Origin of the sequence: Actinoplanes sp. TBRC 11911 (assembly GCF_012933445.1) — a bacterium.
GTDB lineage: Bacteria > Actinomycetota > Actinomycetes > Mycobacteriales > Micromonosporaceae > Actinoplanes.
In genome coordinates this window covers 57,672-115,342 of sequence record NZ_JABBNC010000033.1, presented here as the reverse complement: position 1 = coordinate 115,342, position 57,671 = coordinate 57,672, and the positions used below count along the sequence as shown (strand labels likewise).

Annotated in this window: 51 protein-coding genes, 1 tRNA gene and 1 CRISPR repeat array (2 of these 53 cut by a window edge); of the genes, 20 read left to right on the top strand and 32 right to left on the bottom strand. The window is 68.2% G+C overall.

Annotated features, from left to right (window positions below; all coding sequences use genetic code 11):
- On the bottom strand, positions 1–434 hold the 5' end (the start) of the coding sequence (locus HH310_RS33445; protein WP_169179708.1) for an MFS transporter. It extends 793 nt beyond the left edge of the window; the window shows 434 of its 1,227 coding nt (coding positions 1–434); it begins with the start codon at positions 432–434; its stop codon lies beyond the left edge, outside the window.
- A gap of 73 nt (positions 435–507) precedes the next feature.
- Between HH310_RS33445 and HH310_RS33440 the strand changes: the two genes are divergently transcribed.
- Positions 508–1,263 carry a DeoR/GlpR family DNA-binding transcription regulator gene (locus tag HH310_RS33440; RefSeq protein ID WP_169179729.1) on the top strand — a complete coding sequence of 252 codons (756 nt, stop codon included), beginning with the start codon at positions 508–510 and terminating at the stop codon, positions 1,261–1,263.
- Positions 1,264–1,358: 95 nt separating this feature from the next.
- On the opposite strand, the gene HH310_RS45600 is transcribed toward HH310_RS33440, so the two are convergent.
- From HH310_RS45600 to cas3, 10 genes are all read right to left on the bottom strand, one after another.
- On the bottom strand, positions 1,359–3,749 hold the full coding sequence (locus tag HH310_RS45600; protein ID WP_169179707.1) for a tyrosine-type recombinase/integrase: 2,391 nt from the start codon (positions 3,747–3,749) through the stop codon (positions 1,359–1,361).
- Positions 3,746–4,045: a tyrosine-type recombinase/integrase gene (locus tag HH310_RS45920; protein ID WP_396027562.1), complete on the bottom strand. Its 300-nt coding sequence runs from the start codon at positions 4,043–4,045 to the stop codon at positions 3,746–3,748. Before HH310_RS45920 ends, HH310_RS45600 begins: the two co-directional genes overlap by 4 nt.
- Positions 3,960–4,790, bottom strand: a complete 831-nt coding sequence (locus HH310_RS44375) for a hypothetical protein (RefSeq protein WP_248294666.1) — start codon at positions 4,788–4,790, stop codon at positions 3,960–3,962. Before HH310_RS44375 ends, HH310_RS45920 begins: the two co-directional genes overlap by 86 nt.
- Positions 4,791–5,110: 320 nt before the next feature.
- Positions 5,111–6,921: a CRISPR direct-repeat array (repeat unit 37 nt; unit sequence GTTGAGATCCTCGCCGACGGCGGACCGTCGGCGCTGG).
- Positions 6,922–7,053: 132 nt separating this feature from the next.
- Entirely contained in the window at positions 7,054–7,344 is a 291-nt protein-coding gene (gene cas2, locus HH310_RS33425) for a CRISPR-associated endonuclease Cas2 (RefSeq protein ID WP_169179706.1), read from the bottom strand.
- Positions 7,344–8,375, bottom strand: coding sequence for a type I-C CRISPR-associated endonuclease Cas1c (gene cas1c / locus HH310_RS33420; RefSeq protein WP_211192927.1), 1,032 nt, complete (start codon positions 8,373–8,375; stop codon positions 7,344–7,346). Before cas1c ends, cas2 begins: the two co-directional genes overlap by 1 nt.
- Positions 8,368–9,018, bottom strand: a complete 651-nt coding sequence (cas4, locus tag HH310_RS33415) for a CRISPR-associated protein Cas4 (RefSeq protein ID WP_169179705.1) — start codon at positions 9,016–9,018, stop codon at positions 8,368–8,370. Before cas4 ends, cas1c begins: the two co-directional genes overlap by 8 nt.
- A gap of 9 nt (positions 9,019–9,027) precedes the next feature.
- Positions 9,028–9,924, bottom strand: a complete 897-nt coding sequence (gene cas7c / locus HH310_RS33410) for a type I-C CRISPR-associated protein Cas7/Csd2 (RefSeq protein WP_169179704.1) — start codon at positions 9,922–9,924, stop codon at positions 9,028–9,030.
- Positions 9,921–11,795, bottom strand: coding sequence for a type I-C CRISPR-associated protein Cas8c/Csd1 (locus HH310_RS33405; protein ID WP_169179703.1), 1,875 nt, complete (start codon positions 11,793–11,795; stop codon positions 9,921–9,923). Before HH310_RS33405 ends, cas7c begins: the two co-directional genes overlap by 4 nt.
- Positions 11,795–12,460 carry a type I-C CRISPR-associated protein Cas5c gene (cas5c, locus tag HH310_RS33400; protein ID WP_169179702.1) on the bottom strand — a complete coding sequence of 222 codons (666 nt, stop codon included), beginning with the start codon at positions 12,458–12,460 and terminating at the stop codon, positions 11,795–11,797. Before cas5c ends, HH310_RS33405 begins: the two co-directional genes overlap by 1 nt.
- A gap of 336 nt (positions 12,461–12,796) precedes the next feature.
- On the bottom strand, positions 12,797–15,052 hold the full coding sequence (gene cas3, locus HH310_RS33395) for a CRISPR-associated helicase Cas3' (RefSeq protein WP_312034495.1): 2,256 nt from the start codon (positions 15,050–15,052) through the stop codon (positions 12,797–12,799).
- Positions 15,053–15,383: 331 nt separating this feature from the next.
- Between cas3 and HH310_RS45915 the strand changes: the two genes are divergently transcribed.
- Complete coding sequence (locus HH310_RS45915) at positions 15,384–15,737, top strand: nucleotidyltransferase family protein (protein ID WP_169179727.1); 354 nt, start codon at positions 15,384–15,386, stop codon at positions 15,735–15,737.
- Positions 15,738–15,961: 224 nt separating this feature from the next.
- Here HH310_RS45915 and HH310_RS33385 read toward each other — a convergent pair whose 3' ends face one another.
- The 13 genes from HH310_RS33385 to HH310_RS33325 all read right to left on the bottom strand — a co-directional run bounded on the left by HH310_RS33385 (position 15,962) and on the right by HH310_RS33325 (position 26,858).
- Complete coding sequence (locus HH310_RS33385; protein WP_169179700.1) at positions 15,962–16,213, bottom strand: hypothetical protein; 252 nt, start codon at positions 16,211–16,213, stop codon at positions 15,962–15,964.
- Between the two features lie 564 nt (positions 16,214–16,777).
- Complete coding sequence (locus tag HH310_RS33380) at positions 16,778–17,710, bottom strand: DUF6602 domain-containing protein (protein WP_312034494.1); 933 nt, start codon at positions 17,708–17,710, stop codon at positions 16,778–16,780.
- A 104-nt stretch (positions 17,711–17,814) separates the two neighbouring features.
- Positions 17,815–18,999, bottom strand: coding sequence for a protein kinase family protein (locus HH310_RS45595; RefSeq protein ID WP_169179699.1), 1,185 nt, complete (start codon positions 18,997–18,999; stop codon positions 17,815–17,817).
- Between the two features lie 118 nt (positions 19,000–19,117).
- The gene (locus HH310_RS33370; RefSeq protein ID WP_211192926.1) at positions 19,118–19,924 is read right to left on the bottom strand and encodes a hypothetical protein; all 807 of its coding nucleotides are present in this window, start codon (positions 19,922–19,924) and stop codon (positions 19,118–19,120) included.
- 201 nt (positions 19,925–20,125) lie between these two features.
- Positions 20,126–20,437: a hypothetical protein gene (locus tag HH310_RS33365; protein WP_169179697.1), complete on the bottom strand. Its 312-nt coding sequence runs from the start codon at positions 20,435–20,437 to the stop codon at positions 20,126–20,128.
- Positions 20,434–22,467, bottom strand: a complete 2,034-nt coding sequence (locus HH310_RS33360; protein WP_169179696.1) for a tyrosine-type recombinase/integrase — start codon at positions 22,465–22,467, stop codon at positions 20,434–20,436. The genes HH310_RS33365 and HH310_RS33360 overlap by 4 nt, the downstream gene beginning before the upstream one ends.
- Before the next feature lie 32 nt (positions 22,468–22,499).
- Positions 22,500–22,838 (bottom strand): hypothetical protein, encoded by a 339-nt coding sequence (locus HH310_RS33355; protein ID WP_169179695.1) that lies wholly within the window; start codon positions 22,836–22,838, stop codon positions 22,500–22,502.
- Positions 22,835–23,314: a site-specific integrase gene (locus tag HH310_RS33350; protein ID WP_312034493.1), complete on the bottom strand. Its 480-nt coding sequence runs from the start codon at positions 23,312–23,314 to the stop codon at positions 22,835–22,837. The genes HH310_RS33355 and HH310_RS33350 overlap by 4 nt, the downstream gene beginning before the upstream one ends.
- A 5-nt stretch (positions 23,315–23,319) precedes the next feature.
- Positions 23,320–23,715, bottom strand: coding sequence for a nucleotidyl transferase AbiEii/AbiGii toxin family protein (locus HH310_RS33345; protein ID WP_169179694.1), 396 nt, complete (start codon positions 23,713–23,715; stop codon positions 23,320–23,322).
- Positions 23,712–24,320, bottom strand: a complete 609-nt coding sequence (locus HH310_RS33340) for a type IV toxin-antitoxin system AbiEi family antitoxin domain-containing protein (RefSeq protein ID WP_312034492.1) — start codon at positions 24,318–24,320, stop codon at positions 23,712–23,714. Before HH310_RS33340 ends, HH310_RS33345 begins: the two co-directional genes overlap by 4 nt.
- Positions 24,321–25,260: 940 nt before the next feature.
- Positions 25,261–25,332 (bottom strand) — tRNA-Arg (locus tag HH310_RS33335).
- A gap of 48 nt (positions 25,333–25,380) precedes the next feature.
- A complete protein-coding gene (locus HH310_RS33330) occupies positions 25,381–26,040 on the bottom strand; it encodes a DUF305 domain-containing protein (protein ID WP_169179693.1) in 660 nt (219 codons plus the stop codon).
- Positions 26,041–26,045: 5 nt separating this feature from the next.
- A complete protein-coding gene (locus tag HH310_RS33325; protein WP_169179692.1) occupies positions 26,046–26,858 on the bottom strand; it encodes a DUF3105 domain-containing protein in 813 nt (270 codons plus the stop codon).
- Positions 26,859–26,943: 85 nt separating this feature from the next.
- On the opposite strand from HH310_RS33325, the gene argS reads away from it, so the two are divergent.
- Genes argS through thrC form a run of 4 tightly spaced genes read left to right on the top strand, consistent with a single transcriptional unit; the run spans position 26,944 to position 32,358 of the window.
- Positions 26,944–28,608: an arginine--tRNA ligase gene (argS, locus tag HH310_RS33320; protein ID WP_169179691.1), complete on the top strand. Its 1,665-nt coding sequence runs from the start codon at positions 26,944–26,946 to the stop codon at positions 28,606–28,608.
- Positions 28,609–28,611: 3 nt separating this feature from the next.
- Positions 28,612–29,997, top strand: coding sequence for a diaminopimelate decarboxylase (lysA, locus tag HH310_RS33315; protein WP_169179690.1), 1,386 nt, complete (start codon positions 28,612–28,614; stop codon positions 29,995–29,997).
- Complete coding sequence (locus HH310_RS33310; RefSeq protein ID WP_169179689.1) at positions 29,994–31,307, top strand: homoserine dehydrogenase; 1,314 nt, start codon at positions 29,994–29,996, stop codon at positions 31,305–31,307. The genes lysA and HH310_RS33310 overlap by 4 nt, the downstream gene beginning before the upstream one ends.
- Before the next feature lies 1 nt (position 31,308).
- Positions 31,309–32,358, top strand: a complete 1,050-nt coding sequence (gene thrC, locus HH310_RS33305; protein WP_169179688.1) for a threonine synthase — start codon at positions 31,309–31,311, stop codon at positions 32,356–32,358.
- Here the strand turns inward: thrC and HH310_RS33300 are convergent.
- Positions 32,344–32,790, bottom strand: a complete 447-nt coding sequence (locus HH310_RS33300; protein WP_312034490.1) for a MarR family transcriptional regulator — start codon at positions 32,788–32,790, stop codon at positions 32,344–32,346. The genes thrC and HH310_RS33300 overlap by 15 nt on opposite strands.
- 143 nt (positions 32,791–32,933) lie before the next feature.
- Here HH310_RS33300 and HH310_RS33295 point away from each other — a divergent pair, with 143 nt between their 5' ends.
- The 5 genes from HH310_RS33295 (at position 32,934) to HH310_RS33275 (ending at position 42,036) form a co-directional block, all read left to right on the top strand.
- The gene (locus HH310_RS33295; protein WP_169179686.1) at positions 32,934–36,203 is read left to right on the top strand and encodes an efflux RND transporter permease subunit; all 3,270 of its coding nucleotides are present in this window, start codon (positions 32,934–32,936) and stop codon (positions 36,201–36,203) included.
- Positions 36,204–36,263: 60 nt separating this feature from the next.
- Complete coding sequence (locus HH310_RS33290; protein WP_169179685.1) at positions 36,264–37,490, top strand: MFS transporter; 1,227 nt, start codon at positions 36,264–36,266, stop codon at positions 37,488–37,490.
- Positions 37,491–37,498: 8 nt separating this feature from the next.
- The gene (gene thrB, locus HH310_RS33285) at positions 37,499–38,410 is read left to right on the top strand and encodes a homoserine kinase (protein ID WP_169179684.1); all 912 of its coding nucleotides are present in this window, start codon (positions 37,499–37,501) and stop codon (positions 38,408–38,410) included.
- 345 nt (positions 38,411–38,755) lie between these two features.
- Entirely contained in the window at positions 38,756–40,753 is a 1,998-nt protein-coding gene (gene rho, locus HH310_RS33280; protein WP_169179683.1) for a transcription termination factor Rho, read from the top strand.
- Between the two features lie 128 nt (positions 40,754–40,881).
- Positions 40,882–42,036, top strand: a complete 1,155-nt coding sequence (locus tag HH310_RS33275) for a nitric oxide synthase oxygenase (RefSeq protein WP_169179682.1) — start codon at positions 40,882–40,884, stop codon at positions 42,034–42,036.
- On the opposite strand, the gene HH310_RS33270 is transcribed toward HH310_RS33275, so the two are convergent.
- A complete protein-coding gene (locus HH310_RS33270) occupies positions 42,033–42,650 on the bottom strand; it encodes an RNA ligase family protein (RefSeq protein ID WP_169179681.1) in 618 nt (205 codons plus the stop codon). The genes HH310_RS33275 and HH310_RS33270 overlap by 4 nt on opposite strands.
- A 110-nt stretch (positions 42,651–42,760) precedes the next feature.
- On the opposite strand from HH310_RS33270, the gene HH310_RS33265 reads away from it, so the two are divergent.
- The gene (locus HH310_RS33265; RefSeq protein ID WP_248294675.1) at positions 42,761–43,831 is read left to right on the top strand and encodes a transposase; all 1,071 of its coding nucleotides are present in this window, start codon (positions 42,761–42,763) and stop codon (positions 43,829–43,831) included.
- A 61-nt stretch (positions 43,832–43,892) separates the two neighbouring features.
- Here HH310_RS33265 and HH310_RS33260 read toward each other — a convergent pair whose 3' ends face one another.
- Both HH310_RS33260 and HH310_RS33255 read right to left on the bottom strand, forming a co-directional pair.
- On the bottom strand, positions 43,893–44,789 hold the full coding sequence (locus tag HH310_RS33260) for an AAA family ATPase (RefSeq protein ID WP_169179679.1): 897 nt from the start codon (positions 44,787–44,789) through the stop codon (positions 43,893–43,895).
- On the bottom strand, positions 44,786–45,544 hold the full coding sequence (locus HH310_RS33255; RefSeq protein ID WP_169179678.1) for an RNA ligase: 759 nt from the start codon (positions 45,542–45,544) through the stop codon (positions 44,786–44,788). Before HH310_RS33255 ends, HH310_RS33260 begins: the two co-directional genes overlap by 4 nt.
- Before the next feature lie 217 nt (positions 45,545–45,761).
- Here HH310_RS33255 and rpmE point away from each other — a divergent pair, with 217 nt between their 5' ends.
- A complete protein-coding gene (rpmE, locus tag HH310_RS33250) occupies positions 45,762–45,986 on the top strand; it encodes a 50S ribosomal protein L31 (RefSeq protein ID WP_169179677.1) in 225 nt (74 codons plus the stop codon).
- Between the two features lie 69 nt (positions 45,987–46,055).
- Complete coding sequence (gene prfA, locus HH310_RS33245; RefSeq protein WP_169179676.1) at positions 46,056–47,147, top strand: peptide chain release factor 1; 1,092 nt, start codon at positions 46,056–46,058, stop codon at positions 47,145–47,147.
- Here prfA and HH310_RS33240 read toward each other — a convergent pair.
- Genes HH310_RS33240 through HH310_RS33230 form a run of 3 tightly spaced genes read right to left on the bottom strand, consistent with a single transcriptional unit; the run spans position 47,131 to position 51,267 of the window.
- A complete protein-coding gene (locus HH310_RS33240; RefSeq protein WP_169179675.1) occupies positions 47,131–48,438 on the bottom strand; it encodes a PQQ-binding-like beta-propeller repeat protein in 1,308 nt (435 codons plus the stop codon). The two genes, prfA and HH310_RS33240, sit on opposite strands and share 17 nt — an antisense overlap.
- Position 48,439: 1 nt before the next feature.
- Complete coding sequence (locus tag HH310_RS33235) at positions 48,440–49,765, bottom strand: hypothetical protein (RefSeq protein ID WP_169179674.1); 1,326 nt, start codon at positions 49,763–49,765, stop codon at positions 48,440–48,442.
- Positions 49,762–51,267 (bottom strand): diguanylate cyclase, encoded by a 1,506-nt coding sequence (locus tag HH310_RS33230; RefSeq protein WP_169179673.1) that lies wholly within the window; start codon positions 51,265–51,267, stop codon positions 49,762–49,764. The genes HH310_RS33235 and HH310_RS33230 overlap by 4 nt, the downstream gene beginning before the upstream one ends.
- A gap of 80 nt (positions 51,268–51,347) precedes the next feature.
- Here HH310_RS33230 and prmC point away from each other — a divergent pair, with 80 nt between their 5' ends.
- From prmC to HH310_RS45590, 4 genes are read left to right on the top strand one after another with little or no spacing between them, the layout of a single operon-like run.
- Complete coding sequence (prmC, locus tag HH310_RS33225; protein WP_312034489.1) at positions 51,348–52,211, top strand: peptide chain release factor N(5)-glutamine methyltransferase; 864 nt, start codon at positions 51,348–51,350, stop codon at positions 52,209–52,211.
- 37 nt (positions 52,212–52,248) lie between these two features.
- The gene (locus tag HH310_RS33220) at positions 52,249–52,893 is read left to right on the top strand and encodes an L-threonylcarbamoyladenylate synthase (RefSeq protein ID WP_169179723.1); all 645 of its coding nucleotides are present in this window, start codon (positions 52,249–52,251) and stop codon (positions 52,891–52,893) included.
- A gap of 1 nt (position 52,894) precedes the next feature.
- Positions 52,895–53,491, top strand: coding sequence for a phosphotyrosine protein phosphatase (locus HH310_RS33215; RefSeq protein ID WP_312034488.1), 597 nt, complete (start codon positions 52,895–52,897; stop codon positions 53,489–53,491).
- 12 nt (positions 53,492–53,503) lie between these two features.
- The gene (locus HH310_RS45590; protein WP_169179671.1) at positions 53,504–54,460 is read left to right on the top strand and encodes an L-threonylcarbamoyladenylate synthase; all 957 of its coding nucleotides are present in this window, start codon (positions 53,504–53,506) and stop codon (positions 54,458–54,460) included.
- An 89-nt stretch (positions 54,461–54,549) separates the two neighbouring features.
- Here the strand turns inward: HH310_RS45590 and HH310_RS33205 are convergent, their stop codons facing one another.
- Positions 54,550–56,022 carry an SDR family oxidoreductase gene (locus HH310_RS33205; RefSeq protein ID WP_169179670.1) on the bottom strand — a complete coding sequence of 491 codons (1,473 nt, stop codon included), beginning with the start codon at positions 56,020–56,022 and terminating at the stop codon, positions 54,550–54,552.
- An 80-nt stretch (positions 56,023–56,102) separates the two neighbouring features.
- Here HH310_RS33205 and glyA point away from each other — a divergent pair, with 80 nt between their 5' ends.
- The gene (gene glyA / locus HH310_RS33200; protein ID WP_169179669.1) at positions 56,103–57,392 is read left to right on the top strand and encodes a serine hydroxymethyltransferase; all 1,290 of its coding nucleotides are present in this window, start codon (positions 56,103–56,105) and stop codon (positions 57,390–57,392) included.
- A protein-coding gene (locus HH310_RS33195; protein ID WP_312034487.1) for a hypothetical protein crosses the window boundary here: on the top strand, positions 57,389–57,671 show its 5' portion. 188 nt of this gene lie beyond the right edge of the window; the window shows 283 of its 471 coding nt (coding positions 1–283); it begins with the start codon at positions 57,389–57,391; the stop codon falls past the right edge of the window. Before glyA ends, HH310_RS33195 begins: the two co-directional genes overlap by 4 nt.

The following is a 57,671-nucleotide window of genomic DNA, read 5'->3' as shown; positions in this document are numbered from 1 at the left end:
GACATGACCGACCGGCCGAGATGCCGTTCCACCACCGTGCCCTGCACGTTCATCGCCACGCCCCAGGCGCCGTTGGCGAAGCCGAGCAGGAACAGGCCGGCCGCTACCGGCAGGGCGCCGGCGAGCGAGCCGAGAGCGGCCGTGGTGAGGCCGGCACCGAACATGACGGCCATCGCGGTGACCACGTTCGTCGAGCCGATCCTGGTCACCACCGGGCCGGACAGCGGCATTGCCAGCAGGGAACCAGCGGCAACGGCGAGCAACACCCAGCCGAGAGCCGCCGGATCGAGGTCGAGGCGATCGCGGACCTGCGGGATCCGGGACGCCCAACTGGCGAACGCGAAGCCCAGACCGATGAACGCCGAGTAGGTCGCCGTGGCGGCGGCACGGATCGCTTGCGGTGTGGCCGGCGTGGCAGCGGTCGAGGGCGACATGGCTTCGAACGTATCAAACGCAATCTTTGTTCGATACGTTGTCTTCGAGGAGCGGTTGGGGTTCAATGACGGCATGACGATCGGTGACCGCCACCAGCAGATCCTCGACGCGGTGCAGCAGGCGGGCGAACTCGGCGTCGGCCCACTGGCCGAGCTGACCGGCACCTCCGAGATGACCGTGCGCCGAGACCTGGAACAGCTGGCCGATCAAGGCATGCTCGAGCGCTACCGCGGCGGCGCACGCAGCCTCACCCTGCGCGGCGAGGCACCTCCGTTTGCCCTGCGTACACAGGAAAACCGGGACGCCAAGCGTCGTATCGCCCAAGCAGTGGCCGACCTCATCGCCGACGGCGAGGCCGTCGTCATCGACAGCGGCACCACCTGCCTGGAAGTCGCCCGCCTGCTGACCACACGCCGGCTCACGGTCATGCCGCTCTCGCTGCACACCGCGAACGCCCTGGCAGGAGCTCCCCGGCTACGGCTGCTGCTGCCCGGCGGCGAACCACGGACCGACGAGCTGGCCCTGACCGGGCCGCTCGCCGAGGCCTCGCTAGCCGCACTGCGCTTCGACACCGCCATCCTCGGCTGCTGCGGGCTCACCGCCGCCGGGCTGACCAGCTACGACCTCGCCGACTCCGCGATCAAACGCGCCATCATCGCCTCCTCCCACCGCGTCATCGCAGTCGCCGACCCCACCAAGCTCTCACGCACGACCTTGGCATTCGTGGCGCCCGTCTCCACACTCACCATGGTGGTCACCACCACCAACGCAGATCAGGAACACGCCAACGCCCTCATCGCGGCCGGAACCATCGTCCATCAGGCGTGACTACAAGGTCACGTCCGGCGCCCCGCCGCTAGACATATGCCCAGACCGGCGGCGACACCCGACGCCCGGCCGACCAACCCCCAAATATCTGCACATCAGCGAGGTTTACCCCTCCACCCGCACCAGGATCCGTGACAGCGTGTTACGAGGAGTCGCCCGCGGGGACCGGCGTCCTCCACCGCTAAACTCGCTGCTTTGAGCTTCCCCACAGGCTGCCCCGCAGCCGGACCGTGGGCACATTCCGCCGTACACCGCTGGGCACATTCACGCGTACCCCGACAGTTGGTGCCATAGGCGCGTCCGCAGTCGCCGAGAGCGAGGCGGCGGCGTTCAAAGTGGCCGAGGAACTCATCCCATTCCGCGTCGGTAGGCTGCCGGTATTCTTCGCCGGGTCGCAGGCCGCGCCGCCGGGCGATAAAGGCTCGATGCCCGTTGATCGCCTCCTCGGGATAGACGGCCTTATAGCCCATAGTGGTATTTATATCCTTGTGCCCAAGTAGGAGTTGCGCGATGTGGGGCGGCATCCCGTTCATGATCGCGTCGGTGGTGAAGATCCGACGGAAGTCGTGGGGCGCGAAGTCCAGCGGCTTGCCGGTGCTCTTGTCGGCCAGTCCGGTGCGGGAGAGAGCGTCACTGACCAGGACTCGGATCCCGGTGATCGGGATTGGCCGGGTTTCCAAAGCGATGGTGCGCTGGAACAGCAGGGGCATCGGCGGGTTCCAGGTCTTCTCGTGATGGTCGTAGGCGACCACGAGCGGGACGCTGCCGTCGGGGTTGCGGATCCGGCAGACGATTGCGGACAGCACGTCGGCCAGCTCTGGTGAGATGACCAGAAGGCGTTCCTCGTCGGTCTTCGACGGTGGGATCTGCAGCAACGGGATCAGCTCGCCGGTGCTCGGAGTGCGGTATTGGACCAGGCTGTGGTGGGACAGTTCGGTGAGTTCCTCGACCCGGATGCCGGTCATGCGCAACACTTCGACCGCGGCCCAGGCCCAGAACGCGTTGTCTTCCTCGCGGATCAGGTCACGGCGGCGTCCGGTCTCGAGCTCTTCGGCCCAGATGCGCGGTGAGTGGCGGACGAGTCGGGGCAGCCGCAACGTGACGCCGTCGACGGTGAAGGTGTCGCCGGGGTCGGCGTTGCGGGCTGCCGCCAGGCGTGCAGCGGCGTTTTTGCGTTCGCGGTCGACGGCCTTGACGAGGGTGGGCAGGACGGGCAGCCGGTCTCGGGTGCGTTGGTCCATGCGGGCCTTACGCCGGGATTTCATTTTCCGGTGCTGGATGTCGGTGGCGCGGATCGGGGACGGCACCGCCCAGGGTCCCCACCGGGCTGGGTCGTCGAGCGCCCATTGGGCTAGGTCGAGATAGAAGCAGCGCACGGTGGTCAGCGCGTCGGTGGCGCTGTCGCGTTCGACTGTGGTTTCGGTGATCTGTCCATCGGCGCTGCGGGAGCGGACCACGCGGGTACGGATCCGCTGTTTCCATGCTGCGGCGATCTCGGGGCTCAGCCGCAGGGAGTCGACGCCCGGGTGATGACGTTCCAGATCTTTCCAGAACCAGAGCACCAGCGTGGTGGCCAGCGTGGTGAGCGTGTTGTAGTCGATCGCGGGTTGCCGTTCGCGCAGGTAGTCGACCAGCAGGTCCCGGACCGGTCGGCAGATCACCTGGTAGCGGTCGACGAGCTGCTCGACGGGCATCTGGCCGGCGAAGACGGGGCTGAACATGCGGACTGTGGGTGGCGCGTCGGCGGGGAAGAGACCGGCCGTGTGCAGCAGCTGATAGAAGACCGGGCTGTGCCGGCCAGGTCGAGTCGGTCCGGGGAACACCTCCCGGCTGACCTTCATGGCCTCGAGACAGTCGCCGATCGTGACGTCCCTGACTGAGCCGCCCTTGGCCGCCATGATCAGCGCGATCTTCTCGATGGCGGGAACCATGGTCGAGTCACCGACGGTGTGGGCCAGCCGGGCGGTCCGCAGTTCGGCAATGCCACCGGGGTCGCGGGCTTTGGCCAGCTCGTTGGCGATCCGCAACGGTGACGAGGTGACCATGAGCCAGACCAGCGACGGCCGCAGGTAGTCGCCGCCGATCAGCTGGATCAGGCCAGTGCCGAGGACTTTGCGAACGTAGCCCGGGCGCCCATCCATGAGCCCGGCTGCGGCGAGGTCGTCGGCGGCTTGCAGTCGCCAGTCACGCTGGCCGTCGCGGCCGGCTCCGGTGGCGTCCCACCGCTGCTGCCAGCTCTGGCCGGGAAAGAGTTCCAGCCAGTCGAGGACGGCCTGCAACGACGCCTTGCGATGGCAGCGGGACTGGGAGTCGTCGCCGCGGAACGGCTCTTTCGTCAGCCGGTCCTCGACGGCCGTGCGGTCCTGGCGGGTCATCGGCCAGCTCGCGGCGATCGGGCGTGGCGGGAACTTGTCCAGCAACGCCGTGGCTTCGCTACTGACCTGCCAGACTCGGGCCCCAGGCAGGTGGACCGTCGTGATGCTCACGGCTTGCTCCGGCCGAACAACACGTCCAGGCTTTCCGGGCGATATCCCAGCGTCTCCGGCTGCCTCTGCGGTTGCGGCTCGGAGCGCCGACGATGGTGGGCCAGCACCGCGTCGATGACATCCGCTGGCGTCGGGGTTGTATAGATCTGGGTCGTGGTCAACGAGGCGTGGCCGAGTACCCACTGGACGTCAGTGATCGGCGTATCCGGGTCACGCGCCAGTCGATACGCTGCCGTGTGACGCAGGTCGTGCAACGACCAGTTCGACCCCAGCAGTGCGTTCGCCCGAACGAACATCGCCCTGGCGGCGTGATAGGTCAGCGGCCGGAACGGCCGGCGCAGCGTCCACCACAACGGGTCGTCCGCCCCCGCCGGCACCAAGCCGTGAACGTGCTGCTGGTAGAGCCGCAACCAGACGAAAGCGTCCGGCGACGCCGGAAGCTGCTGCATTGGCCCGCGATCCCTTACGCACCACCGTGATCAGCTGCTGACCCGGATCCGCGCCGCCGCGCAGCACACCCAGCAACTCCGCAGCGCGAGCTCCGGTCGACACCCAAAACGCGACCATGGCCCGGTCCCGGTCGGTGGACAACCGTGCGAACAGGTCGTTGAATACCTCGTCCGGGATCTGCCGGGGGATCCGCTTGGGTTGCCGAGGCCGGAACAACCCGACGCGCTGGGGCTCGAACCGGTCCATCGGGTTGTGGTGCGCATGCGGCCGCTTGGCTCTGGCCAACGGGAACGGGTTCACCAACGGCCCGGTCCCGGCGTCCAGGTGGAAATCGTAGAAGCTTCGCAGCACCGTCTCGCAGTGCGCGACCGTCGAGGGCGCGTACTTCTCACCCGCCGGCCGTTTGCCGGTCACCGCGTTCACCCGCTTGGGCTTCACCGCCGGCGGCTGGTCCGGGGCCCGCCAGTGCGGTCGGGTCGGCTTCGGTCCGATCTGGATCCAGCGGCAGAAGTCCCGCGCCTCGACCCGGGTCGCTTCCCGCCACGCGCTCTCCACCGCCCACAGGAACCGGAACCAGCGCAGCAACGCCATCCCATACGAGCGCTGTGTCGCCGTCGATCGCCCGGCAGCCTGCAACTCGCCGAAGTACGCCGCGACGGCCGCCACCGGCTGGCCCGAGGAATCCAACAGCCGATACGGCTCCCACAGATCACCGGTCGCCGCCAGAGACCCCACCCGCGGCACCACCAAAGACCCCAGATCCCGGCAGGGATCTCCATGTTCGATCACGGGCAGCGACCGTAGTCAACAAGATCCCTCCCCGCACCCTGAGCAGCGCCGGAACATCAAGTAGTTCAGTCAACAAGACCGAGGTCGACTCCTTCGAGCAGCTCAATGCCATGGTCGACCTGGTTGAGATCCTCGCCGACGGCGGGCCGTCGGCGCTGGTCGCCCACCTCCGCCAGTGGTGGGACGACAACCGCCAGTTGAGATCCTCGCCGACGGCGGACCGTCGGCGCTGGTCGTCGCCGGGAAGACCCCGCACGTGCGCGGGTTCGCGTTGAGATCCTCGCCGACGGCGGACCGTCGGCGCTGGCGCTGGCGTCGGACTTGTGCGCCAGGTCGTGCACGAGGTTGAGATCCTCGCCGACGGCGGACCGTCGGCGCTGGGATCGGCGGCTCCGGTAGCCAGTCCGTCAAGGTCTACGCGTTGAGATCCTCGCCGACGGCGGACCGTCGGCGCTGGGAGACCTGGCGGACATCATGCGCAGTGCCGGCAACGTTGAGATCCTCGCCGACGGCGGACCGTCGGCGCTGGATGCCGACGCGCCCCAGGATGGGGTCGCCGACGACAACGTTGAGATCCTCGCCGACGGCGGACCGTCGGCGCTGGCTACGAGATCAAGGAGTGATCGATGGCCGTCAACGTTGAGATCCTCGCCGACGGCGGTCCGTCGGCGCTGGGGCCTGCCTTACGTGATGTTCAGCGACGAGGTGCAGGTTCAGATACTCGCCGACGGCGGGACCGTCGGCGCTGGCGGTGCACTCCCGCGGGACGGTGCCGGCGGGCCGCGCTTGTTGAGATCCTCGCCGACGGCGGACCGTCGGCGCTGGAACGGACGCATTGGGGACCGTGTATGACTGCCCGAGGTTGAGATCCTCGCCGACGGCGGACCGTCGGCGCTGGCCGCCCGTGTCGATCTGCCGCAGCGGCTGGATGTTCTTGTTGTTGAGATCCTCGCCGACGGCGGACCGTCGGCGCTGGTCATGCGGGTGGCCAGATCCGCAAGCCGGGACCCGTTGAGATCCTCGCCGACGGCGGACCGTCGGCGCTGGCTGCAACTGGGCCAGCAGCGGCAGCGCGAACGACCCGTTGAGATCCTCGCCGACGGCGGACCGTCGGCGCTGGGCCCGCTCGCACGGTAACGACGTCGGGATCCAGGTCGTTGAGATCCTCGCCGACGGCGGACCGTCGGCGCTGGCGCCGACGAGGTGCCCGAAGTCGCGGTTGAACGGCAGGACGTTGAGATCCTCGCCGACGGCGGACCGTCGGCGCTGGACGGCGGTCTCCGCGCGCAGGGCACCCCCGCGTGGATGTTGAGATCCTCGCCGACGGCGGACCGTCGGCGCTGGCCCGTTGCAGATGGCGCTGATGACCGCGCAGCCCGCGTTGAGATCCTCGCCGACGGCGGACCGTCGGCGCTGGGCCAGGCGCAGGGTTTCCTGAGGGCTCTTCTCGATCTCGTTGAGATCCTCGCCGACAGCGGACCGTCGGCGCTGGTCTCTGGTCCTCTGAGGACCGGGATGGGGTCCTAGCTGTTGAGATCCTCGCCGACGGCGGACCGTCGGCGCTGGACCCGTAGAGCTTGGCGGTGGCGAAGCGGTTGGTGGAGTTGAGATCCTCGCCGACGGCGGACCGTCGGCGCTGGCGGCTGCTCATGGAGCGCCAGGCGTTCCGGACCAGCGTTGAGATCCTCGCCGACGGCGGACCGTCGGCGCTGGGTTTCCGCCTCAAAATCCATGTCGAGGCTGAGCTTAAGTTGAGATCCTCGCCGACGGCGGACCGTCGGCGCTGGTCTGCCCGTGCCACCGTCAGTAGCCCCACCAGTCGTTGAGATCCTCGCCGACGGCGGACCGTCGGCGCTGGCCTCATGCGCGCCTACTGGGCCGCACACAAGCGCTCCGGTTGAGATCCTCGCCGACGGCGGACCGTCGGCGCTGGGCTTCGCGAGCAGCAACATCGTGCCATGGTGGGGTTTCTGTGCGCCGCCATGGAGATTTGATGACCGTTTTGCATCCATTGTGGGGCAGGAACCTCCCGCGATTCCGGGTCGTGCTTGGGGTTCCTTGATCATCAAAGAATGTGGTCGCCGTGGTGGGGGGCAAGTTTGGCTTGTCCGAGCCGTTCGACGGTTTGCAGGGTGCCCTGGGTAAGTCGGTACAGGCGGATGTCGTCGACGGTGTGGTCGATGGCGTCGATGAGCTTTTGTTTCAGTGTGGGTAGTTGGGCTGCGGTGCAGGTTACTTCGAAGACGGATTTCTGTACTCGGATGCCGTAGCCTTCGCAGATTTTCGCGACGCGTCGGAGCCGACGTTGTCCGGCTGGGGTGGTGGTGTCGACGTCGTAGGTGAGCAGGTATTCCATTAGGCGGGGTTCCAGGGGGTGTAGGTCGTAGCGTCGCCGCGTAGGTGGCGGGCGAGTAGCCGGGCCTGTATCAGCGGCAGTATCGAGGCGGCGACAACGCGTCCGAGTTGCCGGTGAGGCCAGGTGCGCGCGCGGCCTTCGCTCCAGAGGGTGAGGAAGGCCCGTCTTCCGTCCTCGTTGAGTTCGTGTGCTCCGCCGGGGTGTTGGGTGAAATGTGTGGGTTGTAGTTGGCGTCGGTTGATGGCGGTGAAGACGAGCCGGTCAACGAGCAGGTGGCGCATTTCTTCCATGAGGTCGAGTGCTAGTGCGGGTTTACCGGGCCGGATTCCAAGCGGGTAGCCGATGTAGGGGTCGAGGCCGACGTGTTCGAGGGCGCCGTGGACTGCGACGCGCAGCATGCCGTATCCGAATGACAGCGCGGCGTTGACAGGGTCGGTGGGTGGCCGGCTGATCCGGTGGCGGGGTGCGCTGATGTCGGCGTGTTCGACGATCAGGTGCCGCCAGGTGGCGACGTAGCGTTTCGCGGCCTGGCCTTCGATGCCGAGGATGACGTTGATGTTGTTGGTCGCGGGCAGGCTGATCACGTCGTCGGCGATCGCTGTAGCGGTGCTACGTAGTGTTTCCAGCCGTGTCCCGGAGGCGTCGGCTGCGGCCTTGAGCAGCAGCTGGCGGGTGTTCTGCAGTTTCCCGGCGACGATGGTGCGACAGATTGCCAGGCGGCGGTCCTGGTCGCGTAGGGCGTCGTGTTGGGCTACTCGTAGCAGCGGATTGCCGGCTTGCGGGCCGACTATCCGGGCACGGAACCGGCCGTTGCCGGACAGCCAGGTGACGGTGCGCTGGTCGGCGGCGCATCGGTGGAGGAAGTCGTCGGTGATGCTCACTCCGCCGAATGCGACCACGTGGTCGATGCGGATCAGCGGTAGCCGTTTGGGTCCGGTTTCGGGGTGGTAGACCCGCACGGCGTCGTTGTCTAGATGCAGGCTGGAGCCGGGTGTCATCACGTACAGAGTGTTCTTGATGATCTCAGGCATTCCAGGTTCCCAGAGGTCGCGGCGTGAACAGGTCGGTGGGGTCGTGCAGAGCCTGGGGCAGGCAGTCGTCGAGCAGTGAGCAGCGCCGGCAGCGACGGTCGGCCACCGGGGCGGGTAGCTGCGGGGCGAGCAGCACCGTGCGGAGTTCGCCGACGATACGGGTGATCGTGTCGATGAGTTCGGCGGTGAGCTCGACGCGGTGGCGGTGGCGGCGGCGGCGGTCGGCGTGAGTGAAGACCTGCGCGTACGGGACGTCGAGCTCGAGCGTTTCGCGTACGCACAGCGCTTGCGTCGCGGCTTGTAGATCGGCCGGGCCGCCCGCCTGGTAGGCGCCGATCTTGTGTTCGACGGGCACGGCGGTGCCGTGGCCGATTTCCACGACGTCGCAGCGGCCGTACAGACCCAGCGATCGGCTGTAGACGGGCACGGCGTAGTGCTGGCGGCTGCCGGGCGTGGCCGTGGCCCGAATTCCGGGCCGGTCTACTCGTTCGTGGGCAAGATGGCCCCGGACGGTGTTCACGTCGTCGGTGAAGACACCATCGACATGGATGAGCGCGGCCTGACGGGGACAGTACGCGTAGTGCTCCAGCGCGGAGATGGGGATGCGGGAGGCGTTGTCGTCCCCGTCGGGCCACCAGGTCATCGGGCGTGCCTACTGGTGCACGGGGTCGAAGGTGACGCCGGCGGGCAAGTCGCTCTGGTCGATGTTGATTTTGTAGTCGGTGAAGGTGCGGGGGGTGCCGACGCCGGTTACGCGTTCGATACGGAGCCGGTCGATGAGGGGCTGGGCGGGGGCGTTACCGAAGGCGTCGCTGTGGCTGTACACATACAGGCCGCGCAGGGTCATGATGCCACGGGTGGCGGTGCGGTCGTGGTCGAACATGAATTGCAGGGTGCGGTACAGGGTGGTGAGGTCGTCGCTGGTGATGCCGGTCTTGCGGGCGAGGGCGGCGGAGTAGTGGAACTGAGCGCGGTAAAGGCCGTAGGGCACGGTCCATTTGCTGCCCATCTCTGTTTTCTCGCCGTTGTCGATGTCCTGTTGCCGGGTTTGGGTGACCCGGGTGATGGCGTGGGCGACGGGTAGGACGGGGTCGAGGGACCTGGCCATGCCGAATTGCAGGGGGCCGCGGATTTGGCCGAGGGCTTTGGTCTCGCCAGTAGACAAGACGGCACCGAACAGGCGTACGTCGACGTAGCGGTGGCACAGCCACCCGCGGGCTGCTTCGGCCTGTTCTGCGCTGATTTTCTTCGTGCCCAGGGTGATGTCGGTGGCTTTGTAGGACTCGGCGGTGCGGGTGTTGAGGGCGTGGCCGGCCTCGACGAAGATTTGGTAGCGGTTGGGGTCGTGGCCGAGGTTCTCGGCGGTCAAGCCGATGCTGTCGCGGATCTTGCGTTTGATGGCGACGTCGGTGACCAGCCCGTGGCCGGTGGCTTCGTCGACGCGGGGTCTGTTTCCGCCGTCGGGGTCGCCGTTGGGATTGCCGTCGGTTACGTCGAAGAAGATGACGCCGTCGTGGCGTACGTCCGGGTTGGTGGTTTCGGGTTTCATTGCTGTGCGGTCCCTTCGCTGGCGAGGTCGTCGGTGTCGGTGGTGAGTGCTTCGGTGGGGATTTCGGGGGCTTTGCCGGCCTGCGCCATGCGGATGTCGTGGGCTTGCTGGTGGAAGTAGCCGAGGACGAACCAGGACTGGCTCTCTGCGTCGGCGAGGGGCTGCACTGGCCGGTCTAGGCGGTCCTGCAGCTCGCGGATCCGGGCGCGGAAGCGGGCTGCGGCGCGGCGGGCCCGCTCTGCCTGGGTCAGCACAGCAGTGTCTTTGCTGTCCGGCCGTGCTGCGGCGTCGAGTTTCTTGAGCCAGGCGGGATACATCTGCAGGCCTTGGACCAGGGCGACGCGGGGATTGGCGACCGCCCCGGCGAAGTAGCGGTGAAAGAAGGAGGTGTTGGGCATGTCGTCGCGGCCGAAGGCGCGCAGTTGCAGGGATTCGAGGACGGCGAATAGTCGTCCGTACAGGTAGGCGGGGTTGTCTTCTTTCTCGTCGAGCACGGCGTCGGGTCCCTCTCCGGTTCGGTGTGGGTGTCGGTTCAATGCGACCCGAAGAAGCGCCGCGCGAGGGCCGTCGATGTGCAGGTCGGTGCGCACTCGCCGGACGACGTGGGCGAGCAGGTATGGGCCGACCGTCCCGCCGTGCAGTGCGGTGTGCAGCAGCGCGTGGGCAATGTCGTCGGGACGATCCGCTGCCTTGTCCCCCATCGGGATGTAGCGGCCTTGGCGAGGGTTGTCTGCCGTCTGCCACTGCCCGGCGCACAGGGCGAGAAGCCAAATCGGGTAGCCCGTCGGGTCGTGTTGGCCGCGGCCGACGATGCACAGGTCGCGGAACCAATCGTCGACGTGGTCTTCGGCCTCGGCCAACGGCATCTGCAGCCAGTGGTGCACTACCAGCCTGGCCACGTTGCCGGAGATCGTCATCGAGCAGAACTGGTGTGGTCCTGGCCGGCGGTGTTTACGGCCCTCGGTGAGCGAGCGCAGGTATTCCCTGATGGCGTCAGGCCGTCTGTCCAGTAGAGCGATCGTCTGGCTGTCACCACCGTCGGTCACCCACCAGGCCAGCCGAGTTCGCTGCTTCGCATAGCTGAACGTATATTTGTCGTCAGACAAGATGGTGTGCAGGTTCGCGACGGCGGCTTGACCGCAGCCGACGCAGATCGGCGAGTTCGACAGACCTTCGGTGAAGTCAAACGTGTGGATACGCCGGTTGGCCGACACTAGCGCGATTTCCTGCTCCGCGCCCGGGACCAATGCCTTGGGCAATGCCTGCGGCATGCGATCGAGCAAGGTGCCAACCTGCCCACAGATCAGGCATACGCCGCGCCGGCCGGCGCCCGAGGCCGCGGTCCCGGTCTTGCGTTGCTGCACGACCGTCGCCCACGTCGACCAAAGGGAGTCACAGTCGGTGACTTGTAGGCCATCCACCACGATGATCATGAGATCTTTCGAGGTCCACTTGCTCTCGGTGGGCGGCTGTGGTCTGGTGCCAGATTCATAGAACGCTGTGACAGCCTGTGCGGCAGGTTCGTCAGGGTAGCTGTCACGCCAGCATCGGCACAGCTGCACGAATGCGGTGTGAGCGGCCGCTACCCGAGCCGGTTTCGACTTTTCGTCCGCCCAGCCGAGCACGTACTGCAGGTCGTCGGCGCCGAGGCTCGGCGCGAGCCCGGAGGTGCGCCCGCTATTGGGTACCAGCGTCTCTCGGCCGAACCTCGTGGACTGCTGGGAGACGTCAACGAGATCTACCAGGTAGGACTGGCCGGTGTTGCTGTCGATGTTCAGTTCCCATCGCACGACCCGGTTGCGGCTGTACGGGCGGACCTCGGCGTCCTGATCCTCCCTGGCTTGTCGGAACGTGACGAGTTGATGCAGCATCAGGCGACTCCCGCAACGAAATCTCCGGCGCCAGGGATGCCCTGCGCGGGAACATGGAGCACGCCGCGTTCGAGCCGGGCGGTAAAGAAGTCGAATCGCGCCGGCGGCCCGTAGTGAACGCGGTGCAGCATGACGCCCAGGTCCATGGACTCGGCGATCGGTGCGCGCTGGTCGGGTGCGAAGAACTCCGCGGGAAACTCCCGCGCCCCAAGAAACGGCCGTTGATAGCAGGCGCCTCGGTTCACCCGGCGACGGAACTGATCCCGGTAGGCGGCCTCCGGCTTGTCCGCGTGCACTGCCAACTCGATGTGGGCGTGGATGCGGTACTCCACATCGCGCAGGCATAGCGCACTGCGCTGATCACGGTTAGCGACCGTGTCGACCCTTTTGCCCTTCCCGACGGCGTCGGCGAGGCTGGGCAGGTCATGGGTCTCGTTACGACGCAACATAAATTGCTCGACCGGGCGCAGAACCTCGATCCGCACCGGAACCCAGCGAAACTCTGGTTTCCAGAAGATCGCCTCCAGCACGCCCACCGCAGCGGTCGGCGTCATCACTGGATAGCTGACACGCTCTACTCGCAGCTCCGGGCGGGTGAACAACGCGGCGTCGCCGCGTACCTGCACGACAACGGGCGGCCGGGCACGACTCTGTGGGGCACTCACACCGGTTCTCTCCTTTCACTTTCCCTGGCCAATGAGGGTCTTGATGGTTGGTAAGGCTGCCAGTCAAAGGGGCGAAATCCTCCAGTTGGGGTAGTCACCGAACGCGACCGCCAGCAAGAGGCCGCCTCGTCCAGGACGCGGCGTCAGCCGCAACGCTGGCGATCGCCCATGAAATCCGCGGGTTGGACCCGCCTGTCATGCCACACAGTTAAGATCCCCAGAGCGTCCTCGAAGACGACCCCGCTAAGTCCCTCTGTGAAGGGCCTCGCATCATCCTGCGGTTCTGTGTCGCATGAGGGTCGCACCGGATGTACGTTCCTGATGACCTTCACCGGGTCATACAATGAAATCGTCCCCAGTGGGCTCGACCACCAGGCCGTAGCCTTCGTCATATCGGCCTTCCCACACCCGCAGATCACCTACCACCTCGCGCAGCAGAGGCGCGGTCTCGGGACGCTGCGCTGTCCTGCGACGCATCGTGGTCAGGTACGGCTGCAGAGAGCGCAACGCCGACGTATCCGGGTGCGAGCCGCGCAACCTGGCCAGACAGTCCGCGATCGTGGCGGCAGCCGCCGGATCTGCGTACGGCACCACCACCGGCACCGTGTCCTCGACGATCATCCGGAACGCCCGTTCCAGGTCGCGTCGATTGGAATCGTCATTGACAAGCGGTCCGTCGGCCACGGCCTTGAAGTCCCGGCGAGCCCGATTGCGCCGGATGGTGTCGCTTGCGCCGCCACGCCTCTCCACTCCCAGCGTTCGATACAGATCCCGGTAATAGGCAGCCAAAGCCTCAACATTGTCAGGATCGGCCTTGTCCGGGCCGAAGTAGACAGCAGCCTTGTCGATCTGCGTTCGGTACGACGGTGGCATCCCCCCGTCGACAGGATCGAAGATGACCACCAGGCCCCCGAGATCACCGAGCTGGCCCTCCCGATTGCACCGCCCGGCGACCTGAGCAATCGAATCCGGCGGCGCGACCGCACGGAACGCGACAGGAAAATCAAGGTCAACGCCCGCCTCGACCAACGACGTACTAACCAACAACAGCGGCTTCTCGTTGTCGAGCAGATCCTTGACTCTCTCGAGCACCCGCTGACGGTGGGCCGGGCACATACCCGTCGACAGGTGCAACACCTCGTGGCCCACCACGCTGCGGGCCAGCAGGAAAGCGCTCCGCGCGTCCTTGACGGTGTTGACCACCATCAGTGCCTGGCGATTCGCGGCCGCCGCCGTGACCACCTGCTCCAAGGTGGGGCGTCGCCCCGGCCACCAACGAAACTCCACCCGGCGGCACTCCGAGAAAAACGCCGCCGCGTTCGGCATGATCTCGCGCGGCGCGGGTAGCTTCGCGAACGGGCCGAACTGCTGAAGCTCCGGCTGGGTTGCCGACGACAACACGAACGTCACACCGAAGCGCTGCGACAGAACCCGGATCGCATCCGCGACCTGCGGGAGTAGCCGATGCGGCAAAGCCTGCACCTCGTCCAGCACGATCACCGAGTTCGCCAACCGGTGCAGTTTCCGCATCCGTGACGCCGTCCGCCCGAACAGCGACTCGAACAACTGCACCGTCGTAGTCACCACGAAAGGGGCATCCCAGTTTTCGGCCGCGGCACGCCACCACAAGGCGTGCCGAGCCGCCGAGCCGCTCTCAAACTCGACCTGACTGTGCTGCTCCAGCACCACAGGTTGCGCCGCACGGTCCTCGGGATCAAGTAGCCGGCGATACACCGCCGCGTTCTGCTCAGTGATCGTGATGAACGGAACCGCCACAATCACCCTGCGGAGACCACGCGTTGCGGCATGCCGCAACGCGAACCCCGCTGCCGCGATCGTCTTCGCCGTTCCCGTCGGGGCCGTCAACCGGAAAATGCTGCTCCCGCTGTCGGCAGCGTCCATCGCCGCGTCGAACAGCCGTGCACGCCGACCGTCCATCGGGCCTTTTTTCGGCCTCTCCGACAGGAATACATCGCGGCGAGTAAGAAACCGGTCCAACAGCAACGGCGCATCCAAGCCGGCGCCGACGCGAGCCGCAGTGGCATCTCGATGCGCCTGGGTGTCGAGGACATCGGCGTCCACGAGACACGAGAACAAGAAACGGATCAAGAAATCCGCCGTCATCGCATCGGCTCCATCGGCAAACTCCAGCGGTAACGATGGAAGACCGCTGAACAACTCCGGAACAAGGGGACGCAGCCGCCGCTCAGCATCAGCCCACGGCCCACACCGCAGCCGATCCTCGGCGTCCTCGTCGTCTCCGAAGAGACGATCAAGCTCGCTCTGACACGACAATCCGCCGTGGTGACCGGCGATCACCCACTCCGCAGGCTCCAGACCGTGCCTGCGAGCCAGCTGAACCCCGAACGACTTGTGGTCGAGCCCAACGCGACCTCCCGTAGGCTCGACCAGGAGAAGCTTTTGCTGCCAATCGCACCACGCCTTACCACCGTCATGGGCCAGACCCGTCCATTCGGCCAGGTCACCAAGTCCGAACGGTTCAGCAAACGACTGTGCCAACCGGCCCATACCACGCAGATGATCCTCAAGCCGATGACGTGTACCCAACAGGTTCGCACTATGCGCCCACACACCCGCTCCTCGTAGGAAAGCTCGGCGCCGGCACAGGTGATGCGAACCCCGGCCGGTAAACAATGACGGCGCACAGCAAAACAGAGAGGTACGACAAGAACCGACCCATCAATCCGATCTGTTTGCTACTTGACACTGCCCAATGGAAGCCGAGGGCGAAATCGCCAGCGGCGGCAGGCATGGTGCTGATCGCCGGCGGCCGGGGCGAGCTGGTGCGCGTTGACCAGCCGCCGGCGCCCTGCGCGATCTGGTGTGGGGACAGCCGTACGGACATGGCTTCGACTCCGCAGGCGTACGCAATATCGACGTGGCGTTCTAGGACCCCACGCGCCTGGATGGGAAACGCAACGAGGAGGCGACCGCCGAGCTCACCCGCCGGACTCCCGCCGTGCCTTGGGATGCGCTCAATCAGGCTGCGATACACACCGTCCATCACCGCTTCGGCGGCGACCCGGTCGAGTCGTTCACCTCGATCACTGAGGTGGTCGCGAGTTGGCCGGAAACCGGCACCGCTGTCGCCGCCCGCCTTAGCCACGACGACACCATCGAACTATGCGCCCCGCACGGCCTCGATGACTGCTCGCCGGCATCTGGCGTCGCAACCCGCCCGCGTCAGCCTCAGCGAATCCCGTGCCCGGCTCGCCAGGAGCGATGGCCAGGTGTCAACGTTATTCCGCTCAGCTGACCCCGCGATCCGTCAACCGCGAAGAGTGAGCAACGCGGCGTTATCCTCCGGTGCGGTCCGTGACATGGAACGGAGTCCCAGTTAGGGCTGCGCCGACTGGCGTGTCGGACCAGCCGTTGATCACTTCTGGGTCCACGGCGAGATCGAGCAGCTGGATCACCTCGGCGAGTGGCGGCGTTGCCGGAAGTTCGCAATCCAGGACCCATTCCAGGTCAGGATCGGTCTTACCCACATCGACCCAACGCCGCGGTGGGGCATCGCTCGGCGATGCGCCAGAGCACTTGCATGGCGGCCGATCCGATCTGCCGGGACCAGGCGAAGTCGCCGGTCGGGCCGTCGAGCGCGTCGACGAGAGTTTCCTTGATGTCGTCCTTACAGATCAGCGGGAGACCCATTGCTTCGGCCACGGCCGTGGCCAGGGTGGTCTTGCCGACCGCAGTTGCCCCGGAGACAACAATGATCAGCCGGCCGCTCACGGTGCTGCCGCGGTCACGGGCGATCGGGACGGCGACCTCATCGCGGCGACACCGGTCGAGGTTGGGCCGGTCGATGCAGGATCCGCAGATCCCACCCGGTCGGATCGTCGTCTGCTGCGGTGAGGCTCGGAATGAAGGCGTCAGCGGCGGGCCTGCCGGCCTGTTCCCACTGCTGTAGCCACCCGTGCAGCGCGTGCAAGGACGGGGACTGGGGGCTGTCGGCGAGAATGACGCCGTCGGTCTGTATCACAGCGGCCGAGTTCGGTGTGGTGTGGCCGATGCCGCGCATGTCCGCGCGTAGCGACACCATGCTCAGTTGCGGGTTTGCCTTGGCAGCGGTGTAGGCGTTCCACGACCGCCAGTCGAGCGGAACATGTGCGTAAGCGCGGCCGCCCGTGGCCGGCGGTGATGGTGGCGATGACGGTCGTGGACGGCAGTGCCGCGACCGGCAGGCAGGCGACCAGCCGCCCGCCGGGCGCCAGTTGGTCAATCCAGGATGTGGGGAGCCGTGGTGGTGTGCATTCTCCGAACTTCGATGATCTTGGATCGGCAGAGGTGGCACAGTTACTCCAGACTGAAGGCCCATTCGTCCCACGCCCATGGGCGATCCTCGAACAATGCACCCGACCGTTGCCGTGCAGCGGCTTCCGTGTCAGGGCTGAGACCCGTTGGATCAAGACTGGCCGCTCCCCCGAAGGATCTCGGTAGCATGCGCGCAAGCCGAAAGTACTCTGCGAAGGGGCGGACATGCGGATCTTCCCACCCAAGCCGGATGAGGAGGTACGCTAAAAGCGGTCCAATTGCCGGCGACCCCGTACATGCGAAATCATTGCCAACGAGGCACAAGAGTTGATCGGGTGACCCATCTGGCAAGTTCGTCAGCCGACCGAACTGGACAGACTTCCATTCGATACACGTGTCAGCGACACAAACTAGATCGATGAATTCGCGTGCATGTGCAGCGCAATCCCTACCACCGCCGGTTACGTACTCGTTGATCTTCTCAACAGCCGATTGGGCGCTAGCCCAGACATGCGAATGCGCAAGCACGCCATAGACGATGGGGCTAATTAGCTCACGGAAGGGCGTTCCCGTCCGCGGTGCACACATACGTGCAATCTCGGCCGCAGTCTGAGTAGCTTCCTTAACATGTGCAGCCGTAAGCGTTAATTTGCATTCGAATGCGGCCGCGACACCGGACGTCACATAGAGCTTCTTGTCGAGCAGTTTCTTAGGATAGCCGGGACGAAGGACTACCACGTCTATCTGCCTACTGGCCGTACCGTCATGCGCGAGTATTCGCCCCTTCGTACGCACCTCATAGTTGGCAGGCAACCACTCTCGAAGAAGTTGGGCCCAGTTCTCCTCGCCTTCATCGCCCGCCGTACCGGGATCCTCTAAGGCTCGCGACCGGATTCTGTCGTACTCGCTTGCCATTTCACTGGTTGTCTGCGTGATCCACGTATCGAGCTCATGGGTACGGCGCAACTGATCCACCCCGACATCCTACAGGTAAGCGTCTCGGCAGCGCGGCGGCCCGGTGAGATCAATAAATGCGGAAAAGCCACGCCCTGGACAGAGGATAATTCGCAACTGATTCATCAGGCGGGGGTCTCTAGCGCCAACTCCGAAGCATTCGCAGCAAGGGACTCGACATCGTCGATGATGGCACGAACAGATTGGTAACGTGCCGCATGGTCAAGCACAGTGCACTTATCCACGATCGCGCGAGCCGCGCCCGCACAGGCGTTGATGTGCTTGCGCCCGGAGAAAATGAACGACAACACGAAGCCGATTGCATAAATCTCGTTAAGAGCGTTGTACTCCTTGAAACTTCGAATAGTGGGGTCCAGAATCGTTCCGCGCAGTTCAGATTCGGTCTGGGTCAGGCTTGAGCCACGCTCTTTCAGCAGACCGAAGTCTGCAAGCTTCACTACACCGGCCACCCCGTCATACTGCTTGACCAATACGTTCCTGTAGCTGACATCCCGATGCAGATGACCCTTGGAGTGGAGGTAATTCAGACCATAGAGAAACTGAAGCGCGATCCGCTTACGAATCCCGAAGGTGAGCTTCTTATTGTTTGCGAATATATAATCATCAAGGGTGGCGTCACAGTATTCCATCGTGTACTCGTTGCTATCGGCGTTATAGCGGTACACCTCCAGAACATAAGGGAAGCGGAGGGCTTTGAGCATCTCGAATTCTTGACGGAACCGAATCAAGTCTTTTTCTTCAAGGTTGCGCTTGGCCCGCTTCAGCGCGAAGTATTTGCCATACTCTGGATCCGCATACCGATATACGATCGCGAACGCGCCCTGACCGACCATCTTAAGCTTCACACTTTTCCATCGATCCGGTATGTGCATCACGGTCTCAGGAAGCAGGAAGACTGGCTCGTACCTCATCAAGTCAATTCGGGGAAAGTCTTCTGGTATCTCACTCCCATACGACTCGGAGAGGAAAGCCTTACAATCAGAAATGACTTGCGTGTAATATTCATGTACTTTTAGGTCGAGCCCGAGGCGCCGGAGTATCGCGCGGCAGTCCCGAATCTCATCGATCACAGCGAGGAGCTCGCGACTCTCGTTTGCGTTGAAGTGCCGATTGGTACGCGCCTTGGCGTTCATGAACTCGAACAAGGCGTTAAGTCGCTCATGCAGGTTTGCAAAGACCGACGCGGTCGGAGCTTGTTCGGGATACAACCTTAGGTAGGCAGGACTAACCTGCACTCCCGCGTATTTGCCCAAGAGGTCTTGAAGCATCATTTCCTCAGGAGTGGCCACCTGAAGTCCTCCACAGCATCGTCGACACCGCAATAGATCACAGCTAACTCAGGGCACGGCGCAGAGCGCAACCCTACCGAATCGGCGGGACAGGGCTGGAGAACCCGAGAGGGTCACCTCATGACGGCGCCGGCGGCTCGATCAATGGCTGACTCGCCTCGTCAACATCGGTTGGTGTGTTGAGCACGGTCCAGTCGCGGCAGTCTGGGTGTGTGGTGCGATGCTGGCGTGCCCAGAGGCTGGCATCAAGTTCGCGTCGGCGAGGAGGAACGGCGGCGAGTTGTAGGCGACGCAGCGGGTGGAGGTTGGTGGGCAGCGCTGCGACGTCTGATGAACGGAGCCGAGGGTGGTCGACAATGAGTGTCCCGTCGCTCATGGTGACCAGGGCTCGGTACTGGCGAAGGTCGTTTGGGCCGTCGGGTTGGAACTGGGTCTCGTCGGGGCGGCTAGGGCGGAGGATGTGTCGCCCGTCGGGGGCGAGGTGATCGAGAAACCATTCGATGAAGGCTGTGCGTACTGGCCCGTATGTCGGGTCGTGGCGGTCGACTGCCCGGGCCCGGCGTACGACGTCGGCAAGGGTGCTTGAGTCGACCGCGAAGAATGTCGCCGGATCGCGGGGGACCTGCCATTGCGTCCAGGTCGGCCGCGTGTCGGGTGACGTGGCAGGCCGTGGCAGGCGTGGTGCTTGTTCCAGGAACGTGGTGTCGATACCAGCTTGGGCGAAGTGCTTGCGGAGCCAAGACTGCTGGAAGTCGTTGGCGGTCTGCCAGGTGTATACGAGTCCGTCGTACTCGCCGATTGGCTGGGGTTGGTCGGCGCCGGGCAGGTTGTGGCAAACGTCGGCAATGAGCCGGATCTCGGCGAGGTGCCCATCTGGATGTCTTGCCCTGTCGGGCTTCGACGCTAGGGCCCGGATCTCGATCATCGCGGCTGACAGCAATACTGCGATGGCCGCGCGACGCTGATCGCGTGACCATCCGTTGCGCGACCTCCGGCGTATATGCACCACGGAACGGTAGCTCTCGCCGGAAGGCAAGGACGCAGGCACCACGCGATCTCCAGGGGAGGCCCAGGCCGGGTCGGGTCCGCATAGATCGCGGGCGGGAGGCAGGGCTCGCCGATAAGGTCATGCGGTGACCGGTCGACGAGCCGATGGCCGGGAAATCCGCAGAGCGATGGAGTCGAGGACATCGCCCTGCTCATCCTGGAGTGGCTCGCGGAACAAGGCGTCGATGCCATGCTGAGGATCGACGCTGAGCGTCTTGCCGAACGCCGGCCGGCCTGGACGTTCGCCGCGAGTGGTGGACCGCTGAGCGCTGGAATGCGTTCCGACGGAGCCACCGCTGGCGAGTGCCTTTCGCGGGCCGTCGCTCGGCTGCGCGAACTTGACATAGACGTTCCTTATTAGTTCTGGCGGCACGATCTGGTCGTGACTCAACGAAGCTGTCCCGGATCTACTCGTAGGCCGGGCATGCCAATCGGGGTGGAGCCAGGGCGGTTGCGGATGGTGCGGTCCAGGCCCGTCAGCTTGTGTTCGGCTGCCGCGAGGCTGACGGTGAGCCCCTCGACCTCGCCGTGCCACCCGTTGGCCTTGGCCTCGCTGATCCGTTCGGTGAGGTTGCGGATGATCTCTGTGAGGCGCCGTCGCTGGCTAGGATCGACGCGAAGCATCGGACACCGGACGCAGGCATGTTCGTGAGCGCACGGCGTGCCATACGGCCGGCCGCAGGTGCCAAGTTCGATCTTGCGCAGGTGGAAGTGCTGCTGAAACTCGGTCCACTCAGCCTCCGACGGCTCTCGGTACTCGTGGGTGGGGCGCATGGCTCGGCGTCGGTCGACGAAGGCCCGATAGCTTCGGATGAGATCGTCCTGGTAGACCGCCGTGTACACCTGCGTGGTGCCGACGTCCGCATGGCCGAGGAGCTTCGCGGCGATGTGGATGGGTAGGCCACCGGTGACGGCTTCGGTGGCGAACATCCGCCTGAAATCATGCGGGGTGTAGTGCAACGGCTGGCCGGCCGTATCCGTGATGCCGGAGCGCCCCAACGTATTGATGAGAAGGTGACGGACCAGCTCCGGGTGCAGTACGTCTGACCGCCAGCCGTTGCGGTGCCGGAACCCGTCACGATGCTGGAACAGATGCGGCAACTCCGGTCTGGTCACGCGTTCGTAGCCGTCGAACCGGGCAACGAGAGGAACGGCGCCATCGGAGTCCCGGATCCGACCGATGATCGCGGCTAGCACACTGGCCAGCTCAGGGGTGACAAAAAGCAGCCGCTCTTCATTGCTCTTGGACGGCACGATCTGCAGCAGAGGGATCACTTCCCCGGTGTCGGCCAGTCGGTGGGAGACGATGGCGAGCTGGGTCAGCTCTAACATCTCCTCGATCCGGATCCCGGTGTGCCGAAGTGTCTCGATGACCGCCCAGGCCCAGAACGCCTCGTCTTCAGCGACAGTGAGGTTGATCAGCTCGGCGGTCGTAAGGTCCTCGACGAACAGATGAGACCGTCGACGGCCGTGCACTCGCGAGATGTCGCGGCTGATCCGCTGGTAGCTGACCTCGGCGCACCGGAAGGTCGCGCCGATCGCCGTCCGACAGGCGGCTTCGAGCAGAGCGGCTCGATCTCGTTTCCATTGTTCGGCCGCGTCGACAAGTCGTTGCAGATGGGGAAGGCGTTCGCGGATGCGCTGGTGCGTGGCCGCCGTCGCTTTACCCCGCCGGGTTGATCCCTCGATGTCGATCCGACGTACCGGGCTGGGGAACACCCATTCCACCCACGACGGGTCGGCCAGTGCCCACTCGGCGATGTCGAGGTAGAAGGCCCGCACGATCATGAAGACGTCCCAGCGGCGGCGAGTCTCGCGACCAGGGACCGGGGCGCGGACGCGGTCCTTCCACGCCTGCGCGACATCGCTGGGCAGATTGGTGGTGGCCAACTCGGGATGATGCTGTTCGATGTCCGCCCAGAACTGGCCGACCAGCATCCGAGCCATCCCGCTGAACGTGGTGTAGTCCAGGCCGGGCCGCCGCTCGTCGAGGTATCGAATCAGCAGCGCCCGAACTCGCTCGTTCTCGATCTGATACTGGTCGACCAGTTGGGCGCTCGTTAGCTGCCCGGGCAGCATCTCCGCCCGCAGGGTCGTGCCCGAGGGGAACACACCGATGTCGACGAGCATCTGCCACGCGGCATGGCAGCCGTCGACGGTGCGGTCCCGCGACCGGCGTTTAGCCGCCTCCTGAAAGTGGAGCATGTCAGCGATCGTCAGATCACTCAGCTCAACCCCGAGATGGATGACCATCATCGTGAGCACGTTGAAGGCTCGCCGGGCCTGTTGCTCGGTGACGCCCCGGCCCTGGGCCAGGCCCTCTATACGCGCAAACAGTTCCGCACTGACCTCGGTTCGCATCTCGCGGAACAGCGAGTTGGGGTTGTACGTGGTGAGGAAGACGTAGCTGGGCTTGACCAAGCGAAGCCGGATGAGGCATCCCAATCCGCGGGTCAGTTCCTGGCGCGTGGTCGGGCCTCGCTTGCGGCCTGCTCCAGGGGCCATTCTCGCCACTTCGCCCCGTACAGTTCCTCGGCCCGCTGCCACCGTGCCTGCCAGCCGTCGCCCGCCAGCCGCTGAAGCCATACCATCATCCGCTCGGCGGTCCGGAGCAGGCGCCGAACATCCTTCACCGCCGTCGGCCACGTCGCGAGGCCAGGCATGGCGGCGAGCACCTGCGAGATGGCGGCCGTGTCGAGCCCACTGACCGGCCGCTTACATGGACCGGCGGCCGTCTCCGGCGCTGCGACGCCGTCCCGCGTCGGAGCCGTCACGGGCATGGTGGTGATCACCGGATACCTCCGAGGAGTACCGCAAGGTCTGCTGCGTCGTAGCCGCTCGCCACCGGCACGGGCGGCAGCTCCCGGTCCGCGCGGCGGCTGGCGAAGTGGTCCCGGACCCGGGCAAACAGTTCGTCATCGATTTGCTCAAGATAGATCTGGGTGGTCGCCAGGTTCGCGTGCCCAAGAATGGTCTGTACGTCGCGCAGCGTCAGTCGTTCGTCCCGGAGCAGCCGGATCGCGCAAGTGTGTCTCAGGTCGTGCATCGTCCAGTTGGTGCCCAGCCTCACGTTCACCCGTCGGAACACCGCGCGCAGAGCGTCGTACGACAACCGCGCGTGGGCACCTCGACGCAGGTTGACGGTCTGCCACACCGCGTCGTCGGCGCCGATGATGCCCCCGATGTCATTGAAGTAGAGGCGAAGCCAGACGAACGCGTCCGGGCTGGCCGGCAACCACTGCTGAGCTCGCGTGCCCTTGCGGATCACGCGGATCAGCCGGTGAGCGTGATCCGGACGCCGCTGTACTCGTCCTGGTCACGAATGATCTCGGCGGTAGCGGCGTCGGTGTGCAGGATCAAACCGTCGTCGAGCGTGGTGTTCGCGATCGCCTTTACCATCGCAAGCATCTGGCCGAGATCGTTCGAGACCTGTTTGCCCTGAAAGTCGACATCGCGGGTGGGTCGACGCACATCGAGAGCTGCGAGCAGCACGCCACCTTTGAGGATCAGGCGATCGGCGTAGGCGGACTCGACCAGCCGAGCGAGGAAACCCTCCAGGGCGTAGATCTGGTGCAACTCGTCCGTCGGCCGTCTGGTTCGGCGAGCAAGGTTTTGCAGATCGAGGTAGGCGCGCCCCGCGACGGTGGCGCGGGTGGCTCGTTCGGTCACAGCAGAATCTCCATCGCCTCGCGAAGCGTTCGTTCGGCTTGCGGGAAATGCCGCGCCATCGCCAACAGGTCCGAGGGCGACGACCCTCGGCGGCCGAGCCAGCGTTTCAACGCGCCGTAGACAAGCTCGGAGCCCTCGCGGTAACGGAGCCGAGCTGCGTCGATGATGCTCCGGGGCGCGTCATACAGCCCGATGGACGCATGTTCGTCGATCGGCACCGTAGTCCGCCCGATTTCAAATGTGTCGCGGTCGAATAGGTGCCAGGTCACCGGAGCAGCCACTCTAGGGCGGTAGGTGCCGCGCGGAAGAGCGACATCGATCGTCGCGGGAATCTCGTCGGTCAATCCATGACGCGCCAATGCGCTGGTCAGACAAAGCGTGGCCAAGGGTGCGCGTCTTGCGATATCCAGCAAATCGACGTCGGCAAGGCCGGCGTCCGTTTCCGCCCGGCGGAACAGCCCGCGGCCGACCACCTCGATGACGCCGCCATCCCTCAGCCGATACAGCTGACGCTCGGTCAGCCCGCCTCGTCGCGCGTCCGAGTACGTGAAGGTGACAGGCAGCCCGAGCAGGGCCTCGTCACCCGGAGAACTATGCCAAGTCACGTAGGAAAGTCTACACACCTACTGGCAACCTGTAACTATTTTCCTACACAACCTATGAGGTGAAGAGCGCGCGAGCACCCGAAGCCTTTCCAAGCCGACTCAGGGCGAGTGTTCGGTGTCGAGCGTGTGCGCACGTGTGGATCCGCTGGGTGTGCGCGACGCTCGCGTACGGTGAAGCGCGATGACGTCGACGCGTGAACCCGATGAGCTGCCTACCGACTGGTGGACCGCAGCGGACTGTGCCGCGTACCTCGGTATCACTCGCAGTACGTGGGCGGCGTATGTCGCGCGGCAGCAGGCGCCGGCATCGGAGCGCATGTTCGGTCGTTCGCCGGCCTGGCGGCCAACGACCGTGAAGACCTGGGCCGCCCGCCGACCCCGCCGGGGGAAGTAAGTCCCTCTTGGCGTCATCCTCCACGCCCTTACCAAGTACAGCACTGGCGCTGTACTGGCGGCTCGCGAGTACAGCACCCGAGCTGTACTCGCGGAACACTGACGGAGGTGGTGCTGGATGAGCGCGCACGCGCATCATGACGGCGAGATCGCGTGGTCAGACCCATGTGGAGGCTGAGCCGAAATGCCGACGGCGACCCCCAGGCGGAACACTGGGACGAACAGGGTCCGCCGTTCGGAACCAACTTGATGGGTTCTCAAGAAATTCAGGATCGGCTGAGAGTCTCAGCGACCAAGTTCGAGCAGCTAAGCCGACACGACAACTTCCCGACCCCGTTGGCCTATCTCAACGCCGGCCGAGTATGGCTAACCGCCGACATCGACCGGTGGATCACCGCAAATCCACGAGCCTCCCACTCCACTGAACACGAAAGGTGTTGGGGGTCCGGGGGTCACCCCCGGCGTGGGGTCTGGGGGCTCGGCCCCCAGGAATAACGCGCGAGCGATAAGGTTTGCGCTCTCCGCAAACAGACCCCACCCTCGGTCGTGCCCCCGGCAGGATTCGAACCTGCGCTTTCGCCTCCGGAGGGCGACGCTCTATCCCCTGAGCTACGGGGGCTCAGTGGTTCAGAAGCCTAGCAGGCCCCCGGAGAGCGTCGCCAACCGGTTAACCCTGGAGCTTCTGCAGCAGGCCGTCGATCAGGTTGAGCTCGCTCTGCTGGCCGCTGACCATCGTGCCGGCCAGCCAGTCCACGTCCTTGTTGCCGGACAGGTCCTGGGCCTCCTGGGCCATGTGGATGCCGCCCAGGTGGTGGTTGCGCATCAGCGTCAGATACTGGATGTCCAGCTGCTTGCCGGTCGCCTTGCGCAGGGCCGCCATCTGGTCGGGGGTGGCCATGCCGGGCATCAGGCCGTTGACCACCTCGCCGGCCGAGTCGGGCATCCAGGCCATCGTCGGCTGGGAGCTGGTCGGGCTGAGGTTCCACTGGCGCAGCCACGCCTGCATGTAGTTGATCTGGCCATGCTGGGTCAGGGCGATGTCACCCGCGAGGTTGACGATCTCGGGGTCGGTCGAGTTCGCGTGGGCGATCATCGACATCTCCACGGCCTGGGCGTGGTGGGTCGACATGTCGCGCAGGAAGCCGGCCTCGACCGAGGTGTCGCCGGGCTTGGTGAAGTGCGGGATCACCAGGCCGGCGCCGAGGCCGAGGACCGCGCCGACGACCAGCGCCGCGATGACCCACACCAGGCCGCGGTTGCCGCGACCCGGTGTGACGCCGTTGACCGGGGCTTCAGCAGGAGCGCCCGCGTCGGTGGAAACCGTCATATGTATCAGTTACCCGTGGTCATGCCCGGGCCGCCGGTGGAAGCCGCGGTGACCGGGCCGGTGGTGGTGTTGCCGTTGGAGCAGGCTGCTCCGGGTTCCATCGAGGCGTTGAGCCGGCCGTTCTTGATGAAGGCGTCGATGTTCTTGTCGTTAACGTCGTCGGTCTTGTATTGGTAACCCCAGACCTGCAGCGACACGTTCTTGTCGAGCCCCGTGTACGGGGACATCAACATGTACTCCTTGCCCTCGACCTTCTGGCGGAGCACGTTGATCTGGTCGGCGGGCAGGCCGGGCTTGTACGTCACCCAGACGGCGCCGTGCTCGAGGCTGTGCACGGCGTGCTCGTTGGCGATCGGCTGGTCGTAGATGTCGCCCATGCAGTTCTGCCACAGCGGATTGTGGTCGCCACCGACCGGCGGGGTGGTGGCGTACTGCAGGGTGCCGTCCTTGTGGTTCCGGGAGTCGATCTGCGGGTTCTTCTGCGCCCGGTAGTCGACCACGCCCTTGATGTCGGCCATCTTGTCTTCCCAGCCCTTGGAGCCCTGGACCGTGCCGATCACGGCGGCCACGACGATGCCGCCGGCGATGAGCACGACGATGCCGGCCACGATCCACGGGGCGAAGTTGCGCGCGGGCTTGATCGGGACGGGCGTCCGGCGGCCCTTGCCGCCCTTGCCCGTGGTGGGCGGCCGCTGGCCGGGCTTCCGGGAGGCCTGCGCACCCGCCTTTTTGCCGGCCGGGGGCTTGCCCTGACCGGACGTTCTGCCGGCCTTGACCGTGGACGGGTTCCGCTCGGGACCCGGCGTGCTCATGCTCATCGTGCCTCGTCAATTCTTTCTAAGAGGAAAGGCGGGGCTCGGGTGGCCGCCGAGCGCACGATTCTACCCCCGATAGCATGGTTGAGTGACTCCCGCCAACCTTGCTGACACCGTTCTCTCAGCTGCTCGTGCCGTGTTCGAGACCCGCGGGCTCGACGTGTCGCAGCTTCCGGAGACGACGACCGTCGAGCGTCCGCGCAACCCCGAGCACGGCGACTACGCCTCGACGCTGGCCCTGCAGCTGGGCAAGAAGGCCGGCGTCGCGCCGCGTGAGCTGGCCGCCGAGCTGGCCGAGGCATTGAGCAAGCAGGCCGGGATCAAGTCGGTGGAGATCGCCGGGCCGGGCTTCCTCAACATCCGGCTCGACGCCGCCGCGGCCGGGCAACTGGCCCGCGACATCGTGCTGGCCGGCCAGACGTACGGCCATTCCGACACCCTGAAGAGGGAACGAATCAATCTGGAATTCGTCTCCGCGAACCCCACCGGCCCCGTGCACATCGGTGGTGTCCGATGGGCCGCGGTCGGTGACGCGCTCTCGCGGCTGCTGCGCGCGGCCGGCGCCGAGGTCGGCACGGAGTATTACTTCAATGACGCCGGGTCCCAGATCGACCGATTCGCCCGTTCCCTGTACGCGAACGCGAAGGGCGACCCGGCCCCGGAGGACGGATACGGCGGCGCGTACATCGCGGAGATCGCGCAGGCGGTGCTGGCGGAGGCCCCCGAGGTGCTGAGCGTCGGTGAGCCGGTGGCCCTGGAGACCTTCCGGCGGGTCGGCGTGGACCTGATGTTCGCCGAGATCAAGGCGTCGCTGACCGAGTTCGGCGTCCGGTTCGACACGTACTTCAACGAGAAGGATCTGCACGCGCGCGGCGAGCTGGACGAGGCGCTCGAGACGCTGCGCACGCAGGGGCACATCTTCGAGGCGGACGGCGCGACCTGGCTGCGCACCACCGAGTTCGGCGACGACAAGGACCGGGTGCTGCGCAAGTCCGACGGCGACTGGACGTATTTCGCCGCCGACTGCGCCTACTACCTGGACAAGCGCAAGCGCGGCTTCGACCGGGTCGTGATCATGCTGGGCGCCGATCACCACGGTTACATCGGCCGGATGAAGGCGATGGTGGCCTGCTTCGGCGACGACCCGGAGAAGAACCTCGAGATCCTCATCGGCCAGTTGGTCAATCTCGTACGCGACGGGGAGCCGGTGCGGATGAGCAAGCGCGCCGGCACGGTGGTGACACTGGAGGACTTCGTCGACGCGCTGGGTGTGGACGCGACCCGGTACGCCCTGGCGCGCTATTCGTCCGACTCGCCGATCGACCTGGACGTCGAGTTGTGGACCAGCGCGACCCGCGAGAACCCGGTCTACTACGTGCAATATGTCGCCGCCCGCACGGCCGGCGTCGCGCGCAACGCCGCGGACGTGGGCCTGACCCGGGGCGAGGCGGACGATTTCCACCCGGAGCTGCTCGCCCACGAGAAGGAGAACGATCTGCTCAAGGCCCTGGGCGAGTACCCGGACGTGGTGGCCCGGTCGGCGCAGCTGCGCGAGCCGCACCACGTGGCGCGGTACCTGGAGGAGGTCTCCGGCGCGTACCACCGCTTCTACGACAAATGCCGGGTCCTCCCGCTGGGCGACGAGCCGATCAGCGATCTGCACCGTGCAAGGCTTTGGCTGAACGACGCCACCCGTACGGTGATTGCGAATGGTTTGGGCCTGCTGGGCGTCTCAGCGCCCGAGAGGATGTAGGTCATGCGAGCTCATGAGGCCGGGGCGCTGCACGGCGACCTGGGTTACCGGGGACCGGCCTGGCTGCGTACCCCGGAGGACGTCAACGCCCTCGTCCCGCATCTGTGGCCGCGCACGGTCCGGCGCACCGGAAACGGGTCGCTGGAGATCGGCGGCGTCGCCATCGAGGACCTCGCGGCCGAGTACGGCACCCCGGCGTACTTCCTGGACGAGGAGGACCTGCGCGGACGCTGCCGGGACTTCGTGTCGGCGTTCGCCGGCGCGGACGTCTACTACGCGGGCAAGTCGTTCCTGTGCAAGGCGGTCGTGCGGGTGATCGAGGAGGAGGGCCTCTTCCTCGACGTGTGCTCGGGCGGTGAACTGGCGGTCGCCCTCAAGGCCGGGTTCCCGCCGGAGCGGATCGGCTTCCACGGCAACAACAAGTCGGTATCCGAATTGTCCCGCGCACTCGACGCTGGCGTCGGCCGCATCGTTGTCGACTCATTCGACGAAATATCCCGTCTAACGGAAATGTCCCGAAAGAGGAACAAAAGGCCCAGCGTCCTCGTCCGCGTCACGGTCGGTGTCGAAGCTCACACACACGAGTTCATCGCCACCGCCCACGAGGACCAGAAGTTCGGCTTCTCGCTGGCCGGCGGCGCGGCGTTCCAGGCGGCCACCAAGATCCTCGACGAGGGCGTGCTCGACCTGCGTGGCCTGCACTCGCACATCGGCTCGCAGATCTTCGACACCAGCGGCTTCGAGGTCGCCGCGAAGCGGGTGCTGGAGCTGCAGGCGCAGATCCGTGACGCGCGCGGCGTCGAGCTGGCCGAACTCGACCTCGGCGGCGGCTTCGGCATCGCGTACACCACCCAGGACGACCCCTCCAGCCCGGGTGACCTGGCCAAACGCATCAACAAGATCGTCGAGTCGGAGTGCGAGATCAACTCGCTGCGCGTGCCCCGGCTCTCCATCGAGCCGGGCCGGGCCATCGTCGGTCCCGCCGTGTTCACCCTGTACGAGGTGGGCACGGTCAAGGACGTCGACGGCATCCGTACGTACGTGAGCGTCGACGGCGGCATGAGCGACAACATCCGGACCGCCCTGTACGACGCGTCCTACTCGGCCACCGTGGCGGGGCGCCGCAGTGTCGCCGAGCCGATGCTCGCCCGCGTCGTGGGAAAGCATTGTGAATCCGGGGACATCGTCGTGAAGGATGAATTCCTGCCCGCGGACGTACAGCCCGGAGACCTTCTCGCCGTGCCGGGCACCGGTGCGTATTGCCGGAGCATGGCCAGCAACTACAACCACGTGCCTCGGCCGCCCGTGGTGGCGGTTCGCGACGGCGCCTCGCGCGTGATCGTCCGCCGGGAGACCGAGGACGACCTGCTCGCATTGGATGTTGGATGAGCGCAGCAAAACCCGTCGTACGCCTGGCCCTGCTCGGCTGCGGCACCGTCGGCTCGGAAGTGGTCCGCCTGCTGCACGAGCAGGCCGACGACCTGACGGCCCGGATCGGCGCGCGGCTGGAGCTGGTCGGCGTCGCGGTGCGCCGCATCGGTCGTGCGCGCGGCGACCTGCCGGTGGCTCCGGGCCTGTTCACCAGCGACGCGCTGGGCCTGGTCAAGCGCGACGACGTCGACGTGGTCATCGAGGTGGTCGGCGGCATCGAGCCGGCCCGCGGCTGGCTGGTCGAGGCGCTGCGCGCGGGCAAGAGCGTGGTGACCGCGAACAAGGCACTGCTCGCCGAGGACGGCGCCTCGCTGCACGACGCGGCCGCCGAGGGCAACGCCGACCTCTACTACGAGGCGTCGGTCGCCGGGGCCATCCCGCTGCTGCGCCCGCTGCGCGAGTCGCTGCACGGCGACCGGGTCACGAAGGTGACCGGCATCGTGAACGGCACCACCAACTTCATCCTCTCCTCGATGGACTCCTCCGGCGCCGGCTTCGGCGAGGCCCTGGACGAGGCCACCGAGCTGGGCTATGCGGAGGCCGACCCGACCGCCGACGTGGAGGGCTTCGACGCCGCGGCCAAGGCGGCCATCCTCGCCTCGCTGGCGTTCCACACCCGGGTGACCGCGGCCGACGTGTTCCGCGAGGGCATGACCGGGGTGACCGCCGGCGACGTGGCCAGCGCCAAGGAGATGGGCTGCACGATCAAGCTGCTCTGCATCTGCGAGCGCGGCCCCGATTCCAGCGGGACGGAGTCGGTCAGCGTGCGGGTGTATCCGGCGATGATTCCGCGGAGCCACCCGCTGGCCAGCGTCGGCGACGCGTTCAACGCGGTCTTCGTCGAGGCGGAGGCGGCCGGGCAGCTCATGTTCTACGGCCCGGGGGCGGGCGGCACGCCGACCGCGAGCGCGGTCCTCGGCGACATCGTGGCGGCCGCGCGCAACCGGCTCTCCGGGACCCGCGCGCCGAGCGAGAGCAACTACGCCCACCTGCCGATCCGGCCGATGGGCGAGGCGGTCACCCGCTATCACATCAGCCTGGACGTGGCCGATCGGCAGGGCGTGCTGGCCACCGTGGCCGGCGTCTTCGCGCACCACGAGGTGTCCATCGCGACGGTCCGCCAATCCGGCCGCGACCAGGACGCCAAGCTGGTCATCGTGACGCACGGCGCGCCGGACGCGAACCTCGCGGCCACCGTGGAGTCGCTGTCCAAGCTGGACATCGTCCGATCCATCGCCAGCGTGCTGCGGGTCGAGGGAGGGGTCTGAGATGTATCGGGGACTCATCGAGGCGTACCGGGACCGCCTTCCGGTTTCCGACGCCACGCCCGTGGTCACGTTGCACGAGGGCAACACGCCGCTGCTACCGGCCCCGGTGCTGTCGCAGCGTGTCGGCGCCGACGTGTACCTCAAGGTCGAGGGCGCCAACCCGACCGGGTCGTTCAAGGACCGCGGCATGACGGTGGCCGTGTCCAAGGCGGTCGAGGACGGCTCCAAGGCGATCATCTGCGCGTCCACCGGCAACACGAGTGCGTCCGCCGCGGCGTACGCGGCCCGGGCCGGCCTGACCTGCGCGGTGCTCGTGCCGCAGGGCAAGATCGCGCTGGGCAAGCTGGCCCAGGCGCTGGTGCACGGCGCCAAGCTGCTGCAGGTCACCGGCAACTTCGACGACTGCCTCATGCTCGCCTCGAAGCTGGCCCAGGACTTCCCGGTCTCGCTGGTCAACTCGGTGAACATCTACCGGCTGCACGGGCAGAAGACCGCGGCGTTCGAGATCGTCGAGGCGCTCGGCGACGCGCCCGACATCCACTGCCTCCCGGTGGGCAACGCCGGCAACATCTCGGCCTACTGGATGGGCTACCAGGAGGACCACGCGCTGGGCCGGGCCACGCACACGCCCAAGATGTTCGGCTTCCAGGCGGCCGGCGCAGCCCCGATCGTGCGCAACGAGGTGGTCAACGAACCGTCCACCATCGCCACCGCGATCCGGATCGGGAACCCGGCCAGCTGGACCAAGGCGCTCGATGCCCGCGACGCGTCCGGCGGCATGATCGAGGCGGTGACCGACCGGGAGATCCTCACGGCGTACCGGATGCTGGCTCGCGATTCGGGTGTGTTCGTCGAGCTGGCCAGCGCGGCCAGCGTGGCGGGGCTGCTGCAGCAGGCGGAGGCCGGGCAGGTGCCGGCCGGGTCCACAGTGGTCTGCACGGTGACCGGGCACGGGCTCAAGGATCCGGAGTGGGCGATCTCGACGGCGCCGTCGCCCACCATCATCCGCAACGACATGCTGGTCGCGGCCCGGGAGCTAGGCCTCGCCTGAGGACGAAGCCGCGTTCAGGAGCAGCTTCATCGCCTGATCGACCAACCCCAGTTCCTCGGCTGAGAGGCGACTGAGTAGCGTACGCATCTTCTCCTCCCCGGCGTTGAAGATGTTCGCGATGAGTGCTGATCCCTGTTTCGTGAGGCCGATCCGGCGCACTCGCCGGTCGTGCAGGTCCTCCGTGCGCGTCACGAAGTCCTGCACCACCAGCCGGTCGACCATGCCGCTCAGAGCCGCGAGGCCGATGCCGAGCGTCCGGGCGAGCTCGCCGCCCGGCATACTCCCGTGCTGCGCGAGCAGCATGAGGATTTTGAGCTGCGACAACGTCAGGTGGGAGGAGAACAGCGGGTCCGCGCGGTCATACCCAAACCGGGCCTGCAGCAGCTGCTGCGTGGCCATAATGTCCGCGATGAGCTGTTGGTTCTCGGCCACCGCCCAACCCTTCTCTGTGACGCGCTGATGGCCGATCGGCGTCCATCTTGTGTCGGACGCTACCAGCGCACCCCGGCGGAAAACCATTTGTTCGCGTCGGGCAAACTATTCATGTCGGCCGAACTATTCTCGGGGGAGCGCCCATGTCAATCCTGACCCGGCTCAGTCTCGCCAATAGAGGGCTCGTCGCGCTGATCGCGATCGTGATCACCGGCTTCGGGCTGTTCGCCATCCCATCCCTTAAGCAGCAGCTGTTCCCGTCGATCGAGCTGCCCGCGGCGTTCGTCGGCGCGGCCCTGCCCGGTGCCGGTCCGGAGATCATCCAGGACCAGGTCACCGAGCCGATCGAGGACGCCGTCAAGGGCATCGACGGCGTCGACAAGGTGACGTCCACGACCCGTGAGGGCTCGGCCAGCGTCGTGGTCGAGTTCGTCTACGGGACCGACATCGCCACCGCGGTCAACCAGTTGACCACCGCGGTGAACCGGATCCAGCCCACGCTGCCGGACAACGTCGAGCCGACCATCTTCGCGGGCGGTACCGACGACATCCCGGCCATCATCCTGGCCGCGTCCGGCGGCAGCAGCGAGAGCGATCTGCTCGCCAAGCTCAACAGCACCGTGGTGCCCGAGCTCAATGCCATCGACGGCGTACGGGACACGCAGGTCACCGGCGCTCGCGAGGCACAGGTCGTGATCACCCCGGACCTGCGCAAGGTCGCCGCCGCGGGTGTCGATCCGAAATCGCTGACCACGGTGCTGCAGGCGAACGGCGTCTCGATCCCGGCCGGCACCGTCGTCGACGGCCAGACCGCGCTCAACGTCCAGGTCGGCACCCCGGTCTCCTCGGTCGACCAGCTCAAGGGCCTGTTCCTGACCGGCGCGCGCGGTCCGGTGAAGCTGTCCGACGTGGCCACGGTGGAGAGCAAGCTGCCCGCCCCGACGTCGTTCACCCGCACCGACGGCGTGGACAGCCTCGGCATCGCGGTCACCGCCCGCCCGGACGGCAACCCGGTCGACATCTCGCATCAGGTCCGCGACAAGCTCGCCGACCTGGAGAAAGACTCCGGCGCCAAGCTGACCGTGATCACCGACCAGGCGCCGTTCGTCGAGCGGTCGATCAAGGGCCTGACCGAAGAAGGACTCCTCGGCCTGCTGATGGCCGTGATCGTGATCCTGGTCTTCCTGCTCTCGGTCCGGTCCACGCTGGTCACCGCCGTCTCGATCCCGCTGTCCGTGCTGATCGCACTGATCGCGCTCTGGATCGGCGACTACTCGCTCAACCTGCTCACGCTGGGCGCGCTGACCATCGCGATCGGCCGGGTGGTGGACGACTCGATCGTGGTGCTCGAGAACATCAAGAGACATCTCGAGTACGGCGAGCCGAAGGTGCACGCCATCACCGCCGCGGTCCGTGAGGTGGCCGGCGCGGTCACCGCCTCGACCCTGACGACGGTGGCCGTGTTCGCCCCGATCGCCCTGGTCGGCGGTCTGGTCGGGCAGATCTTCTCGTCCTTCGCGATCACCGTCACGGTGGCGCTGCTCGCCTCGCTGCTGGTCGCGCTGACCGTGATCCCGGCGCTGGCGTACTGGTTCCTCAAGCCGCCCGCCGCGAACGCGGACACCGAGGCGATCCGCCGGGCCGCCGAGGAGAAGGAGCGGGGCAGCCCGCTGCAGCGCGGCTACCTGCCGGTGATCCGGTTCGCCACCACCCGGCGCTGGACCACCGTGCTGATCGGCATCGCGGTCCTGATCGGCACGTTCGTGCTGAGCACCGGGCTGAAGACGAACTTCCTCGACCAGTCCGGCCAGGACACCATCAGCATGGAGCAGTCGCTGCCGGTGGGCACCAGCCTGGCCACCACCGACGCCGCGGCCAAGCAGGTCGAGGGCGTGCTCGCGGCCCGCGACGACGTGAAGACCTACCAGGTCACGGTCGGCAACGGCGACTTCAACCCGTTCGCCGGCAGCGGCGGGGCCAGCGGCGCCAGCTTCAACATCGCGCTCGACGAGGGCGTGGACGCCACCAAGGTCACCGACGAGCTGCGCGCCAAGTTCGACTCGATGAGCGGCATCGGCGACGTCAAGATCGGTGGGCAGGACAGCGCCGGCTTCGGCACCCAGCTCGCCGTCGACGTGCAGGCGTCCGACGAGCAGGCGCTGGCCACCGCCACCGACCAGGTGCAGAAGGTGGTGGCGGGCACCGCGGACACCACCGATGTGGAGTCCAGCCTCGCGGCCAGCGTGCCGCGTCTCGACGTCGCGGTGAAGCGCGACGCCGCGGCCCGCGCCGGCCTCACCGAGGCGGCGATCGGCCAGTCCGTGGCCGGGGCGTTCCGCTCGGCACCGGCCGGCCGGATCACCGTGGACGGCACCACCCAGGACGTGGTGGTCTCGTTCGGCACGCCGCCGGCCGACCCGGCCGCGCTGCGCGCCCTGCCGATCAGCACGCCGCGCGGCGTCGTCCGGCTCGACCAGGTCGCCGACGTGCGCCAGGTGGCCGGTCCCGAGCAGGTCACCCGTACCGACGGGAACCGCAGTGCCTCGGTCACCGCCACGTACACCGGTCCGAACCTGAGCAAGGCCACCGCCGACCTCAAGAAGAACCTGGACGCGCTCACCCTGCCGGCCGGGGCGTCGTACAGTATCGGCGGCGTCAGCGCCGACCAGGCGGACGCGTTCAAGCAGCTCGGCCTCGCCGTGCTCGCGGCCATCGCGATCGTGTTCATCATCATGGTGGCCACGTTCCGCAGCCTGATCCAGCCGTTCATCCTGCTGGTGTCGATCCCGTTCGCGGCGACCGGCGCGATCGCGCTGCTGCTGATCACCGGCACCGCCCTGGGCGTTCCGGCCCTGATCGGTGTGCTGATGCTCGTCGGCATCGTGGTCACCAACGCCATCGTGCTGATGGATCTGATCAACCACTACCGCGTCAACGGCATGGGCGTGCAGGAAGCGGTGATCGAGGGCGGCCGGCACCGGCTGCGGCCGATCCTGATGACCGCGATCGCGACCATCTTCGCGCTGCTGCCGATGGCGCTGGGCATCACCGGTGAGGGTGGCTTCATCTCGCAGCCACTGGCCATTGTGGTCATCGGTGGTCTGGTCAGCTCCACGCTGCTCACGCTGGTGCTGGTCCCGACGCTCTACACGATGGTGGAGAACCGCAAGGAGAAGCGCCGGTTGAAGCGCGCGGCCAAGCGCGGCGAGATCGACCTCTTCCCGGTGCCGCCGGTGGACGAGGCGCCGCGGGACGAGGAGCCGCAGGAGCCGGACGAGGAGCAGGTGCCGGTTCCGGCCACCAACGGCGGCGGTGCGCACGAGGCCCAGCCCAGCGGTGCGCTGCGTGGCTACACCGATCAGTTCGAGGTGCTGAAGATGCCGAAGCGGCGGCCCGAGCAGCCGCCGGCCTGATCGACGGGAACGGATGGGCGGGCGGGATGTCCGGTCCGCCCATCCGTAAGATCCGGGTACGTGGCAACAGCGATATCGGTCATTACCCGAAACCGTGACTTCCGTCGTCTGTTCGTCGCCGAGCTGGTGGTCTTCGGATCCGACTGGTTCGTCATGGTCCCGCTGCTGGTGCTGCTGCCGGAGCTGACCGGCAGCGGCGTGTGGGGCGGTCTGGTGCTGGCCACCGACACCGGGATCAACGCGCTGCTGCTGCCCTTCGCCGGGACCGTCGCGGACCGGTTCGACCGCCGCAAAATCCTCATCTGCGCCAATCTCGGGGCCTTCGTCGCCGCGCTGCTCCTGTTCACCGTCCGGTCGGCGACCACCGCGCCGCTGGCCATCGTCGCGGTCGGCGGCATGGCGGTGGCGAAGGCCTTCTATTCGCCGGCCGCGTCGGCCGCGCTGCCCAACGTGGTGGACCCGGAGGACCTCGCCGCCGCGAACGCCGTCGCCGGATCGACGTGGGGCACGATGACGATCGTCGGGGCGTCACTCGGCGGCGTGATGGGCGCGGTGTTCGGGCCGTACGCGAGTTTCACCGTCACCACCGTCTGCCTGCTCGCCGGGGCGCTGCTGACCACGCTGATCCGGCGGCCGATGCAGGCGCCGCGCACCGACGGACCGCCGCCGCCGACCTGGCACGCCCTGCGCGAGGTGCTCGGCTACATTCTCGCCCGGCCGCGCATCCGCGCCCTGGTCACCGTGAAGACGGCGGCCGGTCTGGGCAACGGCGTCCTGATCGTCTTCCCGCTGATCGCCGGCCTGTACGGGGCCGGGGCGCTGGGCGCCGGCCTGCTCTTCGCGGTGCGCGGCCTGGGCGCCCTGGTCGGCCCGTTCGTCCTGCGGCCGGTGCTGCATCACCGGTCCTGGCTGTTACCGGGCCTCGCGCTCTCCATGGCCCTGTACGGCGTGGGTTACCTCGGGGTAGCGGCGGCGCCGTGGTTCCCGCTGGTGCTGGCGCTGGTCTTCGTGGCGCACTTCGCGGGCGGGGCGAACTGGGTGCTGTCCAACTTCACGCTGCAGGGCGAGGTGCCCGATCAGCTGCGCGGCCGGGTCTTCGCCACCGACATGATGCTCGCCACGCTGGCCATCGCGATCAGCCAGCTCGGCGCCTCGGCCGTCATCGACCACGTGAATGAGCGCTGGGTACTGGCCGGATGCGGCCTGGTCACACTCACCTACGCGATCATCTGGCGGATCGCCACCCGCAAACTGAGCCTCACGCCGCGTGCCGAGAACGTGACATGATCACCCGCATGGGCCTGACTTTCGGCACCGGGGCGGTTTCCGTCCGCACGCCGGCCACCAGCGCTAATCTCGGTCCCGGCTTCGACGCGGCGGGACTCGCGCTCGCCCTCTACGACGATCTCACCGCCCGGGTCACCGGCGACGGGTATCGGGTGGCCGTGACCGGCGAGGGGGCCGGCGAACTGCCCGAGCACGAGGAGCACCTGGTCCTGCGGGCGATGCTCACCACCTTCGACGCGATGGGCGAGCGGCCCCCGGGGCTGGCCGTGGAGTGCGTGAACCGGATCCCGCAGGCGCGCGGCCTGGGCTCCTCCTCGGCGGCCATCGTGGGCGGCGTCCAGCTGGCCCGCGGTCTGGTCGAGGGCGGGACGCGGCTGATCGACGACGAGACCGCGCTGGACATCGCCGCCCGGCTCGAAGGTCATCCGGACAACGTGGCGCCCTGCCTGCTCGGCGGGTTCACGATCGCCTGGACCGACGGCGGCGGGGCGCGGGCGGTGCGGTTACCGGTGTCCGATCGGGTCCGGCCGACGATTTTCGTGCCCAAGGAGCGCGGATACACGGCATCGGCGCGGGCGGCGCTGCCCTCCGATGTCCCGCACGCCGACGCCGCGTTCAACGCGGGCCGCTCGGCGTTGCTCACCTACGCCCTCACCAATGACCCGTCGCTGCTCTTCCCGGCCACCGAGGACCGCCTGCACCAGGGCTATCGCGCCGAGGCGATGCCCGGGACGGCGTCGCTGGTGGCGGGGTTGCGGTCGGTCGGCGTGCCGGCGGTGGTCAGCGGATCGGGGCCCTCGGTGCTGGCGTTTACCGAGGTCCCGGACGATTTCCACCCGGGAACAGAATGGCTCGCGAAGTCGTTGGGCGTGGATGGCGCCGGAGCTCTTGTCAAAGGGAGTATGGTGGAACTCGCCTAGCGGGGTCCTGTTGCCGCAGGTCGTACGAGTTGACTACGCTCAAGACCTAGCACAGCCGCGAAGCAAGCTCTGCGGTTCGGCGCGCACCCCCGAGACTCAGTTTTAGGCGGGTTGGCTAGAGGTCTGTCCTGGCCGTCTCAAATTCTCAGCAAGGCACACGCCGAGCAGCAATCTAGGTCGCTGCACTCGCCGAGACCTATCCGTCAATGAATGACGGGTCGGGACACCGTCGAGCTGCCGTGCTGCACCAACTCCCGCGCCGCTGTTGCGAGGCGGGTTCCGAGAAGCACCGGCCACCAGGCTGCACACCGGGATTCTCGGGCTTTTTCCGACGGAAGGAATCCATTGAGCGACACCACCGACGTGACGTCGGGTGTTTCTGACGTCGCTGACGCAGGCGCCGGCACCACCGCGACCGCCACGAAGCGCCGCCGCGGCGGCACGGGGCTTTCCGCGATGCTGCTGCCCGAGCTTCAGAGCCTCGCGGCCTCCCTTGGTATCTCCGGCACCGCCCGGATGCGCAAGGGCGAGCTGATCACCGCGATCACCGAGCGGCAGAGCGGCGGCGGGTCCGCCGAGTCCACCCCTCGGCCGCGCACCAGCGAGGTCGCGGCGACCGCGGCACCAGTGGAGCAGCAGCCGGCCGAGACGCCGAAGGCGGCTCCGGCCGAGGCCGCGCAGACCGCTGCCGTGCAGCCGGAGGCGGCCCCCGCCGCCGAGGGTGGCAGCCGCCGCCGCGAGCGCAGCTCCGCGCCACGAGAGCGAGACACCGCCGCCGAGCCCCAAGCTCAGGCCCCGCCGGAGACGGCGACGACCGAGCGCACCGAGCGGCCGGAGCGTGGCGAGCGCAACCGTGACCGCGGCGACCGGCAGCGCAACCAGCGTGACGACCGTGGCCAGCGGGAGGACCGCGGCCCGCGCGAGGACCGTAACCAGCGTGACGACCGTGGCCAGCGGGAGGACCGCGGCCCGCGCGAGGACCGTGGCCAGCGGGACGACCGCGGACCGCGCGACGATCGCGGCCAGCGGGACGACCGCGGACCGCGTGACCAGGGTCATGACGACGACGACAACGACGGCGGCGATGGCGGACGCCGCAGCCGGCGCAGCCGCTTCCGGGACCGTCGCCGCGGCCGTGACCGCGACGGTGGCGAGCGGGACGGCGGTCAGCGCGACGGCGGCCGCGAGCCGCACGTCAACGACGACGACGTGCTCGTCCCGGTGGCGGGCATCCTCGACGTCCTGGACAACTACGCGTTCGTCCGCACCACCGGCTACCTGTCCGGCCCGAACGACGTGTACGTCTCGATGTCCCAGGTGAAGAAGTACGGCCTGCGCCGCGGTGACGCGGTGACCGGTGCCGTGCGGGCCGCCCCGCGTGAGGGCGGCGACTCCCGCCGGGACAAGTACAACCCGCTGGTCCGGCTCGACACGATCAACGGGATGGAGCCCGACGAGGCTCGCCGGCGCCCCGAGTTCTACAAGCTCACCCCGCTCTACCCGCAGGACCGCCTGCGGCTGGAGACCGAGCCGCACATCCTCACCACCCGGGTCATCGACCTGGTCATGCCGATCGGCAAGGGCCAGCGCGCGCTGATCGTCTCGCCGCCGAAGGCCGGTAAGACGATGGTGTTGCAGGCGATCGCCAACGCGATCACCCACAACAACCCCGAGTGCCACCTGATGGTCGTGCTGGTCGACGAGCGGCCCGAAGAGGTCACCGACATGCAGCGCTCGGTCAAGGGCGAGGTCGTCGCGGCCACGTTCGACCGTCCGCCGCAGGACCACACCACGGTCGCCGAGCTGGCGATCGAGCGGGCCAAGCGCCTCGTCGAGCTGGGCCACGACGTGGTCGTGCTGCTCGACTCGGTGACCCGGCTCGGCCGGTCGTACAACCTGGCGGCACCGGCCTCCGGCCGGATCATGTCGGGTGGTATCGACTCGACGGCGCTGTACCCGCCGAAGCGGTTCCTCGGCGCGGCGCGCAACATCGAGAACGGTGGCTCGCTCACCATTCTCGCGACCGCGCTGGTCGAGACCGGTTCGATGATGGACACGGTGATCTTCGAAGAGTTCAAGGGCACCGGCAACGCCGAGCTCAAGCTCGATCGGAAGATCGCGGACAAGCGCGTGTTCCCGGCGATCGACATCGACCCGTCCGGTACGCGTAAGGAAGAGATCCTGCTCGGCAAGGAAGAGCTGGCGATCATCCACAAGCTGCGGAAGGTCCTGCACTCGCTGGACTCGTCCGCGGCCCTGGACCTGCTGCTCGACCGGCTCAAGCAGACCCGCACGAACGTCGAGTTCCTGATGCAGATCGCGAAGTCGACCCCGGGCGAGTAACGAACCGAACGAACGGGCGCGGCTCCTCCGAACGGAGGGGCCGCGTCCTTTTTGTCGCACAGGTTGTGCGGGCCATCCCGGGCTAAGACGTGCAAATCTCCTACGTCTAGTTATGTGGGAGGCGCCCGATGATCGTGCCCGGCTACCGGGAGCATCCGATCGAGAAGTGGGATCCCGCGGCCCCCGTCGACCCCGGCGAGGCCGAGGATTTCCTCCGCCAGTGCTATGTCGAGAACCCCCGGCTCGGACCGGTCGAACCGCGGCTCGCCATCGTGCGGGCGCAGATCGCGGCCACCGGCACCTATGTGCACACGCCCGACGAGCTCACCCACGGCGCGAAGATGGCCTGGCGCAACGCGAGCCGCTGCATCGGACGGCTCTACTGGCGCAGCCTCATGGTCCTGGATCGGCGCCGCGCGCGTACCGCCGATGAGATCTTCTCGTTGCTGGTCAACCACCTGCGGACGGCGGGCGACGGCTCGATCCGGCCGGTGATCAGCGTTTTCGCGCCCGCGCAGCCGGGCCAGCCGTTCGCCCGCGTCTGGAACGAGCAGCTGATCCGCTACGCCGGCTACCGCGACGAAGGGGGCTGCCCGGTCGGCGACTCCCGGCAGGAGGGCTTCACCGCGGCGATGCGCGGCTTCGGCTGGCAGGGCAAGGGCGAGCACTTCGACGTGCTGCCGCTGGCCATCGAAACCCCGGCCGAGGGCGTACGCCTGTACGAGTTGCCCGAACAGGCCATCCGCGAGGTGCCGATCGGGCATCCGGAGCTGCCGTGGTTCGCCGAGCTGGGGGTGCGCTGGCACGCGGTCCCGGCGATCTCGAACATGCGGCTCACCATCGGCGGGGTGCACTATCCGCTGGCGCCGTTCAACGGCTGGTACCTGGGCACCGAGGTGGGCGCGCGGAACCTGGCCGACGCCGATCGCTACGACCTGCTCCCGCTCATCGCCCGGCGGCTGGGCCTGGACACGTCGCGCGAGTCGACGCTGTGGCGCGATCGCGCGCTGGTGGAGCTGAACCGGGCCGTACTGTGGAGCTTCGAGGAGGCCGGCGTGAAGATGGCCGACCACCACACCGAGTCGCAGCGTTTCCTGAAGCACATCGAGAACGAGGCGAAGGCGGGGCGCCGCACACCGGCCGACTGGACGTGGATCGTCCCGCCGATGTCGGGCGCGCTGACCCCGGTTTTCCACCGCTACTACGACGAGATAGATCTGCGGCCGGCGTTCTACCTGGACGACGAGGCCGCGAAGCTGAGTCGCTGCCCGTACGGGAATTAAGCGAACCCGTTGACCGCGAAGTCGTCGCGCTGCCGCCAGGACGCCGGTGTGCGCACGTGGTCGGCGCGCACCCACTTGACCACCTGAAACGGGAACTCGGCCGCGGTGATGCGCCCGGCGACGCGTACGACAAAGCCCTCGGAGGTTGCCGGGTCGCGTTGCCGGGCCCAGGCCGCGCGGGCCTCGGACAGGCTGAGACCGCGGTAGAGCACCGGAACCACCGGCAGTTCCAGCCGCCGCGCCCAGTCCACCGTGTCGTCCCAGCCCAGCAGCGTGTTCGTCTCGTCCCAGATGCCGAACACGATGAAGACGCCGGGCAGATCCGAATACGGAATGCTGCGGCGAGCCCACATGGACTCGCCGCAGACCCGCCAGTCGTCCGGGATCCGGTGCGCGGTCATCGCCCACAACCCCTTGGCCGGGCGGTCCCAGGGCTGGGTGCCGGAGTCGAGCGAGCGCGCGTACATCGAGTCGCGGGTGAAGGTGAGGTTTCCGCCGTCGAGCTTCTCGGTCACGACGAGCTCCCCGTCCAGCCAGGACAGGTCGTGCTGCACCTTGTCGTCCGCCGACGCGCCGGGCGAGTCGGGCAGGTGAAAGGTGCGCGGATACTTCATGCGATATCAAGGGCGGGAGCCCAATCTTTCAGGGCTGGCAGGAAGCCGGGTAGAGACCAACGGTCTGTCGCCATGACCCTTCCCTTATTGACGTATATCTTCAATGCGTGATGGTGACCGAGTTGTTGAAGCTGGCCCCGACGGGCGAGCAGATCGCGCTGCTCGACGCCACCATGCGGGCCTGCAACGCCGCCGTGAATCGAGTAGCCGAGGTCGCCTTCGAACAGCGAACCGCCAACAAGATCGCGTTGCAGCCAATCATCTACGCGGACCTGCGCGCTGAATTCGGGCTCAGCGCGCAGATGGCCGTGCGCGCGATCGCCAAGGCGTGCGAGGCGTACAAGCGGGACAAGAGCATCAGGCCGACCTTCCGGCCTGACGGCGCCGTGCAGTACGACCAGCGGATGCTGACCTGGAAGGGCCGTGACGCTGTCTCGATCCTCACCCTGACCGGCCGGATAGTCGTTCCCGTCGTCTATCAGGGCCGGTGGACCAATCTTGCCGGCACCGTCGCACGAGGGCAGTCCGACTTGATCGTGCGCGACGGTAAGTGGTACCTCGCCGTGGTTATCGAGGTCCCCGAGCCGCCCGGGAGCGGCGAACCGGATGGTTGGCTCGGCGTCGACCTCGGTCTGGTCAACCTGGCTACCGACAGCGACGGCACGGCCCACAGTGGGAAAGCCGTCCGCGCCGTCCGCAGGCGTAACCTGGAACTGCGGCGGCGTCTGCAGGCCAAGGACACCAAGAGTGCCAAGCGGCTGCTCAAACGTCGACGGCGTAAGGAAGCGCGCTATGCGCGGGACGTGAACCACTGCATCAGCAAGATGCTCGTCGGAACGGCCAAAGGCACCGGCCGCGGGATCAAGCTTGAAGACTTGAGCGGGATTCGCCACCGGATGACGGTTAAGAAGGCCCAGCGGTCCGACCTGCACTCGTGGGCGTTTTACCAGCTTCGCCAGTTCGTCGGGTATAAGGCGGCCATCGCCGGTGTGCCGGTCGCACTGGTCGATCCGCGAAACACCTCGCGGGAGTGCTACGAGTGCGGTTACGTCGACAAGCGGAATCGCCTCACCCGCGACGACTTCCGCTGCTTGAGGTGCGGGCACGCTGGCCCCGCCGACCACAACGCTGCGCGAAACATCGCGCGCAGGGCTGCCGTCATGCAGCCGAACGCGGCGTGACCCTCGCAGCCAGCGGGGTGAACGACTGCAAGCTCGCGCATTCATGGCCGAGTTCATGACCTCAGAAGTCTCCCTCCGCCACCTGGAACACCGTCAGGCCGAGCGTCCGCCACATGCGTACCACCTGGCGGCGGTCGTCGAACACACCGGCGATGCGCCACCGGTCGCTGATCTCCGTCTCGAAGAACTCGCGCTTCACGACGGCGTCCTTGCGGCTGTCGCCTTCCGGCCGCATAAAGAGAGCTTCGTACGGGACACCGACGTAAAGGTCAAGCCACGCCTCGGTTTCCGGGCGGCAGACGGCGTCGCGGCCGGAGCAGAAGACGATCGCGTTGCCGGCCGCGTGCATCGCCCGGACCGCGGTGATGACCGGCTGGTTCGGCAGATCCGAGCCGACCTTCGACCAGTCGTACGGGCTACGACCGTCCATCAGCGCGACCGTCCCGTCGATGTCCACCAGGATCGCGGCCGGCAGCTCCGGATCGGGCCGGTAGACGTGGCCCGGCCCGCCCGGGTCCACCCACGGCACCGCGAGCGGCAGCCGCTTGCCCGCCAGGTACCGTCCGTGCATCCGGCGGATAGCCTCTTCGCCGACCTGGTCGTCCGGGTCGCGCTCGGTGTCGCGCCGGATGCACTCCTCCAGCGGCACGTCGGTGAAGTCGTGCACCTCGAAGGTCGCGCCGTGCTGGGCGGCCAGCTCGGCCCACTCGCGTACGGTCTTGGCGCGCAGGTTGGTGTCGTCGACGATCACGTCGGCGTGCGCCCGCAGCAGCGCCTCCACGGCGGCCCGCTGGGCGTGCGTGACCTGGGCCTCCGCCCACTGGGTGAACAGCCGCCGCCCGTGCAGCATCCGGCGCAGGTCGTCGCGGTTGACGCGGACGACGCCCGGCTGCAGCTTGCGGGCGAAGGTGGTCTTGCCCGACGCGGGCAGCCCACGAGTGATCAGCAGTCTCGTCATTCGTCAGTCACCTTGGTCGCGGTCAGGTCGCCGGCCGGGCGGGCCTGCTGCCAGAGTGCGGGACGGTAGTCCTTGCCGTCGAGCCGAAGGAAGAGCAGGCCGCGGTGGTCGCTGCGGACGGCGTCGCGCGGCGGAGCGGCCAGCGCCTCGGCGAGCGTCGCATAGCCGAACGACTCGACCGCCGGGCCGGGCCAGGTCGGCACCGCGGACGGCCCGAACGACCGGCCGCCGGCCACCTCGACCGCGCCGAGCAGCACGAGGTCGTCCAGGCCCGCGTAGTCGATCACGATCCGGTTCTCCGGGTAGATGATCTCCACGAGCACGGTGAGACCGTCCGGCGGCACAAAATCCGGATATTTCGTACGCAAAACCTTCGTCGCGTGCACGGCCTGGTCGGAGGCGAAGGAGCCGCGCGTAGCCACCGCCCAGCCGGTGCCGTCGTGGTAGACGATGCCCAGCGACCCGTCCGCCTTGTCGGTGACCCGGACCGCGGCGGCCGGATCGAGGCGCGGCGCCTGCGGCTGGTCGTGATTGAAGAACTTCTCGAACCCGCGGGCCACGACGCGGCCGCCGGCGTCCACGATCAGGCCGCGGCAGGCCAGCGTCACCGGGGTCCACGCACCGGCGTACTGGCAGGCCTCGGTGTAGTTGTAGATCAGGAACGGCAGCGACGGGTGGTGCTGGATGCGGACGTGTCCGTTTTCGACCGCCGTGGTCAGTTCGACCGGATCGAGGATGTCGGCGAGCAGGGTCATGGCGATCTCCGGGTGGCGCTCGGGAATGCCCGTGAGGGCGGCTCACGTTATCTATCGCGGACCAGCCGCGTCGCCCGATTTCTGGTTGGCGAACGTGACATGGCAGACTGGTACATCGGCCAGCAAAGGTTCCGGTTCACGCCCGAGCTCACTGCCCTCGAGGGGCAGCGCGGTGCTGACAGCGACCCGGCGACCACTTCCACCGAGAGGGACCGAAATGAAGAGCGGCATCCACCCGGAGTACAAGACGACCGAGGTCATCTGCTCCTGTGGCAGCACTTTCACCACCCGTAGCACCGCTTCCAGCGGCGAGATCCGCGTCGAGACCTGCAGCGCGTGCCACCCGTTCTACACGGGCAAGCAGCGCGTTCTGGACACCGCGGGCCGCGTGGCGAAGTTCCAGGCCAAGTACGCCAAGGTGACCGCTGCCAAGAAGAAGTAGCTGCTTCAACGGCGCCCGCACCCGGCATCCCCGGGGGCGGGCGCCGTTCGTATGTGGGGAGAATTAACCGTGAGCACCGACAGGTTGACCACGCTTCTCGAGGAGTACGCCCAGCTGGAGAAGCGGATGGAGGACCCTTCCATTCACTCCGATCAGGCCCTCGTACGCCGGGTCGGCCGTCGTTTCGCCGAGCTGGCGCCGATCTACGCGGCCAACGCCGAGCTGGAGGCCGCCCGCGAGGATCTGGCCGCCGCCAAGGAACTGGCCGCCGAAGACCCGGCGTTCTCGACCGAGGTCGAGGCGGTCGCGTCGCTTCTTCCCGCGCTCGAGGAGAAGCTCGGCGAGATGCTCATCCCGCGCGACCCGAACGACGCCAAGGACGTGATCATCGAGATCAAGGCGGGCGAGGGCGGCCAGGAGTCGGCCCTGTTCGCCGGCGACCTGCTGCGCATGTATACGCGCTACGCCGAGAAGCACGGCTGGGTCGTCGAGGTGATCGACTCGCAGGAGTCGGACCTGGGCGGCGTCAAGGACATCTCGGTGGCGGTGAAGACCAAGGGCGTTCCGGACGGCGGTCACGGGGTCTGGTCGCGGCTCAAGTGGGAGGGCGGCGTGCACCGGGTGCAGCGCGTGCCGGTCACCGAGTCGCAGGGCCGCATCCACACCTCGGCGGCCGGCGTGCTGGTGCTGCCCGAGGCCGAGGACGTCGACGTGCACATCGAGCCGAACGACCTGCGGATCGACGTGTTCCGCTCGTCCGGGCCGGGCGGCCAGTCGGTCAACACCACGGACTCCGCCGTGCGGATCACGCATATCCCCACCGGCACCGTGGTGAGCTGCCAGAACGAGAAGAGCCAGCTGCAGAACAAGGAGTCGGCGCTGCGCATCCTGCGGTCCCGCCTGCTGGCGATCGCGCAGGAGGAGGCGGACGCGGCGGCCTCGGACTCGCGCAAGGCCCAGGTGCGTACGGTCGACCGTTCGGAGCGCATCCGCACGTACAACTTCCCGCAGAACCGCATCACCGACCACCGGATCGGCTACACGGCGTACAACCTGGACCTGGTTCTCGGCGGCGAGCTGGACGCGGTGCTGGACGCGCTCGCCGAGGCGGACCGGCAGGCGCGCCTGGCCGGCGAGACGGAGATCAGCCGACGTCCCTGACGACCAGGTGACCCTTGGTGTCCGGGCAGGCCAGATAGCGGCCCAGGTCCCAGCACGTGATCACCTGGATCGGGTCGATCGCGCCGAGCAGGAGGGCGCGACCGGTGCGCAGGTCGAGCCGGGTGACCGACACGAGCCCCGGCGGGTTCTTCGTGTGCCGTAACGCCAGCACCGAGTCGTGCGGGCCGCCGTCCCAGACCTCCATGCCCGGGGCGGGCTCGCCGATTCGCTGGCCGGTGACGGCGTTCACCAGCGTGGTCTCGCCGTTGTCCAGCACGTCGGTGAGCAGCAGCCGGTCGTCGCCGACCGAGCGGGCCGAGCGTTTGGCCGGCGCATGCCAGCGCACCGCACCCGTCTGTGGATCGTGTGCGACCAGGCCGTCGGCGTTGAAGCCGCACAGCAGCGGGCGGCAGCCGGTGATCCAGTCCTCGGAGCCGGTGCTCCACAGCGGCGTGAGGTCGCCCCACCGGTAGACCGTCCAGGTGGCGTCGAACGGGGGCTGGTCGGAGCGGTCGATGCCGAGCAGGTATCCGTCCACGAAGGCGACCTCGGAGGCCGGGCGGGGGAGCAGTTGCGAACGCAGGACCGATCCGTCGGCGTACCGGAGGAAGGTCAGCCTGTTGTCCTCGCTCACCGTGACGACCTGGGCCGGGCGGTCGTCCGACTCGATGATCGTCCACGTGCGGGCGCCCGGCACCGGGCGGCTCCAGACCCGGCGGCCCGCCTGGTCGACCATGGTGAGCCGCTCCAGGTTCGCGTTCTTGTCGTGCTCGCCGAGCAGCACCATGCCGCCGCCGGTGGCGCCCTGCTCGCCGGCCGCCCGCCACACCCGGGCCCCGGTCCGGGCGTCCAGCGCGATCGTGGCGCGGTAGAAGAAGAGCGTGAGCTGCCCGCCGTCGTCGAGCGGGCGCTGGATCGAGACCGGGTCGACGCGCAGCAGGACCAGGTTGCCCCGCGGCTCGGGGGAGAGCGGGCCGAAGTCGTCGATCGTGCTGCGCCACAGCACCTCGCCGCCGGCCAGCCGGTACGCGGTGATCTCGACGTGGCCGTCGACGCCGCGGCTCACGTAGGCGGTGTCGGTGGTGAAGCTGACCGCGTCGCCGTCGGCCAGCGGCGCGCTCCAGGCGACCCGTAAGAACGGCGGGGCGGTACGGGCCGAGCCACCGGCCAGGAGCAGAGCGAGCAGGCTCAGCACGGACAGGGCGTAGCGGGCGATGCGCGCCCGATCGAGGGGGACGCCGGGCGGCCGCGCATCGGTGCCGGCGACCTCGCCGAGCTCGATCGTGGCCATCTCAGCGCACCGCCGTGACCTCGACGGTGTCGGGCCCGCGGCGGCAGACCAGATAGTTCCCGACGCTCTGGCACTCGACCCCGGCCGACCGGTCGATCATGCCGACCACGTAGTGCCGCCCGGTGCGCAGGTCCCAGCGGATGATCGCCGTCCGGTTCGCCGGCGAGGTGGCCGCGCGCAGCAGCAGGATCGAGTCGGCCGGCTCGTTCGTCCAGACCATGTAGCCGGTCGGGGAGTCGCCGACCCGCCGGCCGGTGGTGGTGTCGATCAGGATGGGGGTGTCATTCGTCCCGCCGTTGCTGCCGAGCACGATCCGATTGCCGCCGACCGGCCAGAGAGAGTCGACGGCCGGCATCTCCCAGCGCTTCACGCCGTCGAGATCCCAGGCCGCGAGCACGCCGTTCATGCTGGCGCACAGCAGCGTGCCGCACGGCACGAGATATCCGTCCTCGCTGGCGATGTGCCAGCTCTCCGTCATCGTGTCCAGGCGATAGACGCGGACGTCGAAGCCGTTGGGAGTGGCGTGGTTGACCACGGCCTTGTCCCCGGCGACGAAGATGTCGTTGAAGTAGCCGTTGTCGCGTTTCGCCGGGACCCACGGGATTCGCGCCCGGCCGGTGCGCACGCCGTCGGCGTACCGGTAGGTCGAGGTGGTGCCGTCCTTCGCGACGGTGATCAGCGCGGTGGGCCGTCCGTCGGCCATGGCAAGCGTCTGCGCGTCGATGTCGCGCGTCGCCATCGACCAGAGGGTGTGGCCGTCGCTCAACGCGATCACCCGCATCCGGCGCGGCAGCCCTTCCTCGGCGTAGTCGACCATCATCGCGGTGGTCCGGTCGACGATCATCGGTTCGCCGTCCGCGCGCCACCGTTCCGCCCCGGTGAGCGGGTCGAGCGCCACGGTGTCGCGATGGAACTCGGGCGCGATCGGCTCGGGCGAACCGGGCCCGAGCACCACGATCTGCCGATCGGCCGGGGCCAGCAGCAGGCCCGCCTCGTCGGCGGGATACAGGTAACCGATCGACCCGGTCAGATCGCGGCTCCAGCGCTGGTGGCCGGTGGCGAGCTCGTACGCGGTCACCCGCGTCCCGTCCCGCGTGCGTTCCTGCAGGTAGGCCGCGTCGTGGGTGAGTATCGTGCCGTTCTCGGAGGTGCCCGGCGCGCTCCACAATGGCCGCACGCCCATCGGCGCGGGCCGTTCCGAGGCCACCAGAGCGGCCAGGCACACCGCGGTGAGCAGGACGATCGCGACGACCCGCCGCTCGCGGGGCGACTGACCCGGGCTCTCCGCCGCCGACCAGGTCGCCTCGCCCAGCTCGATGATGGTCATCTCGTCGGCGCGCGGTTCGCGGCCGCCGCGGCCAGCGCGGCGCTGAGCGAACGTCCGTTGGCGCCCACCTCGGACCAGCCGGCCGCCAGCCCGATCGGGGTGCCCGGGACCAGCGAATGCCAGTTCTCCGCGCTGGTGGCCGCGGCGATCCGGCGGGACACCTCGGCGGCCTGCGCGGCACCCGCGCCGGGCAGCACCACCACGAACTCGTCGCCGGCGAAGCGGGCCACGAAATCGCCGCGCCGCATCACCCTGTTCAGCACGCCGGCGATGCGTTGCAGCACCAGGTCGCCGCAGTGCCGGCCGTGCCGCGCGTTCACGTCGGTGAAGCCGATCAGGTCGCAGACGCCGACCGCGGCGCGTTCGCCGCGGGCCAGCATCGCGGTCACGTACCGCTCGAGCTGCCGGCGGTTCGGCAAGCCGGTCAACGGATCGGTGAGCGTCTCGTCGCCGAAGCGGGCCGGGTCGCGCTGCGCCTCCTGAGCGTCCAGCCGGGCGGCGACCCCGTCCAGGTAACCGTCGCGGAGCCGGTCGATGTTCTGCGCGGTCAACCGGAACGCGTACCGGTCGGCGGCGTGCGCGGCGGCGTGGTCGCCCGCGCTCGCGTAGCAGATGCTGCGCAGCCGGGCCGATTCGGCGGCGCCCAGGATCTCCGGCGACACCGGCACCGCGTCCAGCATCGACAACGCCTGCTGCGGGCGGCCCGCCGCGATCGTCAGGCACACGTTGCCGAGGTGGTGCAGGTCGCGGGTGCGGACGCTGTCGCCGCCGCCGGTCAACCAGTGGACGGCGTCGGCCTCGGTCTCCTCACCGAGGGCGTTGCGGCGGGCCAGGGCGTAGCCGTACGCGGCGCGGCTGCCCGGTCGCATCTGGCCGGCGCCGCTCGCCACGTACCGGGTGAGCTCGGCGTCGATGTCGCGCAGCACGCGCAGGCAGCCGTCGGTGTCGCCCTGGTGGTCGAGGGACACCGCGTTGCGCAGCCGGATGCCGGGCGCCGCGAAGATCTCCGGCGCCAGGCCGGCCGCGGCGCCGATCTGCCGGGCCTGCTCGATCGCGGTCAGCGCCTGGCCGTGAAAGCCCAGATAGGAGTACGCCATGGCGAGGTCGTGCCAGCCCCAGGCGGTCTCCACGTCGCTTTCCGGCACCGCGGCCAGCGCCCGGGACGCCTGCACCAGATGCGCGACGCCGCGGTCCACCTTCCGTTGCAGGTAGGCCCCGAGAGCGGCGAACGCGTGCATCTGACCACGCAGATAGGGATCGGGTGCTTCCCGTACGGCGTTCTCCGCCGCCGTCATCGCGGCATTGAGCTCGGCGACCCGGCCCAGGTTGATCAGCGCGCCGAAGCGCTGCACCGACGCGTACCCCCGGGTGTGCGGATCGGTGGAGACGGCCAGAACCTGGTCGAGGATGGGCAGCGCCCTCGCGGATCGGCCGTCCTGCATGAGGCTCCCGGCCTGGCGCAGCTCCTCGATGTTTTCCGCGAGCTGGTCCAACCAACTCACCAGGCGCCTCCAGCCGCGACACGCGCGTCATGCGCCGACCCGGCCGGTCGGCGTCGCACGTGACGTCAGATGATTATGCCGTGGAGCCGCACGACGAACACCCCTGCAGGGCCCGGTTGGGCCAGGTACTCGCGACGGCGAGCGCGACGCTGGCCGATGCCGGTGTCGAGTCGCCCCGGGTGGACGCCGAACTGCTCGCCGCGCACGTGCTCGAAGTGCCCCGGGGCAGGCTCTTTCTGATCGACGAGATCCGGCCGGACGAACTGCGCCGGTTCACCGCGCTGGTCGGCGAACGGGCCCGGCGGATCCCGTTGCAGCATCTCCTGGGCGCCGCGGCGTTCCGCCATCTGGAACTGTCGGTGGGCGACGGCGTCTTCATCCCGCGCCCGGAGACCGAGCTGCTGGCCGGCTGGGGGATCGCGCTGACCGCGGACGGCGACACGGTGGTCGATCTCTGCAGCGGTTCCGGGGCGATCGCGCTCTCGGTCGCCGACGAGGCCCGGCCGGGGCGGGTGATCGCGGTGGAACGGTCGCCGGTCGCCCTGTCCTTCCTGCGTCGCAACGCGGCCGGCTTCGACTCGGTCGACGTGGTCCAGGGCGACGTAACCGATTTATCGCTTTTGTCGGATGTGCGCGGGCGGGTGGACCTGCTGCTCTGCAACCCGCCGTACGTGCCGGACGGCACCACGGTCCCGCCCGAGGTGGCCGATCACGACCCCGCCGAGGCGGTCTTCGGCGGCGCGGACGGCCTGAGCGTGATCCGGCCGGTCATCGCGCTGGCGGCGGCGCTGGTGCGGCCCGGCGGCCACGTCGGCATCGAGCACGACGACGTGCACGGCGCGGCCGTCCCCGCCCTGCTGCGCGAGCACGGCGCGTTCACCGAGGTGACCGCCCATCGGGACCTGGCCGGCCGCCCGCGCTTCACGACGGCACGGCGCAGGTGATCGGTGCCGGACACCGCATGGCAGACTGCACGGTGTGATGCTCTACGACTGTCGCACCGCCGCGGATCGTGACCGTGGCGTCGCCGCCGCCGTCGAGGCGGCGAAAAGCGGCGAACTGGTCGTCATGCCCACCGACACGGTCTACGGCATCGGGGCGGACGCCTTCACCCCGCACGCGATAACGGCCCTGCACCATGCACGCAGCGTCACCGATCGGGTGCCGCCGCCGGTGCTGGTCGGCTCCCGGCACACGCTGGACGGACTGGTCTACTCGCTGCCCAGCGCGGCCCGCGAGCTGGCCGACGCGTTCTGGCCGGGCGCGCTCACCCTCTACGTGGAGCACTCGCCCAGCCTGCAGTGGGACCTCGGCGACACCGGCGGCCAGGTGGCCGTGCGGATGCCGCTGCACCCGGTCGCGCTCGAGGTGCTGCGCGAGGTCGGGCCGATGGCGGTCACCACCGCCAACAAGGTGGGCCGTCCCGCGCCGACCACCGCCGAGGAGGCCCGCGACCAGCTCGAGTACGCGGTTCGCATCTACCTCGAGGCCGGTCCTGCTGCCGACCCGGCGCCCAGCACGATCGTCGACGTCACCGGGGCGGTGCCGCGGGTGCTGCGGGCCGGCGCGATCCCGCTGGAGAAGCTGCGCGACGTCGTACCGGACCTGCTCGCACCGGAGTCCTGAGGTGCCGGCGCCGTTCACCGTGCTGCACGTCTGCATGGGCAACATCTGCCGGTCCCCGATGGCCGAGCGGCTGCTCGCGCGGGCGGTGCGGGACCGGATCGGCGCCAGCGGCGACCATCTCGTGCGCAGCGTCAGCGCCGGCACCGGCGGGTGGCACGAGGGCGAGGAGATGAATCCGCCGGCCGCCCGTCAAGTGCGGGCCCGGGGCGGTTCGGACGAGGGGTTCGAGGCTCGCAAGCTGCGCGGGGACTACATCGACGAGGCCGACCTGATCTTCACGGCCACCGCCGACCAGTACGACTACGTGGTGGCCTTGCGGCCGGACGCAGCCGAACGAACGTTCGTTTTAGGAGAGTTCGGCCGGCTGCTCGGCTCGGTCGACCCGGAGGGCCTCCCGGAGGCCGATGCGAAGCCCGACGCGGTCTACGACCGCGGCGTGGCCATCGTCGAGGCCGCGGGCCGGCTCCGGAACGGGGAGCCGGCCCAGCCCGGCGACGACCTGGACGACCCGTGGGGCCGCGGCGACCAGACATTCCAGCGAATCGGTGATGAGATCGAGGACACGCTCGTCCCGTTCGCCACTCTGCTGCTGCCGTGACAAGCTCCAGCCGTGACTAGCACGCGCCTCGGGGAGATCGTCACGCCGGACGCCGCCGGCCTGCGCCGCGCGGCGGAGCTGCTGCGTGCCGAGTCGGTGGTCGCGTTCCCCACCGAGACGGTGTACGGGCTCGGCGCCAACGCGCTGTCCCGCCGGGCGATCGACGAGGTCTACCGGCTGAAGAACCGGCCCACGTGGAACCCGCTGATCGTGCACGTGCCGCACGTCGAGTCGGCCCGCTCGCTGACCCGGTCCTGGCCGTCGCTCGCGAACGAGCTGGCCGCGAACTTCTGGCCCGGCCCGCTGACCCTGGTGCTGCCCCGCAACCGGCGGCTGACCTCGGCGGGCACGGCGGGCGACACGATCGCGATCCGGGTGCCCGCGCACGAGGTGGCGTTGCGCCTGCTGGAGGCCGCGCAGCTCCCGCTGGCCGCGCCCAGCGCGAACCGGTCCGAGCACATCTCGCCGACCACCGCCCAGCACGTGGCCCGCGGCCTGCCGGACGTGCCGCTGGTGCTGGACGGCGGACCCGCCGCGCGCGGCATCGAGTCCACCGTGCTCGACCTGACCACCGGCGTGCCTACGCTGCTGCGCCCGGGCGCGCTGCCGCTGCGGGAGCTGCGCGAGGTGATCGGCGAGATCGCGCTGCCGCACGAGGGCACCGCACGCAACTCGCCGGGCATGAGCCGCCGGCACTACGCCCCGCGGGCCAAGCTGATCCTGGTCCCGGACGTGCGCGCGGCCGAGCGGGACGGCCTGGCGGCACCGGTCGCGGTGCTGACCTACGAGGGGGCCGGGGTGCCGGGCGCCGAGGTGCTCTCCGGCGACCCGCAGGAGTACGCCGCCGACCTGTACGCCGCGCTGCACCGGATGGACGACGAGGGCGCCGCGACGATCCTGGTCCAGGAGCCACCCAAGCACGAGGACTGGCTGGCGATCCGCGACCGTTTAGTCCGTGCAGCCGCCTAGGTAATTCAGCGAGGAGCGCGATGCCGCGTTGATGAGTTCAGGCTGCGATCGCCGCCGGCGAAGCCGTCGTCGGGCGCAACCTGAACTCATCAACTTTCAGCGGCGCTCGCGCGATCGAGCGCGGCTAGCTCAGCGATGTTGCGGGCCATGCCGTTGAAGACCAGGCCGTGGAAGGGCAGCACGGACGCCCAGTACGCGTGCCCGGCCAGCCCGCGTGGCAGGAACACCGCCCGCTGGCGGTAGACGCTGCGGCCGGTGCCGTCCGCCGACGCGGTCATCTCCAGCCAGGCCCGGCCCGGTACCCGCATCTCGGCGCGCAGTCGCAGCAGCGAGCCGGGCACGATCTCCTCGACCCGCCACCAGTCCAGCGCCTCGCCCACCCGCAGCCGGTGCCGGTCGCGCCGGCCGCGGCGCAGGCCCACGCCGCCGACCAGCCGGTCCAGCCAGCCGCGCACCGACCAGGCCAGCGGGAACGAGTACCAGCCGTTGTCGCCGCCGACGCCCTCGATCACCCGCCACAGCGCGTCGACCGGGGCGTCGACCGCCCGGCGGCGCTCGTCGACGTAGACGCTGCCGCCGGACCATTCCGGGTCGGTGGGCAGCGGTTCCGCCGCGGTGTCCAGGCCGGCGGCGGTGGACCAGCGGGTCTCCACGTTCGCGTCACGGATCTTGCCGAGTGCCAGCCGGACCGCCTCGTCGAACCCGAGCGGGGCGATTTCGGGGACAAATGACGAAATGTCTGATTCGTGGGTCACGGCCTCGTGCACCACGCTCTCCACCAGCGGACGGGCGATCGCATTGGGCACGGGGGTGACCAGGCCCACCCAATAGGCCGAGAGCCGCGGACTGAGCGGGCGCAGCGGCACGATGATCCGGCGGCGCAACCCGGCGACCGCCGCGTACCGGCGCATCATCTGCATGTACGTCAGCACGTCCGGCCCGCCGATGTCGAAGCCGCGATGCACGTCGTCCGGCAGCGTCGCCGCCTCGATCAGGTACCGGAGCACGTCGCGTACGGCAATGGGCTGGATCCGGTTGCGCACCCAGCGCGGGGTGACCATGACCGGAAGGCGTTCGGTGAGATAGCGCAGCATCTCGAAGGACGCCGAGCCGGACCCGATGATCACCGGGGCGCGCAGCACCGCCGTGGGCACGTCGCCGGCCAGCAGGATCCGGGCGACCTCGGTGCGCGAGCGCAGGTGGGGTGAGGGCCGTTCGCCGGGCGGCGGTTCCGGGCCGCCGAGATAGACGATCCGCCGCACCCCGGCCTTGCTCGCCGCCTCGACGAAGTTGGCGGCCGCGCGCCGGTCCAGCTCCTCGAAGTCGCGCCGGCCCAGCGAATGGACCAGGAAGTACGCCACGTCGACCCGCTCGAAAGCCCCGTGCAGCGAGGCGAGATCGGTGAGATCGCCCTCGACCACCTCGGCCCCGGCCGCCCAGGGCACGTCGCGCATCCGGCCGGCGCTGCGGGTCAGGCAGCGAACCTCGTGCCCGGCCTCGATCAGGCGCGGTGCCAGCCGGCCCCCGATGTAGCCCGTGGCTCCCGTCACCAAGCACCGCATAACTCCAGTTTGTGCCCGCCGTCAGGTGTTCTGAACCCATATGCTCGGATCGGCAGCGTTGCCTACTGGGGGGAGGGCTCGTGGGCACCTTCTGGGGGCCGGACTTCGCGTCGCTCGAGAGCGACGATCCGGAGATCGCCCATGTCGTCCTCGCCGAGCTCGACCGGCAGTGCGCCGGGCTGCAGCTGATCGCCAGCGAGAATTTCACCTCGCCCGCGGTGCTGGCCGCGCTGGGCTCCACGCTGACCAACAAGTATGCCGAGGGCTACCCCGGCCGGCGTTACTACGGCGGCTGCGCCGAGGTGGACAAGGCCGAGCAGCTGGCGGTCTCGCGGGCGGCGGACCTGTTCGGCGCGCAGCACGCCAACGTCCAGCCGCACTCCGGCGCGTCGGCCAACCTCGCCGCGTACGCCGCGCTGGCCGAACCCGGCGACACGGTGCTGGCCATGGAGCTTCCGCACGGCGGGCACCTGACCCACGGCAGCAAGGTCAACTTCTCCGGGAAGTGGTTCCACCCGATCGGCTACCGGGTCAGTCCGGCGACCGAGGAGATCGACTACGACGAGGTCCGCGATCTGGCGCTCGCTCATCGGCCGAAGCTGATCGTGTGCGGGGCGACGGCGTACCCCCGGGTCATTGATTTCGGTCGTTTCCGGCAGATCGCCGACGAGGTGGGCGCCTATCTGATGGTCGACGCCGCGCACTTCATCGGGCTGGTCGCCGGCCGCGCCATCCCGTCGCCGGTGCCGCACGCCGACATCGTCACCTGCACCACCCACAAGGTGCTGCGCGGACCCCGCGGCGGCATGATCCTCTGCCGCGCGGAGCTCGCCCAGCGCGTCGACAAGGCCGTCTTCCCGTTCAGCCAGGGCGGCCCGATGATGCACGTGATCGCGGCCAAGGCGGTGGCCCTGCGCGAGGCCTCACTTCCGGGTTTCCACACGTACGCCCGCCAGGTCGTGAAGAATGCGCAGGCGCTCGCCTCCGGCCTGGCCGCGGAGGGGATGCGCCCGGTCGCCGGCGGCACCGACACCCACCTCGTGCTCGCCGACCTGCGCACACTCGGAGTGACCGGCACGCAGGCCGAGGACCGCTGCGACCAGGCCCGGATCACGCTCAACAAGAACGCCATCCCGTACGACCCGGAGCGCCCGTCGGTGGCCTCCGGCATCCGGGTAGGATCACCGAGCGTGACTACGCAAGGCATGCGCGAGGGTGAGATGCGGCAGATCGCCGGAATGATCGGTGTCGCGGTGCGCTGCGACCCGCAGACCACTGTCGGCGCGGCCCGCCTCGCGCAGGTCGCCGACGAGGCCGCCGACTTGGCGCGCCGCTATCCGGCGTACGGTCATGCGGAGGTGATGGCGTGACTGACAAGAGTGCGGCGGTGCCCGAGGCGTACGCGCGGGACGACGACGACCGGCCGTTGCCGGATCTGCCGCCCCTGCCCGCCGATCCCCGCTGGCGCGTGGCCCATCTGCCGTTCCTGAGTTCGGTCGCGTTCGCCCTGATGCTCTGCGCCGCGTCGGTGGGTTACTTCGTCGGCGGTGCCGCCGCGGCCTTGGGTGCCGGGGCCGGCGTGCTGATCGTGACCATCAGCTACACCATGTCCACGTTGGTGATCGCCTGGGCGGACACGGTCCGGCCGG

Bases quoted from the DNA above. Each gene is read 5' to 3' on its own strand.
- HH310_RS33440 (WP_169179729.1), top strand. From the start codon at position 508: ATGACGATCGGTGACCGCCACCAGCAGATCCTCGACGCGGTGCAGCAG.
- HH310_RS45920 (WP_396027562.1), bottom strand. From the start codon at position 4,045: ATGTTCGTTCGGGCGAACGCACTGCTGGGGTCGAACTGGTCGTTGCAC.
- HH310_RS44375 (WP_248294666.1), bottom strand. From the start codon at position 4,790: ATGGCGTTGCTGCGCTGGTTCCGGTTCCTGTGGGCGGTGGAGAGCGCG.
- cas2 (WP_169179706.1), bottom strand. From the start codon at position 7,344: ATGGAATACCTGCTCACCTACGACGTCGACACCACCACCCCAGCCGGA.
- cas1c (WP_211192927.1), bottom strand. From the start codon at position 8,375: ATGCCTGAGATCATCAAGAACACTCTGTACGTGATGACACCCGGCTCC.
- cas4 (WP_169179705.1), bottom strand. From the start codon at position 9,018: ATGACCTGGTGGCCCGACGGGGACGACAACGCCTCCCGCATCCCCATC.
- cas7c (WP_169179704.1), bottom strand. From the start codon at position 9,924: ATGAAACCCGAAACCACCAACCCGGACGTACGCCACGACGGCGTCATC.
- HH310_RS33405 (WP_169179703.1), bottom strand. From the start codon at position 11,795: ATGCTGCATCAACTCGTCACGTTCCGACAAGCCAGGGAGGATCAGGAC.
- HH310_RS33370 (WP_211192926.1), bottom strand. From the start codon at position 19,924: ATGATCGAGATCCGGGCCCTAGCGTCGAAGCCCGACAGGGCAAGACAT.
- HH310_RS33330 (WP_169179693.1), bottom strand. From the start codon at position 26,040: ATGACGGTTTCCACCGACGCGGGCGCTCCTGCTGAAGCCCCGGTCAAC.
- HH310_RS33325 (WP_169179692.1), bottom strand. From the start codon at position 26,858: ATGAGCATGAGCACGCCGGGTCCCGAGCGGAACCCGTCCACGGTCAAG.
- lysA (WP_169179690.1), top strand. From the start codon at position 28,612: ATGCGAGCTCATGAGGCCGGGGCGCTGCACGGCGACCTGGGTTACCGG.
- HH310_RS33310 (WP_169179689.1), top strand. From the start codon at position 29,994: ATGAGCGCAGCAAAACCCGTCGTACGCCTGGCCCTGCTCGGCTGCGGC.
- thrC (WP_169179688.1), top strand. From the start codon at position 31,309: ATGTATCGGGGACTCATCGAGGCGTACCGGGACCGCCTTCCGGTTTCC.
- HH310_RS33295 (WP_169179686.1), top strand. From the start codon at position 32,934: ATGTCAATCCTGACCCGGCTCAGTCTCGCCAATAGAGGGCTCGTCGCG.
- thrB (WP_169179684.1), top strand. From the start codon at position 37,499: ATGGGCCTGACTTTCGGCACCGGGGCGGTTTCCGTCCGCACGCCGGCC.
- HH310_RS33275 (WP_169179682.1), top strand. From the start codon at position 40,882: ATGATCGTGCCCGGCTACCGGGAGCATCCGATCGAGAAGTGGGATCCC.
- HH310_RS33270 (WP_169179681.1), bottom strand. From the start codon at position 42,650: ATGAAGTATCCGCGCACCTTTCACCTGCCCGACTCGCCCGGCGCGTCG.
- HH310_RS33265 (WP_248294675.1), top strand. From the start codon at position 42,761: ATGGTGACCGAGTTGTTGAAGCTGGCCCCGACGGGCGAGCAGATCGCG.
- HH310_RS33260 (WP_169179679.1), bottom strand. From the start codon at position 44,789: ATGACGAGACTGCTGATCACTCGTGGGCTGCCCGCGTCGGGCAAGACC.
- HH310_RS33255 (WP_169179678.1), bottom strand. From the start codon at position 45,544: ATGACCCTGCTCGCCGACATCCTCGATCCGGTCGAACTGACCACGGCG.
- rpmE (WP_169179677.1), top strand. From the start codon at position 45,762: ATGAAGAGCGGCATCCACCCGGAGTACAAGACGACCGAGGTCATCTGC.
- HH310_RS33240 (WP_169179675.1), bottom strand. From the start codon at position 48,438: ATGGCCACGATCGAGCTCGGCGAGGTCGCCGGCACCGATGCGCGGCCG.
- HH310_RS33235 (WP_169179674.1), bottom strand. From the start codon at position 49,765: ATGACCATCATCGAGCTGGGCGAGGCGACCTGGTCGGCGGCGGAGAGC.
- HH310_RS33220 (WP_169179723.1), top strand. From the start codon at position 52,249: ATGCTCTACGACTGTCGCACCGCCGCGGATCGTGACCGTGGCGTCGCC.
- HH310_RS33205 (WP_169179670.1), bottom strand. From the start codon at position 56,022: ATGCGGTGCTTGGTGACGGGAGCCACGGGCTACATCGGGGGCCGGCTG.